This is a genomic window from Lysobacter antibioticus (genome assembly GCF_000731095.1).
Lineage (GTDB): Bacteria > Pseudomonadota > Gammaproteobacteria > Xanthomonadales > Xanthomonadaceae > Lysobacter > Lysobacter antibioticus_B.
The window spans coordinates 1-56355 of the sequence record NZ_JMTZ01000008.1; the positions used below are offsets into that span (position 1 = coordinate 1).

Below are 56355 nucleotides of genomic sequence, written 5' to 3' on the forward strand. Positions count from 1 at the left end.
AAGTAACCAAAGAAAAGGGCTCTCCTTGCAAGGGCACAGGCCACGAGTGCGATGCTAGTGCCGGGATTTTTCGATAGGACATCCTTGTCCTATCGAGTCATCCCTTTTTAAGGGCTGGGCGCACGTCCTGTGCGCCGCCCTCCGGGTCTCCAGGTGTTCTCGCGAGCTCGGTACTGCGCCAAGCTTTCACGGCAACGGCAACGGCAACGGCAACGGCAACGGCAACAGCAACAGCCGGGGTAGGTCGTCGTTGCTCTTGGGTAGGAGCGGCGCAAGCCGCGACACGAAACTACGTTTGCGTCGTCGTTACGGCCGGCTCGTATCATCCGGCCGCTGAAGATCCACTGCCACGTCATTACGTCAAAGCGTGTCCGGCAGCGACATCAATCCGCCAACACAGGCTCCACACGACCGTCGTAATAGATCAACTGCCCCAGCAGCGGGAAATCGGCCTGCGAGAAAAACCGCAGGCGGCCGTCGTCGTCCTGCGCTTCCCAGGACACGATGCGCGGCCCGAGCGCGCGCGGCATCGGCAGGGGGCCGAAAGCCCAGCCGGCGAAGTCCCAGTGCAATCTGCCGGCTTCGGAACGCAAGGCGAAACGAAAGCGGAATGCGCCGAATTGCTCGGCCAGGAAGCGGCCGTCGCGGCTCGGGGCGAACGACGAAGAAAAGTCGCGTTCGCCGAAGCGGCGGTGCCAGTGTTCGCGGCCGTTGCGTTCTTCGATGCGCAAGGACACGCGCACCTGTTCGCCCGGCACCGGGAAGCCGAACCACCAGCGCACCAGGCGTGCGAGGGGATGGCCGGCGCCGCGTACCAGGGCTTCGCCGCGGTAATGGGCCGGGCCGCGTTGATGGAAGTCGCGCACCGCCGGGGCCAGGCCGGCACGGGCGTCGTCGTCGAGCAGACGCGCGAATACCGGGGGCGCCGCGGGGTTCGCGCTTGCGCTGGGGACACTCAAAACAGCGACAGGTTTTCGTAGGCCGTGCGCACCGGCGCGAAGCTGCGGCGGTGATGCGGGCAGGGGCCGTGCGCGCTCAATGCCGCCAGGTGCGCGGCGGTCGAGTAACCCTTGTGTTGGTCGAAACCGTATTGCGGGTAGCGCTCGTGCAGGCGGCGCATCATGCGGTCGCGCGCGACCTTGGCCAGGATCGAGGCGGCCATGATCGCCGGTTCGGTGGCGTCGCCGCCGATCAGCGCTTCGCCGCGACAGGGCAAGCCCTGGGGCAGGTGGTTGCCGTCCACGCGCACCAGGTCGGCGACCGGCGCCAGGCCGATCACCGCCCGGCGCATGCCGGTCATGGTGGCCTGGAAGATGTTGATCCGGTCGATTTCCTCGACCTCGACGAACTCGATCCGCCAGGCCAGGGCGCGCTCCAGGATCAGCGGGTACAGGGCCTCGCGGCGGGCCTCGCTGAGCTTCTTGGAATCGTCCAGGCCGTCGATGCGGCGGCGCGGGTTGAGGATCACCGCGGCCACCGAGACCGGCCCGGCCAGGGGGCCGCGGCCGGCTTCGTCGACGCCGGCGATCAGCCGCGGCTTGGCCCGCGCGCGCAGCGGTTCGCTCGCGACGACGGCGGTGTCGGCGAGGTCGAGCGATTCGGTGGTCACGGCGAGGGACTCATGCAGGAGCATTCTCGCCGATCAGCTCGAGCACGGCATCGGCCGCGCGCGCCGAGGCGTCGCGCTTGAGTTCGAGATGGATGCGCTGGAACCTCGGCAGCAGCGCGGCCGCGGCCTGCGGGTCGCGCAGCCAGCGCAGGCAGGCGCCGGCGAGGTTTTCCGGGGTGCAGTCGTGCTGCATGAGTTCGGGCACCACCGCTTCGCCGGCGAGCACGTTCGGCAAGGCGTAGTGGTCGACCTTGAGCATGCCCAGGCGCTTGACCACGGCATAGGTCAGCGGCGCGACCTTGTAGCCGACCACCATCGGCCGCTTGGCCAGCATGGCTTCGAGGGTGGCGGTGCCGGAGGCGAGCAGCACCGCGTCGCTGGCGACCATCACCGTGCGCGCGCCGCGATCGACGATGCGCAGGGCGCGGCGCAGGCGTTCGCCGTCGGGATGGGCGGCGAGGATGCGCTCGAACGCCGCGCGCGAGGGCGCGTTGGCCATCGGCGCGACGATGCTCAGGCGCGGCTCGGCGGCCAGCACCAGCGCGGCGGCGCCGAGGAAATCGCCGGCCAGGCGTTCGATCTCGCCGACCCGCGAACCCGGCAGCATCGCCAGCACCGGCGCCTCGTCGTCGAGACCGAGGTTCATGCGCGCTTCGTCGCGATCGGGGTGGATCGGCATCTCGTCGGCGAGCGGGTGGCCGACGAAGCGCGCGTCGACCTCGTGTTTGGCGTAGATCGGCGGTTCCATCGGGAACAGGCACAGCACCCGGTCGGCGCTGCGGCCGATCTTCTCGGCGCGCTTCTCGCGCCAGGCCCAGACCGAGGGGCTGACGTAGTGCACGGTGCGCACGCCGCGCTGCTTGAGCCAACGCTCGACGCCGAGGTTGAAGTCGGGCGCGTCGATGCCGATGAAGGCGTCGGGCTTCCAATCGAGGATGCGCTGGCGCACGTCGCGGCGCAGGCGCAGCAGGCGCGGCAGGTGTTTGAGCACTTCCGACAGGCCCATTACCGCCAGTTCGTTGGCGTCGAACCAGGTGTCCATGCCGGCCGCGCGCATCTGCTCGCCGCCGATGCCGACGAACTCGGCGCCCGGATGGCGGCGCTTGAGTTCCTCGATCAGGCCGGCGCCGAGTAGGTCGCCGGAGGCTTCGCCGGCGATCAGGGCGAAACGCAGCGGCGGCGGGGGCGGGGCGGGGAAGATTTCGTCGATCGGAGCGGGGGCGGGCGCGGCGGCATTCATCGGGGGAAAGGGCGCTCTTAGGAGTGACGTTCCTGGAAGTGACGCTCCAGTTCGAGCCGGTACTGGGTTCGATCGAACACGAACCGCAGCGGAGCGGCGGGAGAGAACGAGGGCGGCGCCGCATTCTCTTCCTGAACATTCTCGCCCGAATCCGGCCCGCACATGGGGCCATCATCGTCCTCCCGGGTCACTTGCTGCCAAACGACGTGATCGCCATCAAATTCCAGGACGCAAGAGATCACCCCGCAGTAGTCGCTGCCGCAGTGGCAGCGATAGAGCACCAGCCGGCCCGAGCCGAGCTGGTTGTGCGCCGGTTGCAGGGCGAGGAACGCGGCGCGGCCGCGTTCGGCCAGCGCCGGCGGCAAGGCGGGATCCAGGTCGGTATCGCTGTTGCTGAGATCGCGCGGCAGGCCGAGCCAGTGCGCGAGCGGACGCTCGTCGATGAAGAGTTCGGCGACTTCGGCCTGGCGCAGCGCACCGTCGATGTCGCAGGCGACGACGGTCCGGCCGATGCGCAGGCGCTGGATCGTCGCGGCCATTCCGGCGTCTCAGCGCAGCAGCGGGCGGTCGCCGTTGCCGATGAAGTCGAGCAGGGCGCGCACGTCGGCGCTGCTCTCGGCGATCTCGTCGAGCTTGCCGCGCGCTTCCTCGAGCGAGGCGCCGGACACGTACAGGGCGCGGTAGGCGCGCTTGATCGCGCCGATGCGCTCGGCGTCGAAGCCGCGGCGCTTGAGGCCTTCGCTGTTGATGCCGCGCGGGCGGCCGTAGCCGTCCTGGGCAACCATGACGAACGGCGGCACGTCGCCGTTGACCAGGGCGCCCATGCCGATGAAGGCGTGCGCGCCGATCCGGCAGAACTGATGCACGCCGGCGAAGCCGCTCATGATCACCTGGTCTTCGACGGTGACGTGGCCGGCCAGGGTCGAGTTGTTGGAGAACACGCACTGGTTGCCGATATGGCAGTCGTGGGCGACGTGGGTATAAGCCAGCAGCCAGTTGCCGTCGCCGATGCGGGTGATGCCGCCGCCGTTGCCGGTGCCGCGGTTGACGGTGACGAACTCGCGGAAGACGTTGTCGTCGCCGATGACCAGCTCGGTGCGCTCGCCGGCGAACTTCTTGTCCTGCGGGTCGCCGCCGATCGCGCACTGGGCGTAGAAGCGGTTGCCGCGGCCGATCCGGGTCGGGCCGTGGACCACGCAGTGCGGGCCGAACACGGTGCCGTCGCCGACTTCGACCTCGGCGCCGATATAGCAGAACGGGCCGACCACGACGCCGTCGCCGAGAACGGCGCCGGCCTCGACGAAGGCGGTGGGGTGGATCGTGTGGGTCGTGGCGCTCATCGCGTCACTCCTTGACCTCGGCGCAAAGGATCTCCGCGCACGCGGCCTGCTGGCCGTCGACGCGGGCGATACCGGTGTACATCGCCATGTTGCGGATGGTGCGCTTGAGGGTGACCTCGAGCTCGAGCTTGTCGCCCGGCGAGACCATGCGCGAGAAACGCGCACCGTCGATCTTGACCAGGTAGAACAGTCGGCCTTCGGCTTCGCCGCCATGCGAGAGCTGAGTGAGAATGCCGCCGACCTGGGCCAGGGCTTCGATCACGAGCACGCCCGGCATGACCGGGTTGTTGGGGAAGTGACCGTTGAAGAAGGGCTCGTTGCAACTCACGTTCTTGTAGGCGAGCACGCGTTTGTGCGCCTCGAACTCGACCACGCGGTCGACCAGCAGGAACGGGTATCGGTGCGGCAGCAGCTTCTGGATCGCCGTCACGTCGAGCGGGAGTTGCAGGGTCTGGCTCATCTTCTTGGTTCGTCCGTTATGCGCGTCCTGCGCGTTGAATCCGCCTTTCCTGTGCGGCCCCATCGTTGATTGGCTTGGATCGGCTGGTCGCTGGCGAACCGCGACAGCCGTGCCATTGTCCCGCAGTTTCCGCCCGCGGTGGAGCGGCGCCGTATGGTGCCCCGCGCCTAAGCGAACCGAATCGAAGCGCGCCGGCTCAGCCGTCCTCGCGGCCGCGCGGGGTGCGCCGGGCGATCGCGTCGAGCTGCTTGAAGCGCGCGGCGTTCTTGCGCCAGCTGCGGTTGTCCATCAGCGGCGTCCCGGAGGAGTACTCGCCGGGTTCGCGGATCGAACTGGTGACCAGGCTCATCGCGGTGATCACGACCTTGTCGCAGACCTCCAGGTGGCCGAGCACGCCGGCGCCGCCGCCGATCAGGCAGTAGCGGCCGATCTTGGCGCTGCCGGCCGCGGCCGAGCAGCCGGCCATCGCGCTGTGGGCGCCGATATGCACGTTGTGGCCGATCTGGATCTGGTTGTCGAGGCGTACGTCTTCCTCGAGCACGGTGTCTTCGATGGCGCCGCGGTCGATGGTGGTGTTGGCGCCGATCTCGCAATCGTCGCCGATCGACACGCCGCCGAGCTGGGGCACCTTGAGCCAGCGGCCGGCTTCCATCGCCAGGCCGAAGCCGTCGGCGCCGAGCACCGCGCCGGGATGGATCAGCACGCGTTGGCCGAGGCGCACGCGGGTCACCAGGGTCACCCGCGCGACCAGTTCGCTGCCGGCGCCGACCACGCAGTCGTCGCCGATCACGCAGCCCGGGCCGACGATGGCGCCGGCCTCGACGCGGCTGCGCGCGCCGATGCTGACGAAGGGGCCGATGTGGGCCTCGGCGGAGACCTCGGCGCTGGCATCGATCGCCGCGGAGGCATGGATGCCGGGCTCGCGCAGCGGGCGCGGCTCGAACAGGGCCGAGATCTTGGCGAAGGCGGAATAGGGATCGCGCGCGATCAGCGCAGTGCCGGCGTAGCCGACGGCATCGTCCTCGCGCATGACCACGATGCCGGCCTGGCTGGCCGCCAGTTGCGCGCGGTATTTCGGGTTGGCGAGAAAGGCGAGCTGGTCCGGGCCGGCCTTGGCCAGGGTGCCGACACCGCCGACTTCGGCGGCGCCGTCGCCGTGCAGGCCGAGCGCGTAACGCTCGGCCAGGGCCTGGGCTGTGTAGCGGGTGCTGTCCACGGTGCGGGCGGCCGTCGTCGCAGCTGCGATCAGAACGTACCGCCGAAGGTGAACTGCAGGCGTTCCAGTTCGTCGCCGCGGTCGAGCTGAGTCTTGCCGTCGGCGCTGTAGGTCGGGCCCTGCTTCTTGAACGGGAAGGCGTAGCTGATCGAGATCGGGCCCATCGGCGAGCGCCACATCATCGCCACACCGGCCGATGCGCGCAGTTCGCCGGCGTCGAAGTCGTCGTAGCTCTTGTAGACGCTGCCGAAGTCGACGAAGGCCGAGATGCGCGCCGCCGGCGTATCGAGCAGGGTCGGGAAATACATTTCCAGCGAACCGGTGGTCTTGAACGCGCCGCCGAGCGGCTGGGCGTAGCTGCCGCCCGAGAGCGAGGCCTGACGCGGGCCGAGCGTGTTGTCGGTGAAGCCGCGCACCGAGCGCACGCCGCCGGCGTAGAAGTTCTCGAAGAACGGCAGGCCGGTCGCGGTGATGGTTTCCGGCGGCAGCGGGCCGTCCGGACCGTCGCGGTCGATGACCCGGCTGACGTCCTTGCCGTAGCTGTCGCCGTAACCGAGCTCGGTGCGGGTGTTGAGCACCAGGTGGCGCGACAGCGGCCAGAACTTGGAGAAGTTGTAGTTGATCTTGTAGTACTCGACCGTCGAGCCCGGCAGGGTCGCTTCGATCCACACGCGCTGCTGGGTGCCGGCGGTCGGCGTCAGCGCATGGTTGAGGCTGTTGCGCCCCCAGCCGACCTGGGCGCGCCAGGCGTGGAAGGTACGGCGGCCGAGCGCGTCGAGATAGTCGACGATGCTCGGCGGCGTGACCCTGCGGCCGATCAGGATCTCGTTGCTGTCGATGCCGAGCATGCCGGTGATCGAGTCGGTCTCGGTCAGCGGAATGCCGAGCACGACCTGGCCGATGCCGCTGGTGGTCGAATACTGGGCGGTGTTGAAGTCGGAGTAGTCCAACTCGCGCCAGGACACGTTGTAGCCCAGCGAGACGCCGTCGTCGGTGAAGTAGGGGTTGGTGTAGGAGAAGTCGTAGCGCTCTTGGTAGTAGCTGCGCTGCGCCTGCACCGACACGCGGTTGCCGCTGCCGAGGAAGTTGTTCTGCGACAGCTGCACCTGGGTGGTCAGCTTGCCGAGCTGGGAATAGCCCAGGCCGAACACGAAGCTGCCCGAGGTGGTTTCCTTGAGGTTGTAGACCACGTCGACCTGGTCGTTGGTGCCCGGCACCGGCTTGCTCTCGACGTCGACGTTCTCGAAATAACCCAGGCCCTGCAGACGGATCTTGGAACGGTCGATCGCGGCCTGCGAATACCACGCGCCTTCGAACTGGCGCATTTCGCGGCGCAACACTTCGTCGCCGGTGCGGGTGTTGCCCTGGAAGATCACCCGGCGCACGTTGACGCGCGGGCCCGGCACCACCTGCATGTTGATGCCGACGGTCTTGTTTTCGCGGTTGACGTCCGGGATCGGATTGACCTGGGCGAAGGCGTAGCCGACGTTGCCGAGCGAGGCGGTGATCGCTTCCGAGCTCACCTCGAGCAGGCGGCGCGAGAAGATCTGCTCGGGCTTGACGATGATCAGCTTCTCGACCTGCTCCTTCGGCAGGATCGTATCGCCGGTGACCTGCACGCTGGAGACCTTGTACTGGTCGCCCTCGGTGAGGCCGGCGGTCAGGAACATGTCCTGGCGGTCCGGGCTGATCGCGACCTGGGTCGAGTCGATGCTGAAATCGACGTAGCCGCGGTCGAGGTAATAGGAGTTGAGCTTTTCCAGATCGCCCGACAGCTTCTCGCGCGAGTACTGGTCGTCGCGGCGGTACCAGCTGAGCCAGTTGTGTTCGCGCGATTCCCAGCCGTCGAGGATGTCCTTCTGCTCGAACTTGTCGTTGCCGACCAGGTTGATGTGCCGGATCTTCGCGGCCTTGCCTTCCTTGACGGTGATCGTCAGGTCGACGCGGTTGCGGTCCAGGCGCGCCACCGTCGGGGTGATCTCGACGTTGTACTTGCCGCGGTTGTTGTACTGGCGGCTGAGATCCTGGGTGACCTTGTCGAGGGCGAGGCGGTCGAAGGTCTCGCCTTCGGCCAGGCCGATTTCCTTCAGACCCTTGAGCAGGTCTTCGCTCTTGATGTCCTTGTTGCCGGTCAGGGTCAGCTTGTTGATCGCCGGACGCTCGGTCACGGTGACCACGAGGATGTTGCCCTGGCGGTCCAGGTGCACGTCCTCGAAGAAGCCGGTCTTGTACAGGGCGCGGATGGCGTCGCCGGCCTTGGCCGAGTCCATCGTGTCGCCGCGCTCGACCGGCAGGTAGGTGAAGACGGTACCGGCGGAGATGCGCTGCAGGCCGTCGATGCGGATGTCGCTGACGGTGAACGAACCCGGGGCCGGGGTGTTCGGCGTGCTGCCGCCGAGGGCGAACGGATCGGCCGACTGCGCCAACGCGGGAATCACCGGGGCCGAGGTCATTGCCGTGGCAAGGGCGAGGGCGAGCAGGCGGCGATTAGGAGTTCGCGTCATCATTACGTCCGTTTGGGGCATTGGATGCCGGCGATCGCGGGCATCGGTCGAAAGTGCGGCAGGGTGAGGGCAAAGCGTTCGTTCGAGCGTCAGGCCGGCATCAGCGCACCAGGTTGTTCAAGATGTCGTTGTAGAACGCCAGGCCCATCAGGCTCGCGATCAACGCCAGGCCCACGAAATGCCCGGCCGCCATGACGCGTTCGCTGACCGGACTGCCTTTGACCAGCTCGATAAGGTAATACAGCAGGTGTCCGCCGTCCAAGATCGGGATCGGCAGCAGGTTCAGGATTCCCAGGCTCAGCGACAGCATCGCCAGCAACTGCAGGTACCAGGCCGGACCGTTGCTGGCGTAGGCGTTGGCGGCGCGGCCGATGGTCACCGGGCCGGCGACGGTGTTCTGGATCGACACCCGGCCGGTGAACGCGCGCCCAATCATCGCGAACAATTGCTCGGCCTGGTGCACGCCTTCGCGCAGCGCCGCGGGCACCGCGTCGATCGGGCCGTAGCGCAGCACGGCGTCGCGCTTGGGCGGCGCGGTCGCGGCCGAGGTCAGGCCCAGGCCCCAGTATTCCTCGCCGTCGGGCTTCTTCAGGCGGGCCGGGGTGATCTCCAGGGCGAGGCGGTCGCCGTTGCGGGCCACTTCGATCATGGCGCTGCCGCCGCGCTTGCCCAGGCGGGTGACCGCCGCGGCCATGTCTTCCCAATCGCCGACCGGGTCGCCGTCGAGCGCGGTGACGCGGTCGCCCTCGGCGAGCACGCCCCAGGCCGGGGAGTCGGGCGCGATGCGGCCGATCAGGGCCGGACGCAGCTCGTGGCGTCCGCTCAGGCCGATGACTTCGATCGAGCGGCGTTCGTCGAACTTGGCCGGCAGGCGCGACAGGCGCAGTTCGCGGGTCGCCGGGGCGCCGTTCTCCGCACGCACCCGCACCGCCACGTCCTGGTGGTCGAGTGCGTAGGGGATCAGTGCCATGTGCACTTCGCTCCAGGTCGGCGTCTGCCGGTCGCCGATCTGCAGCACGGTATCGCCGCGGCGCAGGCCGGCTTCGGCGGCGATGCCGGTGGCGTTGCCGACCACCGGGGCGAAGTCGGGGCGCCCGATCACGAACATGCCCCACAGCAGCATCACGCACAGGATCAGGTTTGCGGCCGGGCCGGCCACGACGATGGCGATGCGCTGCCAGACCGGCTTGCGGTTGAAGGCCTGCGGGGCGAGCGCTTCGCTGACCTCGTATTCGCGCTCGTCGAGCATCTTGACGTAGCCGCCGAGCGGGATGCGCGCAATGACGTACTCGGTGCCGTCGCGGCCCTTGCGCAGCCACAGCGGTTTGCCGAAACCGATCGAGAAGCGCAGCACCTTGACGCCGCAGCGCCGCGCGACCCAGAAATGGCCGAATTCATGGATCGTGACCAGCACGCCGAGGCTGATGATCAGCCACCACAACGAACCCAGGACTTCACTCATGGCCGCCTCCGCATCGCTGTCCTGCCGTGGTCGCCATGATTCAGGCCCTGTGGCCGATCGCTTGTTCGGCATGGCGACGGGCCAGAGCATCGGCCTCGCGCAGCACCGCCAAGGAACTGGCCGGGATGGTCGGGAGCGCGGCGAGTGTGTCTTCGACCAGCGCGGGTATCGCTAGGAAACCGATTCGCCGCTGAAGAAAGGCTGAAACGGCCACTTCGTTGGCGGCGTTCAGCACCGCCGGGGCGGTACCGCCCGCGGCCAGGGCTTCGAAGGCCAGGCGCAGGCAGGGGAAGGCGTCCAGGTCGGGGCGTTCGAAATCGAGGCGGCCGTGGGCCAGCAGGTCGAGCCCGGCCACGCCCGAGTCGATCCGCTCCGGCCAGCCGAAACCGACCGCGAGGGCGGTGCGCATGTCCGGCAAACCCAGTTGGGCCAGGGTCGAGCCGTCGACGAATTCGACCAGCGAATGGACCAGGCTCTGCGGGTGCACCAGCACCTCGATGCGTTCGCCCTCGATCCCGAACAGGTGGTGGGCCTCGATGACTTCCAGGCCCTTGTTCATCAGCGTGGCCGAGTCGACCGAGATCTTCGGCCCCATCGACCATTTCGGGTGCGCCACGGCCTGTTCCGGGGTGACCTGGGTCAGTTCGGAACGTGTACGGCCACGGAACGGCCCGCCCGAGGCGGTCAGCAGGATGCGCTTGAGACCGGCATGGGCGCGGGCGTAGGGCAGACCGCCGGACTGCGCCGGCGCGGCCGGCGGCAGACACTGGAAGATGGCGTTGTGCTCGCTGTCGATCGGCACGATGCAGGCGCCGGCCTCGTGCGCGGCGTGCATCAGCAGCTCGCCGGCGAGGACCAGCGATTCCTTGTTGGCCAGCAGCAGGCGCTTGCCGGCGCGGGCCGCGGCCAGGGTCGAGGACAAGCCGGCGGCGCCGACGATCGCCGCGACCACGGTGTCGCAGACGTCCGACGAGACCAGCTCGACCAGGGCCTCGTCGCCGCAATGGGCCTGTGCCGACAGACCGCGCTCGCGCAGGCCGTCGCGCAGGGCGGCATAGCCGGCCGGGTCGGCGATCACCGCGTGCTCGGGGCGATGCTGTTCGCACAGGGCCAGCAGGGCGTCGACCTTGCCGCCGGCGGCGAGCACGCTGGCGCGCAACGCCTCGGGATGGCGCGCGATCACGTCCAATGCCGAAGTGCCGATCGAACCGGTGGCGCCGAGCACGGCGACCTTGCGGGAGAGGGACGTCATGCGCGGGCGCTCGCGTGGAAGGGGCTGCGTGGTGCGGTCGCATGGTGCGCCGGGGGACAAGCAAATCCCCCTCGGTCCCCCTTTTGCAAAGGGAGAAGGCGGGCGGGTCGTTTCGAAAAGGAACGGCCGGCGGGCTCTGCGGTGGATGCTGCAGGCGCTTCAAGCACGCAGGCGCCCGATTTCAGTGTGAGCCCCGTGCAAACCCGTGCTGTCCCCCCCTTTGCAAAAGGGAGGGAGGGGGGATTCGCTTCTACCCGGCAGACCCGCGCACTCATCATCAGAACCCGAAGATCGCCTTGCCGAGGGCGAACACCGGCAGCGCGGCGAGCACGCCGTCGATGCGGTCGAGGATGCCGCCGTGGCCTGGAATCAGGTGACCCGAATCTTTCACTCCGGCGTGGCGCTTGAGCAGGCTCTCGAACAGGTCGCCGACCACCGAGAACAGCACCGCCGCGAGCGAGACGACCGCGACCCACGGCAATTGCGCCGTGGTCGCGCCGGCCAGCAGCGAGAAACCGACGCCGGCGGCGACGCCGGCGAAGGCGCCGCCGATCAGGCCTTCGACGGTCTTGTTGGGGCTGACCCGCGGGGCGAGCTTGAGCATGCCGAACTTGCGCCCGGCGAAGTAGGCGCCGGTGTCGGCGGCCCAGACCACGGCCAGCGCGGTCAGCAGCCACCAGTGGCCGTTGCTGCCTTCGGCATGGATCCAGGCCAGCGCGCACCAGGCCGGAATCACGCTCAGCGCCGCGGCGGCGAGCTTGAACATCCGCGCATAGGTGCGGTGGTCGCTGGCGAAGTCGAAGCGCTGCAGCCACAGCAGGGCCAGCAGCCACCAGATCACGCCGATCAGCGAGGCCAGTTTGAACAGCACCATCGACGGCGCCTGGGCGCCGCCGAAACCGCCCGAGCGCGACGCCCAGACGATGGTGACCATCAGCGCCAGGTGCGCGACCAGCAGCACGGTGCGCGACAAGGTGTCTTCGATCTCGGCCAGATCGAACCATTCCCACAGCCCGGCGAGGAACAGGACGGCGGCCACCGCGATCATCCACGGCGTCGGCAGCAGCAGGATCGCCGCAATCGCGACAGGCGCCATCACCAGCGCGGCGAGCAAGCGGGTTCGGGTCATTCAACGGTCTCGTTGGACAGGGCGGCGGCGACTTGCGACCCGGTCAGGCCGAAACGGCGTTCGCGGTTGCCGTAATCGTCGAGGGCGCGTTGCAGGGTCGTCGCGTCCAGTTCCGGCCACAACAACTCGGTGAACCACAATTCGGTATAGGCCAGCTGCCACAGCAGGAAATTGCTGATGCGGGTATCGCCGCCGGTGCGGATGAACAAATCCGGCGCCGGCAGGTCGGCCAGCGACAGGCGCGAGGCGATCAGCACCTCGTCGATCTCGTCCGGCGCCAGGCGTCCGGCGGCGACGTCGGCGGCCAGCGACCGTGCGGCCTGGGCGATGTCCCAGCGCCCGCCGTAGCTCGCGGCCACGGTCAGGTGCAGGGTGCCGTTGTTGCGGGTTTGATGCTCGGCCGCAGCCATGCGTTCGCGGATTTTTTCCGAGAAGCGCTCGCGCTCGCCGATGAAGCGCACGCGCACGCCGCGACGGTGAAGTTCCTCGACCTCGCGCTCGAGCGCGTTGAGGAACAGCTTCATGAGCGCGCCGACTTCGTCTTCGGGGCGGCCCCAGTTTTCGCTCGAGAACGCGAACAGGGTCAGCGCCTCGATGCCGCGGGCGATGCAGAAGTCGATGCAGATGTTGACCGTGCGCGCGCCGGCGCGGTGGCCGATGATGCGCGGCCGGCGGCGGCGCTCGGCCCAGCGCCCGTTGCCGTCCATGATGACGGCCAGGTGGCGCGGGATGCGTGCGGGCGCGGTGGGTGCGGGCTCGTTGGGCATGGCGCCGATGATGTTGACCTTGGAAGCGGGAGGGGCATCCGGAAGCGGGGTTCCGGCGACGATGGATCCCGTCCGGGACCCAGTGCTGACCCGTGCGATCGGCAGAAAGTTCAGTGCGCGATCGTCCAGGAACTGCGGCGATCGATTCGGACCGCCGCCCAGGGACTGCGGCGACCGGTCAGACCGCCATCAATTCCTGTTCCTTCGCCTTGACCACGCCGTCGACGTCCTTGATCGCGCTGTCGGTGACCTTCTGGATGTCGTCCTCGTAACGGCGCAGCTCGTCCTCGGTGATCTTCTTGTCCTTCAGCAGTTCCTTGGCCTGGGTGTTGGCGTCGCGGCGGATGTTGCGGATCGCGACCTTCGCGTTCTCGCTCTCGCTGTGCACGACCTTGGTCAGTTCCTTGCGGCGTTCTTCGGTCAGCGCCGGCAGGTTGATGCGGATGACGGTGCCGGCGGTGTTCGGGGTCAGGCCCAGGTCGGAGGCGAGGATGGCCTTCTCGACCGCGCCGACGATCTGCTTTTCCCACGGGGTGATGGTCAGGGTGCGCGCATCGGAGACCGCGACGCTGGCGACCTGGTTCAGCGGCATCTCGGAACCGTGGTAGTTCACCTTCAGGTGATCGACCAGCGCAGCCGAAGCGCGCCCGGTGCGGACCTTGGTCAGGTCGTGGCGAAAGGCTTCGACGCTCTTGGCCATGCGGTTCTGTGCGTCTTTCTTGATTTCATTGAGCATTCGCCGGCTCCGGTCCTGTGGCGGTAATCGCGGGATTATATGGGCTCGGGCGGGTTTTGCGGACCGAACGCCGCCGTGGCGGCCACGCGGATGGGCTGAGGTCAGCGCGGTTTAGGCTGTTTTGCACGGGTATGGCGCGCGTCGATGTGCGGCCGTGTACCGGATTGCGTCACGGTTTCAGGCCGGGGCAAACGCGAAGTTTTCGTTATCCTGCGCCGCCGGCCGCGCCGGCCGCGGTTTTCGCTGCAATGCAGCATGAACCCTCAATGGCTGTGCGAGTGGCCGTGCGTATGCCGATGGTCCTCGTCGCCTTGTTCGCGGCCGTGCCTGTGTTCGTGCTCGTGGCCGTGATGATCGTCATGGTCGTGGTCATGATCATGGCCGCCGGCGCCGTGCGGCGCGCGGTCGTGGCGGTCGTGCTCGCAGGCCCGGCCGTGCTCGACCTGCAGGGTCGGGTGGTTGATGCCGAAGCGTTGGTCGAGCTCGCGGTTGAGGCGGTCGATGAAGACGTCGTGGTCGCGGTCGTCGGGGCGCACGATATGCGCGGTCATGGCGATTTCGCCGGCGCCGAGCGACCAGATGTGCAGATGGTGGATCGCTTCCACCCCGGGTTGCGCGCGCAGCAGGCTCTCGACTTCGGCGCGGTCGACGCCGCGCGGCACCGCGTCCATCGCCGCGTTGAAGCTCTCGCGCAGCAGACCGAAGGCGCCGATCGCGACCACCGCGCCGATCAGCAGGGCGATGGCCGGGTCGAGCCAGGCCCAACCGGTGAACCACATGCCGGCGCCGGCCAGGACTGCGGCCAGCGACACGGCCGCGTCGGCCATCAGATGCAGGAAGGCGCCGCGGCGGTTGAGGTCGTGGTCGTGGCCGTCGCGTACCAGCCAGGCCGCGCCGAGATTGACCGCGATGCCGAGTGCCGCCACCAGCATCACCGGCAGGGCCGGGATCTCCGGCGGCGCGTTGAAGCGGCGGATCGCCTCCCAGCCCAGGGCGCCGGAAAAACCGACCAGCAGCAGGGCATTGGCCAACGGCGAGAGCAGGGTCGCGCGTCGCCAGCCGTAGGTGTGGCGCGCGGTCGGCGCGCGCCGCGCCAGCACTGCCGCGCCCCAGGCCAGGCCCAGCCCGAGCACGTCGCCCAGGTTGTGCAGGGCGTCCGACAGCAGGGCCAGCGAATTGGTCATGAAGCCATAGCCGGCTTCGAGAATCGTGTAGGCCAGGTTGATCAGGGTCACCGCGGCGAAGGCGCGGGTGCCGCTGGGGCCGTGGTGATGGCTGTGCGAGTGCATGGACGAATGCTGTCACGGCCCGCGCCGTGAACACTATTACAGCCCCGGCCGGGTGCGGGCGGAAGCTCGATGGCCGTCGCAGAAGCCCTATCCGCTCTGGTCTTGCGCGTGCCGTGCGCCGGCCCGTCATGACTTTCGACACCCTTGACTACGTCTGTAGTCACGACAACTATGCCTACACATGTAGTCATGGCCGGCCACGACCCGGGCAGGCGATCAGCAGGAGCGTCATGAACCGCAAATCCATAGGCGACCAGGAACTGGCGCTACTGCAATACATCGACGAGAACGGCGACGCCTCGGTCGGCGAAGTCGCCTCCGCCTACGGCGAGCCGCGCGGCCTCGCGCGTTCGACCGTGCTGACGATGATGGAACGCCTGCGCGCGAAGTCGTATCTGCGCCGGCGCAAGCTCGGCGGCGTGTACCGCTATGCCAGTGCGACCGCGCCCGACGACGTGATGCGCTCGGCGGTCGGCAAGTTCGTCGCCAACACCCTGCAGGGATCGCTGTCGCCGTTCGTGGCCTGGATGTCGCAGCGCACCGAAGTCAGCGACGAGGAACTGGCCGAACTCGAAGGGCTCGTCGCCGATCTGCAGTCGCGCCGCAAGGAGAGCTGAGATGAGTCTGCCCTCGATGGATCTGTCCTTCGTCGCCGACACGCTGCTGCCGCGCCTGGCCGCGGCCAGCCTGCAATCCTTGCTGCTGGTCGCCGCGGTGTGGGCGCTGTGCCGCTACTTGCCGCGCCTGAGCGCTTCGGCGCGCTGCTGGCTGTGGTGGCTGGCGGCGTTGCAGTTGTTGGTTGGCCTGTTGTGGCCGACGCCGCTGATGCTGCCGCTGTTGCCGGAATCCTTCGGCATCCTGATCGCCGACGCGCCGTCGGCCACGGCGATGCCGTTGTCGGCACGCCTACCGTTCGTGATGGCCGGCGGCGACGCCCCCACGGCATCGCTGGCCGATGCTGCGATCGGCAGCGTCTGGCCGTCGTGGACTTCGTTACTGGCCGGGATCTGGCTGTTGGCTTTCAGTGCCGTGCTGACCGCGAACCTGCGCGCTTTCCTCGACACGCGCCGCCGCATCGCGCGTTCCTCGGCGGAGGTGCCGCTGCCGGTGGCGCAGGCCTATCGCCGGCTCGGCGACAGCCTCGGCCTGCGGCGTTTGCCGGAGCTGCGCCTGTCGGCGGAGATCGAATCGCCGCAACTGCTCGGCCCGTGGCCTGCGGTGGTGCTGTTGCCGCAACACCGCATCGCCTCGATGAGTGCCGGCGAACTCGACATGGCCCTGCACCACGAGTTGGTCCATCTGCGCCGTCGCGATCTGTGGTGGGGCTGGGTGCCGGCCCTGGCCCAGCAGCTGTTCTTCTTCCATCCGCTCGCTCATCTGGTCGCACGCGAGTACTCGCTTGCGCGGGAGGCCGCCTGCGATGCGGCGGTGCTCGACAGCCGCCGCTACACGCCCCAGGACTACGGGCGATTGCTCCTGCGCCTCGGCGTCGCGCCGCGGCCCGGCGCCGGCGTCGCCAGCGCTTCACCCACCTATACCGCTCTCAAGAGGAGATTGACCATGTTGCAGAACGCAGCTTCGACCTCGCACGCCGGTACCTTGGCGTTGACCTTCGCCGTGGTCCTGCTCGGCCTGGTGCCGTACCGGATCACCGCTGCTGCGGACGCATCGGCAAAGGCCTCGTCGCGGACGATCTCGGTCCAATCCGACCGCAGCGGCGGCAAGGCCGGCGAAACCCGCATCTTCGAGCGGCACCAGGGGCAGGCGCCTTCGGTCTGGGCGGCCAAGGGCGGCAAGTTCTATCGCGTCGACGCCGACGAGCGCTACGAAGAAGTGCGCGATGCCGCGACTCTCGCGCGTTTGCAGAAGCACATGCGCGACATGAAGGCGGCCGAGATCGATGCCCGCCAGGCCGAGCGCGACGCCAAGATCGCCGAGCGCGAAGCCCTGCGTTCGGCCCAGGACGCCGAGCGTGCCGGTCGCGAGGCCGAACGCGTGGCCCAGCAGGCGCGGCGCGACGGCGAGCAGGCTCGTCTCGATGCGGCGCAAGGCGCAAACGATGCGCGGCAGGCTGCGTTGGATCGGGATCAGGTGGCGCGCGATGCCGAACAGGCCCGGCGCGATGCCGAACAACATATGCGCGATGTCGAGCAGGCACGCCGGGATGTGCAGCAGGCGATCCGCGATGCCGAACAGGCTGCGCGCGATGCGGCCGAGTATGTGCGCTGGATCAGCGACGGTGGGCAGTCGGCGACCGACGCCTGATCGGGCATGCTCGATCGCGCTCCGGGCATCGGAGCGGGAGGCGTTTCTTCACGAGGAACGATCGATGCGGCAGGGCTCGGCGGCCTTGCCGGGAATCACGCTCCAGCGCCTGGCCGGCCGGAGCGAATGGCCCAAAACGACATCCGCTGTCGAGCGGGTCGCCTGAGTCGCAGGCTCAGTTGCGGCCCTTGACCAGGGTGCCGATGTTCTCGCCGCGCAGGATCTTCAGCAGCACGCCGGGCTGGCCCATGTCGAAGATGCGCAGCGGCAGCTCGCTGTCGCGGCACAGCGCGAACGCCGCGGTGTCCATGACCTGCAGGTCGCGGGTGATGACGTCGTCGTAGGTGAGCTTGTCGAAGCGCACCGCGTCGCTGTGCTTCTTCGGGTCCTTGTCGTACACGCCGTCGACCTTGGTCGCCTTCAGCAACAGGTCGGCGCCGATCTCGATCGCGCGCAGGGCGGCGCCCGAGTCGGTGGTGAAGAACGGGCTGCCGACGCCGGCGGCGAAGATCGCCAGGCGGCCTTTTTCCAAATGACGAATCGCGCGACGGCGGATGTAGTCCTCGCAGACGTCGTTGATCTTGATCGCGCTCATCACCCGCACCTTGGCGCCGAGCTTCTCGAGCGAATCCTGCATCGCCAGGGCGTTGATGACGGTGGCGAGCATGCCCATCTGGTCGCCGGTGACCCGGTCCATGCCGCTGGCGGCGAGGCCGGCGCCGCGGAAGATGTTGCCGCCGCCGATCACCAGCGCGATTTCCGCGCCGGCCTGCTGGACTTCGATGACTTCGCGGGCGAGGCGGCCGATCACCTTGGGATCGATGCCGTAGTCCTCGTCCCCCATCAACGCCTCGCCGGAAAGTTTCAACAGGACACGGCGATAGGCGAGCTGGGACATGGGGCATTCTCGGGGAGGCGGGCAGCGGCCGAATTGTAGCTCAAGCGCCCACCCCTGGTCGTGCGCAAACGGGCCTCCGGCGGCCGCGAAGGCCATGTCGGCCGTGTCCGCGGCTGCGATTGTCGGTGCCGCCGCCCTCGTTCCGGCACGGCGATCCCTTATGATCCCGCCGCCGGTCCAGATTGGAACCGCCGTATCGCGCCCGTGCCGTCCCGGCACGCGCCGCGCACCACCCAAGGAGATGGAAGTGTCGATCAAGAACCTCAACGAATTCGTCGAAGCCTCGAAGCAGAAGGACCTCAGTCAGGAAGTGTTCGAGCTGGAAAGCTCGCACCTGCTCGAAGTCAAGCTCGACGGCCGGGTCTGGGCCAAGGCCGGCTCGATGGTGGCGTACCGCGGCGGCGTCAAGTTCGTGCGCCAGGGCGTGCTCGAGCAGGGCCTGAGCAACCTGCTGAAGAAGGCGATCAGCGGCGAAGGCACGCAGCTGATGAAGATGGAAGGCAAGGGCCGGGTCTACATCGCCGATGCCGGCAAGAAGATCACCCTGCTGCGCCTGGGCGGCGAGTCCATCTTCGTCAACGGCAACGACGTGCTGGCCTACGAGGACGGCATTTCGGCCGACATCAAGATGATGCGCAAGGTCTCGGGCATGATGTCCGGCGGCCTGTTCAACATCAAACTCAGCGGCAGCGGCGTGGTCGCGATCACCTCGCATTACGAACCGCTGACCCTGGCGGTGACCCCGGACCAGCCGGTGTTCACCGACCCGAACGCGACCGTCGCCTGGTCCGGCGGCCTCAGCCCCGACATCGTCACCGACATCTCCCTGGGCACCCTGTTCGGGCGCGGCTCGGGCGAGAGCGTGCAGCTCAAGTTCGCCGGCACCGGCTGGGTCGTCGTGCAGCCGTACGAAGAGGTGTATTTCCAGCAGGCCGGCTGAGCCGCCGCGGCAGCGTTCCCGCTGCCGCGACCGCCATGATCTGGTCCGCAAGCGCACGGCCGCGAGAGATCGCGGCCGTGTTGCGTCGGGGTGGGGGAATCTGACAGGTGTCGCAGGGACGCGGACGCGGCCGGACTATGATCGGTTCGGCGAATCGGTTCGCCTAACCCAGGAGGGGTTGCCATGACGTTTCGGAATACCGTGTGCGCGTTGGGCCTGTCGGGCCTGTTGCTGTTCCTGCCGGTGGCCCAGGCCGATCCGGCCGAAGGCTCGTTCCGCACCGAGACCACCTGCGAATACCAGGGCTGGGCCTACGAGATCGTGCTGACCAAGTACCGCTACACCGGCGGTCAGTGGGTGGTGATCTCGCAGAGTTCGCACTACGCCGAGTCTTGCCCGCCGATCGAATGAGGCGGGGAGTCGGGAATCGAACAGCGTAACCATCCCCGTCGTTGCCGCGAAGGTGGGGCACGCTTCACTTCGGCGAAGCCGAACACCCAGCGACTTCAAGCGTTCTCGCCCGAAAGCCCTGGGTTCCCGCCTTCGCGGGAACGACGGGTGATGATTACGCTGTTCCCGATTCCCGATTCCCGATTCCCGAATCCCGAATCCCGAATCCCGAATCCCGAACAAAGAAAAAGGCCGCGGAATCCGCGGCCTTTCTCGTACTGCCTCGAAGCGACGGTGGCTTACGCCAGGCCGGCCTGCTTCATGACTTCGGCAGCGAAGTCGTCGACCTGCTTCTCGATGCCTTCGCCGACGGCGATGCGCTGCATGCTGACCACGTCGGCGCCGGCGGCCTTGACCACCTGCTCGACGGTCTGATCGGTGTTCAGCACGTAGGGCTGGCCGTACAGGGTGACTTCGTTGACGATCTTGGCGATCTTGCCGCCGATGATCTTCTCCAGGATGTCGGCCGGCTTGGACTTGTCCTTGTCGGACATCTTGGCCAGTTCGATTTCCTTTTCCTTCGCCACGAACTCGGCCGGGACGTCGCTGGCCTTGATGTGCGGCGGGTTCATCGCGGCAACGTGCATGGCCAGGCCGCGGGCCAGGTCGGCATCGCCGCCCTTGAGCTCGATCAGCACGCCGATGCGGCCGCCGTGGACGTAGGCCGCGACGTTGTTGGCGCTGTCGATCTGGATCAGGCGACGCACCTGCAGGTTCTCGCCGACCTTGGCGATGACCGCGGCGCGGGTTTCCTCGACGGTTTCGCCGGAAGCCAGCTTGACGGCCTTCAGCGCCTCGGCGTCGACGGCGCCCGAGCTCAGCGCGGCCTGGGCCACGGTCTCGGTGAAGGACAGGAAGTTGGCGTCCTTGGCGACGAAGTCGGTCTCGGAGTTGATCTCGACCAGCACGGCCTTGCCGCCGTCCTGGGCGACCGCGATGCGGCCTTCGGCAGCGACGCGGCCGGCCTTCTTGTCGGCCTTGGCCAGGCCCGACTTGCGCAGCCATTCGGCAGCGGCGTCGATGTCGCCGTTGTTTTCGACGAGCGCCTTCTTGCACTCCATCATGCCGGCGCCGGTGCGCTCGCGGAGTTCCTTGACCAGGGAAGCGGAAATTTCAGCCATGGGGTTACCTCGGGTGTTCGATAAAGTCCGGGCAGGAGCGGCGTAAGCCGCGTTTCATCGCTCGGTACGGCGATGCATCGCGGCTTACGCCGCTGCTACCCGGAGCGGATACGGGCAAGTGCAGCCGCGCAGTGTCGCGCGGCTGCATTACATGACGCTTACTCGGCAGCCGGAGCTTCGCCGTCGGCCTTCTTGGCGGCCGGGGCGGCAGCCGGAGCCGGGCCCTTCTTGGCCGGTGCGCGGCCGCGCGGAGCGGACTTGCGGTCGTCCTTGGCGGCGCCGTCTTCGGCGGCTTCGGCGAACTCTTCCTCGCGGACGCTGCCGACCTGCGGAGCGGCGGCCTTGCCTTCGAGCACGGCGTCGGCGGCGGCGCGGGCATACAGCTGCACGGCGCGGATGGCGTCGTCGTTGCCCGGGATCGCGTAGTCGACCAGGGCCGGGTCGTAGTTGGTGTCGACAACGGCGATGACCGGGATGCCGAGCTTCTTGGCTTCCTTGATCGCGATGTCTTCATGGCCGATGTCGATCACGAACAGAGCGTCGGGCAGACGGTTCATGTCCTTGATGCCGCCCAGCGAGGCTTCCAGCTTGTCGCGCTCGCGGCGCAGGCCCAGCACTTCGTGCTTGACCATCTTCTGGAAGGTGCCGTCGGTTTCGCCGGCTTCCAGTTCCTTCAGGCGCGAGACCGACTGCTTGACGGTGCGGAAGTTGGTCAGCGTGCCGCCCAGCCAGCGCTGGGTCATGTACGGCATGTTGCAGCGCTGCGCTTCTTCCTTGATCGAATCGCGCGCCGAACGCTTGGTGCCGATGAACAGGATGGTGCCGCGCTTCTGCGCGATGCCCGAGATGAAGTTCATCGCGTCGTTGAACAGCGGAACGGTCTTCTCGAGGTTGATGATGTGGATCTTGCCGCGGGCGCCGAAGATGTACGGGCCCATCTTGGGATTCCAGTAGCGCGTCTGGTGGCCGAAATGGACGCCGGCTTCCAGCATCTGACGCATGGTGATCTGAGGCATTGCGATAACTCCGAAGGCAAGGGAACCGACCGCCGGTTGAGTGATGGCGGCTCGCCGCGGACGCAGGTCCGTGGCGAAGGGTTCCGGGGTTGGGCCTCCCTGTCGCTTCCGTGTCCGAACCTGCGGAGCCGAGCTTGCGATCGGTCCCTCAGGCACCCCGGCACGGGCTGTGGCGGCAGGTGTGTATTCGTCGGTGACGCCCGACGTGGGCGGTGCGATTCGGTCCGGTGAAGCAGGTCGGTCCGGTCGCAGAGCCGCGGAAGTGTAACGGGGACGGGGGCTTGGGGCAAGTTGAGGGGGCTGGAAGCCGGGTCGGACGAGGGGCGGGGCGGCCAGGAGGCACCCAGGGGCGCCCTGGAGCCGCCCGAATTGCGTGGCTGCCGGCCTTGAGGCTCACCATCTCAGCTCGAACTGAGAAATCCACTCGCCAGGGGCCGGCCGGGCCGATTGAGCGGCTGCCCGGGCGGCGATTCGGCTTGCGCGGGCGCCTGGCCTTCGCGCCCTGCACGCGGGGGCAGCTCCAGCGTTCGCCGGCTGCCCTGTGCCGCGCGGTCCACCTTCGGGACGTACGCGCCGACCGCGCCGGCGATGGCACGCAGCGTCGCGTCGACAAGGCCCGCGACGCGTGAAGGGCGGCCCCGATTAAGCGATAATGCCGGCATGGCTATTTCCATCAAGACACCCGAAGACATCGAGAAGATGCGCGTCGCCGGCCGCCTGGCCGCCGAGGTGCTGCAGATCGTCGCTCCGTACGTGAAGCCGGGCGTCAGCACCGGCGAGCTGGACCGCATCTGCAACGAGCACATCGTCAACGTGCAGAAAGCGATTCCGGCCAACGTCGGCTACAAGGGCTTTCCGAAGACCGTGTGCACCTCGGTCAACAACGTGATCTGCCACGGCATCCCGAGCGACAGCAAGATCCTCAAGGACGGCGACATCGTCAACATCGACGTCACCGTGATCAAGGACGGCTGGCACGGCGACACCAGCCGCATGTATTACGTCGGCACGCCCTCGGTCATGGCCAAGCGCCTGGTCGACGTGACCCGCGAAGCGATGTTCCGCGGCATCCGCCTGGTCAAGCCCGGCATCACCCTCGGCGACATCGGCCACGCCATCCAGACCTATGCCGAAGCCGAGCGCTTCAGCGTGGTGCGCGACTACTGCGGCCACGGCATCGGCCGCGTGTATCACGAAGACCCGCAGGTGCTGCACCACGGCCGTCCGGGCGAAGGCGTGAAGCTCGTGCCCGGCATGACCTTCACCATCGAACCGATGATCAACGAAGGTACCTACCGCCATAAGACCCTGCCGGACGGCTGGACCGTGGTGACCAAGGACCGCAAGTTGTCGGCACAGTGGGAGCACACCGTCGCGGTGACCGAGGACGGCGTCGAAATCCTGACCCGCGTGCCGGGCGACGACAACGACCTATGACCGGCCCCGTCGCCGGCGATCGGCCTGACGAACGATTGGCCGATCGGTCGGCGGCGCCCGATGCGGCGACGCCCGCGGCCGGCAGCCCGGCGGCGATCCGCGCAGCCTTGAGCGCGGTCGACGCCGCCCTGGCGCAGCGTTTCGACAGCGACCCCAATGCCGACATCGACCGCCTGCTGCGCGCGCGCACCGACGCGGTCGATGCGCAGGTGCGTGCGGCCTGGCAGGCCTGCATCGACGAGGCCGCGCCACTGGCCCTGTTCGCGGTCGGCGGTTACGGCCGCGGCGAGTTGTTTCCGCAGTCGGACATCGACCTGCTGGTGCTCGCCGACTCCGAAGCGCAGACCGCCCAGGCCGAACAACTCGGCTGTTTCTTCGCCTCGCTGTGGGACGCCGGCCTGCCGGTCGGTCACGCCGTGCGCTCTGCCGAGCAATGCACCGAAGCCGCGGCCGACCTCAGCGTGCTGACCGCGATGCTGGAAGCGCGCCCGCTCGCCGCTGGCGCGGTCGCGCAGATGGCGCTGCAGGCGGCGATCTCGCCGTCGCAGGTGTGGCCGGCACGCGAATTCTTCATCGCCAAGCGCGAAGAGCTGCGCTTGCGCCATGCCCGCTACGGCGACACCGCCGACAACCTCGAGCCCAACCTCAAGGAAGGCCCGGGCGGCATGCGCGACGTGCAGACCCTGCACTGGATGGCGCTGCGCATCATCGGTACCTCCGATCTGGAATCGCTGGTGTCGATCGGCCAACTGGGGCCGGACGAACTGACCACGCTGGAGCGCGAGCGCCGCACCTTGTCGCGCTTGCGTTTCGGGCTGCATCTGGTCGCGCGCAAACGCGAAGAGCGGCTGCGTTTCGATTACCAGAAACTGCTCGCCGAACGCCTGGGGCATGTCGACAACGCCGACAACCTCGCCGTCGAGCAGATGATGCAGGGCTTCTATCGCAGCGCCGCCCTGGTGCTGCGCATCGGCGAGCGCCTGCTGCAACGTTTCGAGGAACAGATCGAAGGCGAGGCCGTGCCGGTGCCGCTGGACGGCGTGTTCGAAGCCTTCGAGTTGCGCCGCGACTACATCGCTGCTCGGACAGCGGGTGCCGCCCGCGACGCCGAGTGGCCGCGCGACGCCTCCGAGGTGTTCGCCCTGTTCGCGGCTTGGGCCGCGCACGACGAGATCCGCGGCCTGCATTCGCAGACTGCGCGCGCGCTGGCCGAGGCGTTGTCGCAGGTGCCGAGCTTCGTCCAGGCCGAGCCGGCGTTGCGCGAACGCTTCATCAAGATCCTGCGCGGCCCGCATCCGGTGCACGCGCTCGAACGCATGGCGCGCCTGGGCGTGCTGGGGCGCTGGATTCCGGCGTTCTCGAAAGTCTCCGGGCGCATGCAGTTCGACCTGTTCCACGTCTACACGGTCGACCAGCACACCCTGGCGGTGCTGCGCAATCTCGCCCGCTTCGCCTCCGGCGTAGCCGACGAACGCTTCAGCATCGCCCACGAAGTCTGGCCGCGCCTGCGCAAGCCGGAGCTGTTGCTGCTTGCCGGCCTGTTCCACGACATCGCCAAGGGCCGCGGCGGCGACCACTCCGAACTCGGCGGCGACGACGCGCGTGTGTTCTGCTCGACCATGGGCCTGAGCGAGGCCGACACCGCACTGGTCGAATGGCTGGTGCGCCAACATCTGTTGATGTCGGTGACTGCGCAGAAGCAGGACATCGCCGACCCCGACGTGATCCATCGCTTCGCCACCAAGGTGGCCGATCGCGAGCACCTCGATCATCTGTATCTGTTGACCTGCGCCGACATCGCCGGCACCTCGCCGAAGCTGTGGAACGCGTGGAAAGACCGGCTGCTCGCCGACCTTTACACCGCCACCCGCCTGGCCTTGCGGCGTGGGCTCGAACATCCGGTCGCGGGCGCCGAGCGCGCCGCCGAAACCCGCGAAGCCGCGCAGGCCATGCTGGCCGCGTTCGGCGCGCGCGATGACGAGATCGCCGCCTTGTTCGCGCGCATGCCCGAGATCGCCTTCCAACGCGGCCGGCCCGACCAGATCGCCTGGCAGGCGGCCTCGCTGCGCGGCATTGCGCTCGGCGACACCCGCGTGCGTGCGCGGCCGGTCAGCGCCCACGGCGGCGCCCATGCCGGCGCGCTCGAAGTGTTCGTGCATTCGCCCGATCGCGACGGCTTGTTCGCTGCGATCGTCGCCACGCTCGACCGGCTCGGTCTGGCGATCCAGCAGGCGCGTGTGCTCGACGGCCCGCAAGGCGCGATTTTCGACACCTTCGAAGTGGTGCCGACCGATCCGCGCCAGCCGCCGAGCGCCGAAGATGTCGAACGGCGCCTGGAGTCGACCCTGGCCGGCCCGCTCGAACGCATCAAGCCGGCACGCCGGGCGCAACCGCGGCATCTGCGCCATTTCCGCATCGTGCCGCAGATCGTGTTCGCCTCGTTCAACAAGGACGAAGCGGCGAGCGCGCGCACCACCTTGAGCCTGGTCTGCACCGACCGCCCCGGCCTGCTGGCCGACGTCGCCCAGACTTTGCGAAAACAGCGGCTGCGCGTGTACGACGCGCGCATCGCCACCTTCGGCGAACGCGCCGAGGACGTATTCCAGATCACCGACGGGCGCGATCGCGCGCTCGACGAAACGCAACAGCAGGCCCTGCGCGACGCGCTGCTGGCCTGCCTCGAAGGAGACAGTCGATGAGCCCCGCCAAGAAGACCGCCAAGAAGACCGCACGCAAGAAGAGCAACGAAGTGCCGGGCATCGACGAGCTGAAGTTCATGATCGACAGCGCTTTCGAGCGCCGCAGCATGCTCACGCCCGACGAGATCGAAGGCTCGACCCGGCCCACCGTCGAGCGCGTCATCGCCGGTCTGGAGCAGGGCGAGTTCCGCGTCGCCGAACCCGACGGCAAGGGCGGCTGGACCGTCAATGAGTGGCTGAAGAAGGCGGTGCTGCTGTACTTCCGCGTCAACGACATGCAGGTCGTCGAAGCCGACCCGGCGCCGTTCTGGGACAAGGTGCCGGCGCGCTTCGAAGGCTACGGCGAAGCCGATTTCCGCAAGCTCGGCGCGCGCGTCGTGCCCGGCGCGATCGCCCGCCGCGGCGCCTACATCGGCAAGGACGTGGTGTTGATGCCGAGCTTCGTCAACATCGGCGCGCACGTCGGCGAAGGCACCATGGTCGACACCTGGGCCACGGTCGGTTCCTGCGCCCAGATCGGCAAGCACTGCCACCTGTCCGGTGGCGCCGGCATCGGCGGCGTGCTCGAACCGCTGCAGGCCTCGCCGACCATCATCGAAGACCACTGCTTCATCGGCGCGCGTTCGGAAGTGGTCGAGGGCTTCGTCGTCGGCCACCACAGCGTGATCGGCATGGGCGTGTTCCTCGGCCAGAGCACCCGCGTCTACAACCGCGCCACCGGCGAGATCAGCTACGGCCACGTGCCGCCGTACAGCGTGGTCGTGTCGGGACAGTTGCCAGCCAAGGACGGATCGCATTCGCTGTACTGCGCGGTCATCGTCAAGCAGGTCGACGCCAAGACGCGTTCGAAGACCAGCATCAACGATTTGCTGCGCGGCCTGGCCGACTGAGGCAGCGCGGATGGGCCGGATCTCGTCGCGCTGGACGGCATGGCACAAGTGGGGCCCGTTGCTGCCGCTGCTGTGCCTGCCGGTCGCATGCGCGGCGACCTACGGCGTGGGGTTTCCAGTGATGTGGGCGGTCGCGGTATTCGGCACCTACGCGGCCGTATCGGCGGCGTTCCTGCCGCTCAACTGGGGCTTGGCCGATGAGGTCGAGCAGGCCGGAGACGTGTTGCGTGTGCGGCGCGGCAGCGTCGAGGCCCGGGTAGCGCTGGCGGAGGTGCAGGAAGTGCGCCCGGCCGGCTGGCTGCAGCGGGGCCAGCTTATGCTGGAGCTGCGCGAGCCGAGCGCCTTGGGCCGGCATATCGTTTTCCTGCCGCAGGCCAATCCCTGGTTGGACTCGGGCAAGAACGCGATCCTGGCCGATCTGCAGCAGCGCGTGGGTGCAGGCCCCATCGCGCGGCCGTCGAAGCGATGACGATACGGTTCCGCTCGGTTAAGGATCAGCATCCAGGGCCCGCTGCATGGGATCGTGCATCGATAGGGTTTGCCCAATGATAGAAGGGGATCAGCTCGCGTCGCCGACTACTGTGGTGCGCAAACTATGGTCGCGGCTATTGTTGGGCGTCGTCTTGCTTGCTCCTGCGACGTACTTGTTCGGCGGTCGGACCGGCGTCTCTGCCGAGCACGTCGCGATCTGGTTGGCATTGGTCGCGGCACTCGCCGCTTATTGCGTGGTGACGAGCTCCTTCGCCGATTGTGTCGCCGATTACGGCGACTACCTGCTGGTACGGCGTCGAAAATTGGAGCTGCAACTCAAGTTCGCCGACATCGCCTACGTCGAAGACAGTCACAACCTCAAGCCTCGCCGCGTGACCTTGCATCTGAAGTCTTCGGGGCCGTTGGGACAGCGGATTGTATTCATGCCCCGGCCCAATTCTCTTGGACGCAACGAAGTGGCGTTCGACCTCGAGCGTCGAGTCAATCTGTCACGGAACGAGACCTGAGAACGATGGCCATGAGAGAGATTTCGTCGGGACAGACCTTCTTCCTCAAGAAAATTTTTCCGGTCATCTGGTACGGAGCGCTGGGTTACATCATCGCCAGAGCGCTCGCGGCCGAGTCTTGGAAGACCGAGCCCCTGGCGGTGCTGGCGCCCACGCTGATGCTGTTGGGCGGCTATCTCCTGATGAAGCGCTATGTCTCCACCTTGGCCGACAAAGTGCTCGACGGCGGAAGCTTCTTGCTGGTCAGGAGAGGCCTGGTGAAACAACGCATCGCCCTGGAAGACATCGATGATGTCCATATCACCCGCAACGACAATCCTCCGCGCCTCACCCTGAAACTGCGCGTGCCCGGGAAGCTGGGCAAGGAGATCGTCTTCATTCCGAAAGGCCTGGTGCTGGTGCCTTTCTTCAAGCACCCGCTGGGCGCCGAACTGGCCGAGCGCGTCAAGCGTCTTCGTACGAATTGATCCGACATCGAATCGAGGTTCACTGCATGACCACGCTTTACGGACTCAACAACTGCGACACCTGCAAGAAGGCCCGCAAGTGGCTGGACCGCTTCGGCGTCGCCCACACCTTCGTCGACTATCGCGATAACCGGCAGGCGCCGGAGACGTTGGTCGAGTGGAAGAACCAGGTCGGCGGCTGGGAGTCGCTGATCAACAAGTCGTCGACCACCTGGCGCACCTTGGCGCCGAACCGCAAGGAGCCGGCCTCGGATGCGGAGTGGAAGTTGCTGCTGAAGGAATACCCGCAACTGATCCGCCGTCCGCTGGTGGTGACCGACGACGGCAAGGTCAGCCAGGGCTTCAGCGACAACGGCTTCAAGCAGCGCTTCGGGGTCGGTTCGTGAGCGCTGCCTCGTCGAGCGGGGCCTCGTCGAGTGCCGTGCTCGATCTGACTCTGGCGCTGATCGCACGGCCCTCGGTCACGCCCGACGACCTCGGTTGCCAGGCGCTGATCGCCGAACGCCTGCGCCGCGCCGGTTTCGTCTGCGAGCACCTGCGCTACGGCGAGGTCGACAATCTGTGGGCGGTGCATGGCGACGGCGAAGGCCCGACCCTGGTCCTGCTCGGCCATACCGACGTGGTGCCTTCGGGCCCGGTCGATGCCTGGGCCAGCGATCCCTATCTGCCGGAGATCCGCGACGGCGTGCTGTACGGCCGCGGCGCCGCCGACATGAAAGGCAGCGTGGCCGCGTTCGTGGTCGCGCTGGAGGACTTCGTCGCCGCGCATCCGCGGCATCGCGGGCGTGTCGCCCTGTTGCTGACCTCGGACGAAGAAGGCGATGCGATCGATGGCGTGCGCCGCGTCGCCGAGGCCTTCCGCGAGCGCGGCGAGCGCATCGACTGGTGCGTGACCGGCGAGCCCTCGTCGACCGCCAAGCTCGGCGATCTGTTGCGCGTCGGCCGTCGCGGCACCTTGTCGGCGACTTTGAAGGTGATCGGCGTGCAGGGCCATGTCGCCTATCCGGACAAGGCGCGCAACCCGATCCACCAGGCCATGCCGGCCTTGTCCGAACTCGCTGCGCGGCGCTGGGACGAGGGTTACGAAACCTTCCCGCCGACCTCGCTGCAGATCAGCAATATCCACGCCGGCACCGGCGCCAACAACGTGATCCCGGGCGAACTGCAGGTGTTGTTCAACCTGCGCTACAACCCGAGCTGGAATGCCGAACGCCTGGAGCAGCAGTGCGAAGCAGTGCTGCGCGCGCATGGCTTGGAATACGAATTGCGCTGGTTCCGCGGCGGCGAACCGTTCTACACCCCGGAAGGCCCGCTGCGCGCGGCGGCGCGCGAAGTGCTGGCGCAGTTCTCCGGCGCCGTGCCCGAGGAAAGCACCGGCGGCGGCACCTCGGATGCGCGTTTCATCGCGCCGCTGGGCGCGCAGTGCATCGAGATCGGCCCGGTCAACGCCAGCATCCACAAGGTCGACGAGAACGTCCTGGTCGCCGACCTGGAGGCGCTGCCGGATCTGTATCGGGCGTTGATCGAGCGTTTGTTGGTCTGATCGGGCACGAAGCCGCGGCGCTTGCGTGCGTCGTCGGCTAACGGCTGTTGCCACGCCGTTGCGGTTCGCGGTCGCGGCTTGCGCCGCTCCTACCCTTTGCAACGTCGCTCCTGGGTAGGAGCGGCGCAAGCCGCGACCGCGTGACGTCAGATCGCCGTGCCCCCGGCAATCATCGCAACGGCTTCATCGTCAAGGTATGCCGCGCCGGCCCCGGCAGGAACGGCGTCGGCCGTCCATGCACCCAATCGTCGTGGCCCGCGCCCCAGAATGGCGACAGCGGGTGGCCGCTCTGGCCGCCGGGCATGTGGATGATGCCGTCGGCTTCGTGGCCAGGCGACACCACCATGCGTTCGGAGGCGCCGAAATCCGGGCGCTGCACGCGCGGCATCGCCGAGTCGCCGGGCAGTTCGTCGAAAGGCATGCACAGGGCGCGCTTGGCGAAGCCGGGCAGGGCCGATGCGAGCGGGTGGCAGATCGAGGCGGTGTTGTGTTCGCCCCAGCGCTGCTGGGCCAATCGCGCCGCTGCGTCCGGGCCGGGCGTTACCGCGAATTCCTTGAGCACGTCCTCGGCCGAGTGCTCCAGCAACTCGTCCCAGGAGCGTTCGCTGCGCGGCAGCAGGTGATCCGGCCGTTGCGTCAGCAGCGGCCACACCACGCCTTCGAGTTGTTTCAGCTCGGGCATTTCGAAGCGTTCGCCGAGCGCGGCGCGTACCGGCGCGGTCAGGCCGTTGGCGACGCGCGTGTGCATGGCGCGGCGCCAGTTGCGGACGATGCGGTAACTCGCCGAATCGGGCACGGCGCGGCCTTCCCAACGACGTGCCGCTTCGGCCAGGGTCGCCAGCGCGGGGCTGGCATTGCCGGCTTTGTCGACGCGGGCGGCCTGGTCCTGCAGCAGCTTCCACCAGCGCTGCAGGAACAACGCGCGGTCGTCGAGCTGGATAGCGAGCAAGTCGCGTTCGTTGAAGCGCTGCTTGGCGAACAGGCCGTCGCGGATCTGTCCGGCGCGCGCGCCGAGCACGTAGTTGCCGTCGCCGATGCGCTCGTATTCGAGGCCGTCGAGCGTGCGCGTGTTGGCGGTCCACAAGCGGCCCGACGGCGGCGCGACCAGCTGCGGCGCGTCCTGCGTTTGCAGGCTCCAGGGTGGGCAGTCGGTGACGCTGCGTTGCTTGCCGTCGACGAGGTCGTTCTCGACCAGGGTCGCGGTGGAGCATTCTTCGTCGCGTTCCGGAATCGGCCCGAGCAGACGCCAGGCGATCTTGCCCTGGCGGTCGCCGAGCACCAGGTTCTGCACCGGCATGGCGACGCCGCGGGCGAGTTGCATCGCTTCGTCGACCGATTGCGCACGGCTCAGGTCGGCCAAGCCCATGTTGAGCGAACCCGGCAGGTGTGCGGCCCAGCGCAGGGCGAGGGCACTGCCGTCGGCGTTGTCGTGCAGCAGCGGGCCCCAGGCGGTCTCGCGCACCGTCAGTTTGCTCGACGGCGCGCCTTTGACCGCGATGAGTTCCTCGTGGATGCGCAGGCCCGCGCAGGTCGCGGCCTTGGCGTCGCCGGCGCAGCCGGGTTCGCGCGACCAGTCGGCCCAGTCGCCGTAGCTGTTGGTGAAGGCCCAGGCGACATGGCCGTTGCTGCCGACCACCAGCGCCGGCAGGCCGGGCAGGGTGAAGCCGCTGGCGTCGATGCGGCCGCCGGGCACGCGCGGGTCGGCGTAGCGCAGGCGCGCACGGAACCACAGGTTGGGCGCACGCAGGCCCAGGTGCATGTCGTCGGCGACGATTGCGCGACGGTCGGCGGTCAGGCTGCCGGCGACGGCGAAGTTGTTGCTGCCGATCTCGTCGGGGAACGGCAGTTGCATCACTCCGCCAGACGAGGGCGTCGGCAGCTTGCGCAGATCGACCTGGTCGGCGCCCGGCAGTTCGGCGTCGCCGAACGGCGCACCGAACAGCGGCGCGTCCCAACGGCTGCCGTTGTGAGTGATCAAGGCGTACAAGGCCGGCGGCAGGTGCGGACGCATGCGCCAATAGGCGAGATCGCGGGCGTTGCTCGCGTCCTGCAGGTCGAAGTACATGGCATAACCGACCAGGGCCGAATCCGACAACTTCCACGGTTCGGGTTCGGCGCGGAGCAACAGATAGGGCCAGGGCTTGCGCGACAAGCCGCCGAGGCCGGCGTTGATACCGTCGGCATAGGCCTGCAGCAAGGCGGTCTTGTCGCCGGCGAACGACGCGAGTTGCGCTTCGACCCGGCCGCGCAGGCGGTGCACGCGGTGACGGCGGTCGTAATCGAGGGCGCGAGCGCCGAACAGCGCCGACAGTTCGCCGGCGGCCGTGCGTCGTAGCAGGTCCATCTCGAAATAGCGTTCCTGGCCGTGGACGTAGCCCAGTGCGCGCATCGCATCGGTCTGGTTGGCGGCATCGACGGTGACCACGCCGAGCGCGTCGCGCTGGATCGTCACCGGGGCCGACAGGCCGGGCAGGGCGAGTTCGCCGTCCAGGCGGGGCAGGCTGCCGCGCAACAGCCACCAGGCCGCGACGGCGCCGAGCAACGACAGGCAAAGCAGCGCGAGCAGGCCGCGCTTGATCCATTTGGCCATGATTTCCTCCACCGCCGAGCTTAGCCGAAGTCCGCGACCGCGCCGTGGCCGTGTCGCATCGACTGGCGCCGGCACCGGCCCGGTCTCGCAGGGGTGCTGGACGCCCGAATCGCGACCGCGGTCGCGCCGCCCCCAGCATGTTGCGAACCCGGCGCTTGCATCCGGCGCGATCCTCAAGCAGGATCGGACCATGACCGCCGTCCTCGCCACCGCCTGCCGCCGCAACGCCGCCCTGTGCGGTCGTGCGCGTCCGGCCGCGGCCGACGTGCGGGTCAACAACAATAATCGCAATAACGCCAGCCTCCCGCGGGCCGGCGATTAGCGCGCGCAACACACGCTCAATCGCTCAGGAAGCCCGCACTGCGAAGTGCGGGCTTTCTGCGTTTTGGGCCCCCGGTTGTTCTGCCGTCCCTTCCGCCCCTTCCGTCCCGAACCGCTGCAAACCCTCCAGGAGATGCTCAGATGTGCTCGATCCTCGGTCTGTTCGACCTGCGCCCCGGCGCCGACCTGCGCCCGCTGCGGCCGCTGGCCCTGTCCCTGTCCGCACGCCAGCGTCATCGCGGCCCCGACTGGTCCGGCGTCAGCGTCGAGCCGCGCGCGATCCTGGTGCATGAGCGGCTCGCCATCGTCGACCCGACCGGCGGCTCGCAACCGCTGCGTTCCAGCGACAGCGAACTCGCGCTGGCGGTCAACGGCGAGATCTACAACCACCGCGAACTCGAACAGCAACTCGTCCAGCCCTACGAGTTCCAGACCAAGTCCGACTGCGAAGTCATCAACGCCCTGTACCGCGAAGGCGGCGACCTCGGCGACCTGCTCAACCGCCTCAACGGCATCTTCGCCTTCGCCTTGTGGGATGCGGCGCGCGGCCGCTACGTGATCGCGCGCGATCCTATCGGCGTATGCCCGCTGTACTGGGGCCACGATGCAGACGGCCGCTTGTGGGTGGCTTCGGAGATGAAGGCGCTGGCGCGCTTGTGCGACGACGTCAGCCCGTTCCCGGCCGGGCACTACTACGACAGCGAGGTCGGTGCGCCGGTGAAGTACTACCAGCGGCCGTGGCGCGACTACGACGCCACCCAAGGCGTCGAAGTGTCCAAGCAGGAACTGCGCGAGGCCTTCGAGCGCGCCGTGCACCGGCAGATGATGAGCGACGTGCCCTACGGCGTGCTGCTCTCGGGCGGATTGGACTCGTCGCTGGTTGCGGCCTGCGCGGCGCGTTTCGCCCGCCGCCGTGTCGAGGAGGACGATCAGGCCGAGGCCTGGTGGCCGCGCCTGCATTCGTTCGCGATCGGCCTGGAGGGCTCGCCCGACCTGGCCGCGGCCGAGATCGCCGCGCAGGCGCTCGGCACCGTGCATCACGGCTTCACCTACACCTTCGAGGAAGGGTTGGACGTATTGCCCGACGTGATCCAGCACATCGAGACCTACGACGTGACCACGATCCGCGCGTCGACGCCGATGTTCCTGCTGGCGCGACGGATCAAGGCGATGGGCGTGAAGATGGTGTTGTCGGGCGAAGGCTCGGACGAAATCTTCGGCGGCTATCTGTATTTTCACAAGGCGCCGAACGCGCGCGAATTCCACGAGGAATTGGTGCGCAAACTCGATGCGCTGCACAGCTTCGATTGCCTGCGTGCGAACAAGTCGATGATGGCCTGGGGCGTGGAGCCGCGCGTGCCTTTCCTCGACGTCGAGTTCCTCGACGTGGCGATGCGCATGGACGCGCAGGCGAAGATGGTCGACAAGGCCGCGGGCGGCAAGCGCGGCATCGAGAAGGCGGTGCTGCGCGAGGCCTTCGAGGGTTATCTGCCCGATTCGATCCTGTGGCGGCAGAAGGAGCAGTTCAGCGACGGCGTCGGCTACGGTTGGATCGACGGCCTCAAGGCCCACGCCGAAGCGCAGGTCAGCGACCGCGACATGGCCACGGCGGTGGGGCGTTTCCCGATCAACACCCCGCAGACCAAGGAGGCGTATTTCTATCGCGGCCTGTTCGAGCGTCATTTCCCGGGCGCGGCCTGCGCCGAGACCGTGCCGGGCGGCAAGTCGATCGCCTGTTCGTCGCCGGCGGCGATCGCCTGGGACGCTTCGTTCGCGAACGCGGCCGATCCGTCGGGTCGCGCGGTGGCCGGCGTGCATCAGGCGGCGTTGGTCTGAGCGGCGCCGGCTGAGCGAGGTCGGCCGGGGGGGCGATCGAACCGCCGGCGGTGCCGGGCCTCGCGTGATGAGGCCCGGCAGGAGTTCATCGCTTGCGATCAAGACGATCGCCACTCCTGGCGATCGGCTTCGGCGACTGCGACTGCGTTACTGCCCGCAACCCGGCCAACGGCGTTCGAGGTTTTTGTATTCCCAGGTGCCGTTCGGGCATTGCACGTTGACCGTCGCGGCCGCGACCAGTTCGCAGCCCGGGGCCTTGAACACGGTGGTGCCGCTGGTCACCGGGGTGGTGGAGTAAGCGCCGGTGATCTCGGTGTCCTGCACGTCGCTGACCCAGTTGGGGTTGGCCGAATTGCGGCTCATCACCACGCTCTGGGCGACGAAATAGTTCGGATACGGCACCGAGCCCTGGGCGAAGGGATTGCGCACCAGGCTGGCTTCGGCGTGCGCGCTGGCGGCGCTGCCGCTGTGGTCGAACACCAGCTTGAGCTTGGCCGAGTATTTGCCGGCGCAGGCGGACTGGTTTTCCGAGATGCTCGGCGGGTCGGACGCGAGTGCGGTCAAAGGCAGGGCGAGCGAGAGCAAGCCGGCGGCGAGCGCCGGAATCCGATGAGTCTTGAACATTGTCGAATCTTCCTTGGATGACGTTGAGTAAGAGCCCGCCAGCCGGCTCTGCACGGACCTGTTCTCCGGGACATGTCCCCCCCGATAACATGCGCTGCGCGCAGGCCGCGACTGTGCGGACGGCGCCGCGACGGGCGGCGCCGGGGCGAGAATGTGGCACAGGCGGTTTGCGGCGTTAACCGGCCGTGGACGGATTTGCGACGAAGGCCGCCATGGCCCGACGAAACCCCGTCGGGCGCGGACGAAGCGCACGCGCCGGACTCAGCCGCGGCCCGGATAGTCCTTGCAGTCGAGCCAATGCAGGCCGGCGCCGCGGGTCTGTTGCAGCAGCCCGGGCAGAGCGACGCGCGCCTTGTCGTGGACGTCGTGGAACAGGATCGTGCCGTGGCGCCACAGCAGCATCAGGCTGAGCAAGCGGCCTTGCACCTCCATGGCCGAGACCTTGGCGTTCCAGTCCTGCGAGTCGATGCTCCACAAGGCCACGCGCAGGCCTTGCTGGGCGAAGAACGGTCCGCTGTCGGCGCGGCGTTGGCCGTACGGCGGCCGGAACAGCGGCACGTAGGCCGAACCGGCCGCGGCCCGCACCAAGGCATCGCTGCGGATCACCGAGTCCTGCCACTGCGGCCAACGCGCATGCGACTGGTGTTCCCAGCCGTGCGAGGCGACGCACATGCCGGCGTACAGATCGGTCGGTCGCGCCCGGGCGGCGCCCAGCCGCCGTTGCAGCGATTCGCCGACGACGAAGAAGGTCGCGTCGAGCCCGGCTTGGCGCAAGGTCGCCAACAGACGGTCGGTGTTGCCGCCGGCCGCGGTCGGGCCGTCGTCGAAGCTCAACAGGAACTGGCGGTCGCGCAACTCGTTGCCGTCGAGTTCGGCAGCGGAATAGGTGACGATCTCGCTGCTGACCCGCGGAAACAAGGCCGCCAGGCGCAGGGTCTCGTCGAGGTAGATGCGATGGAAGCGCGCGGCATCGGCGCGCCAGGCGGCGTAGCTGCGGTCGGGTGCGGCGTCGAAGGCCTCGGCGAGGCGGCGCAAGGCCGCGGCGTCGTCGGCTGCGGTGCAGAAGGCTTCGCGCGGCGCGCACGAGCGCGAGGCCAGCCGATAGTTCGCGCTCAGCCGCTGCCAGAAGCGCGCACGGATCTTGTCGAGCGAGGCGCGATCGATCTGCTTGAGCTTGAGGCGGGCGAGCAGGGCGGCCTCGTCGAGAGTTTCGCTGGCCGCCAGCTCATGGGCGAAGGCGAGGATCTCGGCGCGCGAGGCGCGGTCGAACGCGGCTGGTGTGTTCAAGGCCTGCGGCCAGGTGGCGCGATCGGCGCTGGCGACCGCGGACGGTCCGGCCGCCTGGGCCATCGGTGCGATACACAGCGCGCTCCAAGCCAATAAGATCCAGACCAATAGTGATCGAAGCGGCGATTTAAGCGGGGACTTCATCGGCTGGCTCGTGGCGGCGAGGGAGCGCATCAAAGCCCGCGCACCCGTTCGATCGCCTTGTCGTAGGTCGGGTGGGTTTGCTCGCGCTTGGCCGAGAGATAGTTCGACATGGCTTCGTCGTAGCGGCCGGCTTCCTCGAACAGTTTGCCGATGTTGTAGTAGGCGCCGGCACGGATCGTGGTGGCGTTGGCGCCGCGGGCCAGGGCGATGGCCTTGCGCGAGGCCCAGATCGCCTCGGCGCTGCGGCCGAGTTTGACGTAGGCCAGGCCCAGATTGCTGTAGGCCACGGCGTAATCGGGGTCGAGCTCGATCGACTGCTGGTACAGCGCGACTGCGCCTTCGAGATTGCCCGCGCGGTACGCCGCTTCGCCGCGTTGGTTGGCATGGGCGGCCGGGCCGGCCAGACCGGCCTCGATCTCGTCGCCGCCGGCATCGTCGCCGGCGCCGTCGAGCCGGTCGAGTTCGGTGTCTATGCGTTCGGCCTGCGCGGTGCTGGCATCGATCCGGTCGATGTCCTGAAAGCGGCCTTCGCCGTCGATGCGGAACACCCGCCACAGGTTGCCGGGACGGTTCTGCGGCACCGGGTAGCTGCGCAGCAATTGCTCGCCCAGATACAGCGAGACCCGGGCGCCGCTGCGCGAGAGCGCATTGGCCTCGGGGCGGCTGCGGTTGCCGAAATCGTGCACCGCATAGGTGTAGCCGTAACCGGCCTGCTTGCGCAGCAGGGTCATGGTTTCCGGGCTCTTGCGGGCGCCGTCGTCTACGTCCAGGCGCGCATCGTCGCTGGTCTTGCGCTCGAAATAGACGTGATGGTCCGGATAGCTGAGGTGCGAGTCGAGGTCGGCTTCGGTCGCGTTCCAGCTCAGCACGATACGCAGACCGTCGAGGCTGGTCGTACCCGTACCCGTATCAGTGCCGGTACTCGGGCTCAATGCCTGGGCCGTACCGCCGCAGAGCATGCTGCAGCAAAGAACTAGGGCGAGCGCAGCCGCACGGCGAAGCATGGTCCGGTCCTTAGAGGGGAGTTGCGAGGCGCGATCATAGCAACGCCGCGGGCGCCTGCCCGCAAGCCACGCGCGGCGCGCCTGCTAGGCTGTGCCCAAGCCGGCCCGAAGCGGCGGCCGTGCATCCGAATACGAAGTGAGTCGAGAAGGGGAGACGCGCGATGGCAGCCGAAGCGCAGGGCAGCGAATTGGTCAAGGTGGTGGTGCTGCTGGCAGCGGGCGTGATCGCGGTGCCGATCTTCAAGCGCATCGGCCTGGGCTCGGTGCTCGGCTATCTGGCCGCGGGCCTCGCGATCGGTCCGTTCGGGCTCGGCTTCTTCGCCGACTCGCAGGCGATCCTGCACGTCGCCGAACTCGGCGTGGTCATGTTCCTGTTCCTGATCGGCCTGGAGATGCGGCCTTCGCATCTGTGGAGCCTGCGCCGCGAGATCTTCGGCCTGGGCACCGCGCAGATCCTGCTGTGTTCGGCGGCGATGACCGGGGTCGGCCTGTTGTTCGGCTTCCCGCCGGTGGTCGCCTTCATCGGCGCGATGGGCTTCGTGCTGACATCGACCGCGATCGTGATGCAGATCCTCGGCGAACGCGGCGACCTGGCCTTGCCGCGCGGGCAGCGCATCGTCTCGATCCTGTTGTTCGAAGACCTGCTGATCGTGCCCTTGCTGGCCCTGGTAGCCTTGATGGCGCCGGCCGATCTGGCCGCCGACGGCGCCGCGCGTTCGCGCTGGCTCGACATCGGCATCGCCCTGGCCTCGCTGGCGGCCCTGCTGGCGGCCGGCATCTGGTTGTTGAACCCGCTGTTCCGCGTGCTCGCCGCGGCCAAGGCGCGCGAGGTCATGACCGCGGCGGCCTTGTTGGTCGTGCTGGGCGCGGCGCTGCTGATGCAGGTCGGCGGCCTGTCGATGGCGATGGGCGCGTTCCTGGCCGGCGTACTGTTGTCGGAATCGACCTTCCGCCACCAGCTCGAAGCCGATGTCGAGCCTTTCCGCGGCATCCTGCTGGGCCTGTTCTTCCTCAGCGTCGGCATGTCGCTGGACCTGATCGTGGTCGCGGCGAACTGGCCGCTGATCGTCGGCGGCGTGGTCGCGCTGATGATCGTCAAGGCGGCGTGCATCTACATCGTCGCGCGGCTGCTCAAGGCCTGCCACACCGAAGCCCTGGACCGCGCGGTGCTGATGGCGCAGGGCGGCGAATTCGCCTTCGTGCTGTTCTCCGCCGCCGCCAGCGCCGGCCTGATCGACGCCACCGTCGGCGCCAACCTGACCGCGATCGTGGTGCTGTCGATGGCGCTGACGCCGATCGCCATCATCGCCTTGCGCCGGCTGGCGCCGAAGACCGCGCTGTCGCTGGAAGGCATCGACGAGCCCAACGGTCTGGGCGGCAGCGTGTTGTTGATCGGCTTCGGCCGCTTCGGCCAGGTGGTCTGCCAATCCTTGCTCGCGCGCGGCGTCGAGGTGTCGATCATCGATACCGACGTGGAGATGATCCAAAGTGCGCAGACTTTCGGTTTCAAAGTGTATTACGGCGACGGCACCCGCCTCGACGTGCTGCACGCCTCGGGCGCGGACACCGCCCAGTTGATCGCGATCTGCATCGACGACCGCGCCGCGGCTACGGTCACTGCCCAATTGATCCGTCACGAATTCCCGCAGGCGCGGCTGCTGGCGCGCAGCTTCGACCGCGAACACGCATTGGAGCTGGTGCATGCCGGCGTCGATCTGCAGGTGCGCGAGACCTTCGAGTCGGCGATGCGCTTCGGCGAAGCGGCCCTGGTCGAACTCGGCGTGCCGCAGGACGAAGCGGCCGAAGTCGTGGCCGAGATCCGCCATCGCGACGCCGAGCGCTTCGAGCTGGAACTGGTCGGCGGCGTCGGCGCTGGAGTATCGCTGCTGTACGGCAACATGCAGCAGACCCCGTTGGTCACGCCGAAGCCGCGTACTGGCGCGAAAACCGTCGAGCCGGCGGTCGAAGACAGTGCCAGCAGCGCGTAAGCGTCCTGCTGACCTCACTTCTCGCCTCTTACTGATTCCCAGTTCCCAGTAACTTAAGAGCTAGCTCCAACCGCTCACGGACACCGCGGCGGCCAACTCAGGTCGGGCTTGGCGACGAGATCGATCAGGAACAACTCGCCCGAGCGCTCGCCATCGGCCTGCGCGAACAACAGCCGGTCGCCGCGCGGCGATAACAAGGGGCCGACCTGGAATGCGTCGGTGCGGGCTGGAATGCGGCCGTTTTCGTGCCAGCCGTCTTCGCCTCGCTCGAACCGGTACAGATGCGAGCGGTCGCCGCGATCGATCACCGCGACCAGGCTGCGGCCGTCGCGGGCGACGTCGGCTTCGTACTCGTCGGCGGCCGTGCTCAGCGGCGCGCCGAGGTTGTGCACGCGCCAACTGCCGTCGGCCTGCGGCGTGGCCAGGTAGAGGTCGTTCTTGCCGTGCCCGCCGTCGCGGCTGGAGCCGAAGTACAGCCGGCCGTCGGCAGTCGCACGCGGCAGCAGTTCCGAGGCCTTGGAGTTGACCGGCTCGGGCAGGCGCTGCGGCGCGCCCCAGGCGCTGTCGGCGCCACGCTCGACGTAATAGATGTCGAGGTCCTCGCCGGTGGGATCGTGGCGGGTCGAGACGAAGTACAGGCGCCGGCCGTCGGCGCTCAGGAAGGGATCGGCATCGGCGCCGGACGCGGCGGCGAACGACGGCGCCTGCGGCGTCGACCAACCGTCGCGGCCGCAACGCGAATGCAGGATCCGCCAGTTGCCGAACTGGCGATCGCTGCGCATGAAATACAGCTCGCCGCCGTCGGGCGAGAAGGTCGGCGAGGATTCGTATTGATCGCTGGCGATGGCCGGCGGCGTCCAGCGCAATGCCGCGCCGGTCGGGTTCGGCGCGCCCGCATCGGCGCAGCCGGCGATCGATAGCAAGCAGGGCGCGAGCGAACGCAACAGGGGCGGAACGGACGACGCTCGGTGCATGGCCTTGGCTGTGCTCGCGCGGTGGGCGGTCGGGTTCGGTTTGCGCTCAATCGCCGTCGCGGACGCGCTGCTGAAAGCGCCGTGCCTTGGCGACGTTGCCGCAGGTGGCCATGTCGCACCAGCGGCGGCGGCCGTTCTTGGAGGTATCGACGAACACCCAGCCGCAATCGTGGCCGTCGCAGACGCGCAGGCGGTCGAGGCGGGCGTCCTTGAGCAGTTCGATGGCATAGGCGGTGATCACGTGCGCGATCAGGTCGAGCCCGGAGCGCTCCGGCGACCATTCGGTTTGCAGGCGCGAGCGCCGCGACACCAGGCGCGCGGCTTTCGATGCGGCCAGGCGGGCTTGGTCGATGACGTCGAGGTCGGCGCTGCCGGGCGCCTTGCCGTCGGCCAGGGCGTACAGCGCGTTGCACAAGGCTTCGCGCAAGGCCTTGCAGCGCGCCAACGCGGTCGCGGCCTTGGTCGGCGCTTCGCGTTCCAGTGCTTCGAGCGCATTGAGATCGGCGCGCGAGAAGCACGAGGTCTGCCGCGCCCAACGTAGCAACGCAGCGTAATCGTCGAGCCAATCGCGCGGCTCGCTGTCGCGCGCGGTGACGGTATTGACCAGGTCGAGTGCGGGGTCGCCGCCGACCAGATCGGCGGGCTGGAAGGCGTGGTGTTCGAGGCGCATGCGGGGTCCTTGCGGTTCGCCACGAGACTAGGCCGATTCCGTCTAACCTTCAATATTGATTTGAAAGGTTCTGACGAGCGGCTCAGGCGCGATCCCAATAGGGCTCGTCGCCGAAGCGTTCGACCAGGAAGTCCAGGAAGCTGCGCACCAGCGCCGGCATCTGCCGACGCGAGGCATAGACGCCGTGGATGCCCATCGGCGGCAGCTCGTAGTCCGGCAGGACGATCTCGAGCTCGCCCGTACGTACCCATTCCAGGGCCTGATAGGTCGGCAGCGGCGCGATGCCGGCGCCGGCGCGGGCCGCGGCGACCAGCACCGTGGCTTCGTTGGCGCTGATGGTGCCGCCGACTGCGACGCTGCACGGCTCGCCGCGATGACGGAACTCCCACAGGCTGCGGCCGACGTGGTGATGGGTCAGGCAGTTGTGCGCGCTCAAATCTTCGATGCGTTGCGGCCGCCCGCGTTGCGCCAGATAGGCCGGCGCGGCGCACAGCACCGAGCGGCAGACGCTGAGCCGGCGTGCGATCAGGTTGGGGTCGAGTTCGCGCGCGATGCGGATCGCCAGGTCGATGCGCTCCTCGACCAGATTGACCGCGCGCTCGCCCAGCACCATGTCGATGCGCGTCTGCGGATGGCGCGCGACGTAGTCGGCGACCGCGGCAGCGAGATGACTCGCGCCGAACGACATCGAGGCGGTGATGCGGATCTGCCCGTGCGGTTCGGTGTCGGCGGCGGCCAGGGCGAGGCGTAAGTCGTCGCCGATCTCGAGCATCTGCCGGAAGCGGGCGAGGGCGGTCTCGCCGGCGCCGGTCAGGCCGATCCGCCGCGTGGTCCGGTGCAACACGCGCACGCCCAGCCAGCGCTCCAGCTCGGCCAGATAGCGCGTGACCATGGCCCTCGACATGTCCAGGGCCTCGGCCGCGGCGGTCAGGCTGCCGCGTTCGGCGATCTCGACAAAGACAGCGATGGCGGTCATCCGGTCCATTCGATTAGCTCGGAATATGCAAAAGACAGTCGACTTATACGCGGTTTTTCGCGCTGTTTCAGGCAACTATTCTGTCGCTATCGCGCTGGTGCGGCCTGGGCCGCCTGGCCGAGCCATCACGCGCTCTGCGCCCGGTGCGCCGCACCCTGGCCGCCGGGCCGGAATCCGTCGCCGTCGTCGTTCAGATCTCCCCTTGAGGAAGCCTCCATGTCCAAGCACCCCGTCTACAACCACCGCCTGTTCCTGGCCATCTCGGCGGCTTGCCTGAGCCTGGCGCTGGCCGCCTGCGGCCGCCACGAATCCGCGCCGGCCGAATCGTCGGCAGCGCCCACGGCGGCCGTTCCGTCGACGCCGGCCGCGGCACCGCTCAAGACCGAGGTCTACAACCCGGGCAAGCAGGGCATCTTCGAAGTCAGCTCGGTGTTGGTTAGCGGCGAGCGCGATGCGGTGTTGATCGACGCCCAGTTCGCCGCGGCCGACGCGCGCAAGCTGGTCGATCTGGTCAAGGCCTCGGGCAAGCGCCTGACCACGATCTACATCAGCCACGGCGATCCGGATTTCTATTTCGGCCTGGACACGCTGCAGGACGCGTTCCCCGAGGCCAAGATCCTCGCCACGCCGCAGACGGTCGAACACATCCGCAGCACCCAGGAAGGCAAGTTCGCCTACTGGGGCCCGAAGCTCGGCGCGAACGCGCCCAAGCGCATCGTGGTGCCGCAGCCGCTCGAAGGCGATCGCATCGAACTGGAGGGCCAGTCGCTGCAGATCGTCGGTCTCGACGGCGCTACGCCGGACCGCAGCTACGTCTGGATTCCGTCGATCCGCACCGTCGCCGGCGGCGTGCCGGTGGTGGCAGGCGAACACCTGTTCATGGCCGACACCCAGACCCCGCAATCGCACCAGGCCTGGCTGGCCACGCTCAAGAGCATCGAGGACCTCAAGCCCGATGTGGTGATTCCCGGGCATTTTGCCGAAGCTGCGGCGCAGAACCTCGAAGCGGTGCGTTTCAGCGCCGGCTACATCCGCGCCTTCGACGAAGAAGCCGCGAAGGCGGCCGACTCGAAGGCCTTGATCGCGGCGATGAAAAAGCGCTATCCCGACCTGGGCGGCGACCTGTCGTTGGAGATCAGCGCGAAGGTCGCCAAGGGCGAGATGCCTTGGCATTGATTGATGGCGTTGCCTTGCTGAGCGATGCACCGGCTTCGGCTTTGAGGGTAGGAGCGGCGTCCCACAGGGATTTCCTGCGGTCATAAGCCGCGACCGCGTCCTCGCCCGAAGCTGAGCGGTCGCGACTCGCGTCGCTCCTACCCAGAAGCACAGGCGCCGTTCTCGGATCGTCCGCTCAGCTTTAAGGGTAGGAGCGGCGTAAGCCGCGACCACGTCCTCGCCCGAAGCTGCGCGGTCGCGACTCGTGACCGTAGGAAATCCCTGTGGGACGTCGCTCCTACCCAGAAGCCCAGGCGCCGTTCTCGGATCGTCCGCTCAGCTTTAAGGGTAGGAGCGGCTTAAGCCGCGACCACGTCCTCGCCCGAAGTCGCGCGGTCGCGACTCGTGACCGTAGAAAATCCCTGTGGGACGTCGCTCCTACCCAGAAGCCAAGGCGCCGTTCTCGAATCGTCCGCTTAGCTTTAAGGGTAGGAGCGGCGCAAGCCGCGACCACGTCCTCGCCCGAAGCTGCGCGGTCGCGACTCGTGACCGAAGGAAATCCTTGTGGGACGTCGCTCCTGCCCAGGAGCCAGAGCGCCTCGCGAACACAAAAACGGCCGCTGCCCACGCAGCGGCCGTTTGTTTGCGATGCGATCAGGAATTCCGGATCGCGATCGTTACCGCACTCAGGGATTGAAATAGCTCGACACGCTCGAATAGATGTCCGAGAAACGCGAGTAATAATCCGGGTCGCGCGGTGCGCTGCAGTAGGAATAACCGCCGTACAGGCCGCCACGCAGTTGGTAGCCGCCGGTGCCGGTCACGGTGAACAGGCCCGAGCCCGACGAACCGCCTTCGGTGACGCCGGTGTTCCAGACCACGCGATACAGCGGCGACTTGCCGTCGATCGAGGTCGACAGGCCGGTCACCGAACCCAGCGAGTACTTCTTGACGTCGCCGGCCGGGTGGTGGATGCCTTCGATCGCGGTGCCGGTGGCGCCGATCGCCGCACTCGACCAGCCCGCGTACACCGCGCCCGACGGCGGCGCGGTCTTGAGTTCGAGCAGGGCGGTGTCGCGGGTGTTGTTGGCATGGCGCAGGTAAGCGCCGCCGCTGAGCGTGGTGTAGGCCGGGTTGACGGTCGAACCGTTGCAGGTAGTGACGTTGTAGAACCAATAGGTCTGCAGCGAATTGGCGACGGTCTGGCTGCCGATGCAATGCGCCGCGGTCCAGAACAGGCGCTTTTTCGGCGAGTGGTTGTTGTTGAGCAGGGTGCCGGTGCACAGATACGTGCCGCCGCCGCTGGTGAAGGTCATGCGCGCGACCGACTTGGTGGCGGAGAGGAAGCCCGACGGCGGGCTGGTGCGGCAGACGATGTCCTTCTCGCAGTAGTCGCTTTCGCCGATCTTGGCCTGGAACTCGCGCTCGCTCGCGACCGGGCTGACGTCCAGGTGCGAGAGCTGCGGGATCTTCAGGCTCAGCGCCTTCGTGCGCACGCCCTTGGGCAGGACCAGTTCGACCACGAGGGTGTCGCCGGCGACCACCGGCGACCAACCCAGTGCGTTGCCGGCGAAATCGGCGCCGCGCTGCTCGAATACGCGGCCGTCGTTGCCGGCGAAATGCAGGGTCGCCGAGGCCGCACCGGCGCCGCGCAGCGACAGTCCGGCACGCAATGCGACCGCGCCGTTGGAGGACACCTCGAAGCGCGCGGCGCGCGAGCCGTCGGCGAGCGGCTGCCAGGCGAGGGTGTTCAGATCGACCGTGCTGCGGGCGATGTTGCGGGCAAAACCTATTTCGAGCGGTTCGCCGTTCTTGTCCTGACGGACGCGGCGGTCTTTCAGCGCCGAAACATCCAGGCTGGTCGGGCGGCCCAGGCTGAACAAGCGCGGCGTCGAAGCCTTGGCGGCGACGGCGAACTCGGCCGCGCCCATCGCGCCGGCCGACGGCGCTTCGGTGACCGGCGCCGAATCCATCTCGGCGGTATTGGAACCGGTAGCGGCATGCATCGAGAAACTGGACAGCCCGGCGACGAGCGCCAGGCAAAGCGCGTTCTTGCGGATCATCGTGCGATTCCTTGAGTGCCATAGGGAGGGGACGGCGGTGCCGCCGGTCCGCCGCCGCAGCGGGGACGCCCGGACCCTACGGCTGCCCGGAATGCGGTTTTGTGCGGTCTTTCCGGCTTCGCCGAAGCGCTTGAAGTACAAGGCGCGGGCTTTGCGAACGCGCGGATTATTTGTGCGCTGCGTTGCAACTCGACGCTAGCCGGAACGTGACGCGGGCCCGTGTCGGTGTGCGAAGCAGCATGAAAACAGCGGTTTTCTCGTTCAGCTGCGGCGCGTGCGGCGCGCGCCGCAGCCGAGCTTCGCCGCCCCGACGCTCGTGCATGCGGCGCGTAGCGCAGGCCTGCCTGCGTCGCGCGGCGGCCTGCGAGCGGGCGGGAAGCGAGCGACCGCACGTCGGGAGCCCGCTGCCTCCCGGGCGCGGCAGACGCCCCGTTCATGGCGATGTGAGACCATACCGGCATGACAAAAAAGACGAAAAGCAACAAGACCGGTCCGACCGGTGGCAAAACCCCCTCCCGCAAGACCCCTGGCGGCGCCGCCCAGAGCGCCGGCCCCCGCAGCCGCAAGAGCGCCGCGCCACGCCCGGCCTGGCTGCCCGAGAATCTCCAGCACGGCCCGCCCAAAGGCCCGCACGCCAAGCCCGCTTCCGGTCCGGCCCGTGTTCCCGCCTATCACGATCCCTACGCCGACCGCGAAGCATCGCGTTACGCGCAGCCGATCGCGAGCCGCGAATTGATCCTGCAGACCCTGGTCGCCGCCGATGGGCCGATGCGCGCCGAAGCGCTGGCCGAGCGCCTGCAACTGACCGAGCCCGACCGCGTGGATGCGCTCGGCAAGCGCCTGGGCGCGATGCTGCGCGACGGCCAGTTGATACAGAACCGCAAGGGCGAGTTCGCCCCGGCGGCGCAGATGGACCTGATTCCCGGCGTGGTGATCGCCAATCCCGACGGCTTCGGCTTCCTGCGCCCGGAGGCCGGCGGCGACGACCTGTTCCTGCCGCCGTTCGAGATGCGCAAGGCCATGCACGGCGACCGCGTGCTGGTCAGCGTCACCGGCGTCGACCGCCGCGGCCGCCGCGAAGGCGCTATCGTCGAAGTGCTCGAACGCCGCATCAACCGCCTGATCGGACGCTTCACCGTCGAGTCGGGCATCAGCTACGTCGTGCCCGACGACCGCCGCATCCAGCGCAACGTGCAGATTCCGCCGGACGCGCGCATGGAGGCGCAGAACGGCCAACTCGTGGTCTGCGAACTGCTGCAGGCGCCGGACCCGAAGCGCCCGCCGATCGGCCGCGTGCTCGCGGTGCTCGGCGACAAGCTCACCGCCTCGCTGGCGGTGCAGGCGGCGATCCACGGCCACGAGATTCCCGATGTGTTCCCGCAGGAAACCCTCGACGAAGCCGCGGCGGTACCGCTGACCGTCGAGGCCTCCGTCGCCGCGCAGCGCGTCGACCTGCGCGCGATGCCGCTGGTCACCATCGACGGCGAGGACGCCAAGGACTTCGACGACGCGGTGTATTGCGAAAGCAATCGCGACGGCTTCCGCCTTGTGGTCGCCATCGCCGACGTCTCGCATTACGTGCGTCCCGGTACGCCGCTCGACGACGAAGCGCAGAAGCGCGCGACCTCGGTGTATTTCCCCGGCTTCGTCGTGCCGATGCTGCCGGAGACCTTGTCGAACGGCATCTGCTCGCTCAACCCGAAGGTCGATCGTCTGTGTTTCGTCTGCGACATGCAGATCGGCCGCGACGGCGAAGTGACCCAGTCGAAGTTCTACGAAGCGGTGATGAACTCGCATGCGCGCCTGACCTATACCCAGGTCTGGAATGCGGTCGGCGACGTCCCCGAGGAAGCGCAGAACGAAGCGCGCGAGCAGATCGGCTCGCTGCTGCCGCATATCGAGCGCCTGCACCAATTGTTCCAGGTGCTGCTGAAAGCGCGGCAGAAGCGCGGCGCGATCGAGTTCGAATCCAGCGAAGTGCGTTTCGTCCTCGGCAAGAGCGGCGAAGTGGTGCAGGCCGGCATGCTTCAGCGCAACGACGCGCACAAGCTGATCGAGGAATGCATGATCGCCGCCAACGTCGAGGCAGCGAAATTCCTGATCGCGCAGCAGGTGCCGGCGCCGTTCCGCATCCACGACCGCCCGCCGGAACAGAAGTACGCCGACCTGCAGGAGTTCCTCAAGGAATTCGCGCTGCGCATGCCGGCCTGGAAGCAGGTCGAGCCGCGCGATTTCACCCAGTTGCTGAAGAAGATCCGCGAACGCCCCGATGCGGCCCTGATCGAATCGGTGTTGCTGCGCAGCCAGAGCCTGGCGGTGTACGCGCCGGAGAACGTCGGTCACTTCGGCCTGGCCTTGACGGCCTATGCCCACTTCACCTCGCCGATCCGCCGTTATCCGGACCTGCTGGTGCATCGCGCGATCAAGCACGCGCTCGGCGGCGCGCAGCCGGCGACCTTCGTGTATTCGCCGCGGCAGATGACCGCGCTGGCGCTGCAATGCTCCGAACGCGAGCGCCGTGCCGACGAGGCCGAGCGCGAGGTCGACGAGCGTTATCGCGCCGCGTGGATGGAGCAGCACGTCGGCGGCGAGTTCGAGGGCACGATCAGCGGCGTGACCAGCTTCGGCTTGTTCATCGAACTCGACGAATCCAAGGTCAACGGCCTGGTCCACGTGACCCAGCTGCCGCACGACTACTACCACTTCGACCCGATCCGCAAAACGCTGAAGGGCGAACGCACCGCGCGCGAGTTCCGCCTCGGCGACCGGGTCAGCATCGTCGTGCTCAAGGCCAGCGTCGAAGACCGCAAGATCGACTTCCGCCTGGTCGAGGAGCGCGGCGCCAAACCGTTGCCGCCGCGCGGACAGCCGGCGAAGCGGACCAAGCAGAAGTATTGAGGCACGGGCACCGGGGGCCGTCCCTGCTTGCTTAGCAGGCCCATAGCCCCCTTTGGCAAAGGGGGCGAGCGCTTGGCGTTGATTCGTTTCGGATCGTGCTCCAGCGCGGGGAGATTCGCTTTCGGCCGGGCGAGGCCGTCGAGGCCGAAGCCAAAGCGAAATGCCCCCTGGCCCCCTACGCAAAGGGGGAATGCCCTGGAGGGAGCAAAAGGTGAGGCCCCCATGCATCGAACAGGCTCCGGCAAGCAGGCGGCGAGCCACTGGATCGGCCCGGCGCCGGCCACCCCGGGCCCGGTAGCTTAGAATTGCCGTCCGCCCCCGACCGCGCCGCCGCCAAGGCCGCCGCGCGGCGCCCCAGCCCCACGGAATCCCCATGAGCCAGAAACAATGGATCGCCGGCATCAACGCCGTCTCCGCCTCGATCGAACACGACGCGCAGAACGTGCGTGAAGTCCTCATCGAGGCCGGCGCCAAGAACCCGCGCCTGACCGAGATCGAGACCGCCGCCCGCCGCGCCGACATCGACGTGCGCCGGGTCGCGACCCAGGCGCTGGACGGCGTGGTCGGCAATCTGCGTCACCAGGGCGTGGTCGCGCGTTATGCAGCGGCCAAAACCTGGAACGAAAACGAACTCGAAGGCCTGATCCAGGCCGCCGAGGGCCGTGCGCTGGTGTTGGTGCTCGACGGCGTGCAAGACCCGCACAACCTCGGCGCCTGCCTGCGCAGCGCCGCGGCGGCCGGTGTGACCGCGGTGATCATCCCGAAGGACAAGTCGGTGCAGGTCAACGCGACCGTGCGCAAGACCTCGGCCGGTGCCGCCGACAGCGTGGCGGTGATCCCGGTGACCAACCTGGCGCGCGCGCTGCGCGATCTGCAGCAGCTCGGCGTGTGGATCTATGGCCTGGCCGGCGAGGCCGACGCCTCGCTGTACTCGATCGATCTGCGAGGCAACGTCGCCTTGGTGCTGGGCGGCGAAGCCGATGGCCTGCGTCGTCTCACCCGCGATACCTGCGATCAGCTGGTCAAGATTCCGATGCCGGGCGGCGACGCCGCGGGCGGCGTCGAAAGCCTCAACGTTTCGGTCGCCGCCGGCGTGACCTTGTTCGAGGCGGTGCGTCAGCGCGGTTGATGCGCGCAGGACGCGCTCGTCCCCGAGGGAGCAGAGCGCGTCCACCGTCCTGCGCGCGGCATCGCCGCAGCGTCGTCGTTAGCCGGCTCGCGGGTACTGCAGGCATAGCGAAAGCCCCATGAGCGGCAGCGCGCGAGCGCTTTGTAACCCCCCGCTGACCCCGCATACGCAGCGGCCGGCCCCGACGAATCGGGCCCGTTATAATGGCTCGCGAACGGGGACGACCCCGTTCGCATTACTTCATCCGGGGACGGCCCCATCATCATGGGAGCATCGTCATGCCTTGGATTCTGCTGTTCTTCGCCGGCCTGTTCGAAGTCGGCTGGGCCATCGGCCTCAAATACACCGAAGGTTTCACCCGTTTGTGGCCGTCGGTCGGCACCATCGCCGCGATGGCGATCAGTCTCGGCCTGCTGGGCGTGGCGATGAAGTCGCTGCCGGTCGGCACCGCTTATGCGGTCTGGGTCGGCGTCGGTGCGGTCGGCACGGTCATTCTTGGCATCGTGTTGTTCAACGAGCCGCTCAACACGATGCGCGTCGCCAGCGTGCTGTTGATCGTCGCCGGCCTGGTCGGCTTGAAGCTGGCCTGAGTTCCGCACCGCAGCGTCCGCACCGCAGTATTGCCCGTGCACCGGCGCGACGTCCTGTCGCGCCGGTGTACGTCGCTGCGCGCACCCACGCCGCACAGCGATCAGTGCAGCGAATTGACCAGCAATTCGTCGAACCGGCGTGCGATGTCGGCGATCGTCTGCGCCTTGTCCTGGCCGTTGATGATCCGTCGCGCGTCCTCGTAGTTCGGCAGCTGTCCGGGCTTGAAGTAGTTGTCGAGCTTCTTGCCGGTGAACCAGCCCTTCTTCATGCCTTCCATCGCGATCGCATAGGCGACTTCGGGCTTCTTGGCCTCGTCGGGATGCTTGATCAGATCGATGCCGAGGATCTTGCCGGCGCGCTCGTAGTTGGCGCGGCCGGTGAGTTGCACGTAACCGCGGCCGTGGTAGCGCGCGCCGTCGCCGGCGCGGGTATTGCCGAGCATCTTGCCGATACGCGTACCCGGCCCGTACAGGCGTTCGAAACGCGCGTCGTCGCCGAACTCATCGATGGGGCGCAACGTATGCGCGGTTTCCCACTTGAACGTCGCCAGGCAATAGGCGATCTGGTGGCGATGCACTGGGTTCTGGTTGAAGCTGGCGTCCTGTTCGATGCGTCCGATCAGGAAACGCACGGCCTGCGCGAGTTCGTCGCGCAGCGGCCCGAAGCGCCGGCGGTAACCGTCTAGAAACTGCTCGTCGTCGAAAGCGAACATCCTGTCCTCCCTGCATGCGCAACGGCATGTGCGCGCGAAAGCGGCCGCGCGTCCTGCCGGTCGTGGCGGCGCCATGCCGCTCGCAGTCCATTCAACGCGGCGTTCGGCGCCGGGCGGCCAGATTCGACGTGTTGCTTGGTTGCAACATCGCCGACGCAAGCAGGTTCAGTCCAACTGGTAGCGGTCTAGGACGAGTCTGGCCGCGTTGCGGTATTGCACGAGAAAGTATTCGAAGTCCGGGGGTTGCGCGCCGGCCTCGCTCAGGCGCGTGCCCCATCGCTGCAGCCGTTCGCGGTTTAACTGCCTTCGCAATGCCGCTGTCAGGGCATGACGGGATTCTGAGCCGAGGAATGAGGCCGCGGGAGCGCCGGTCACGACCAATGCCGACGGCGCTTGCAGCAGATGGCTGTTTGACCAGGCAGTCGGATGTTCGCTATGGAAAGGCAGCGCATCCGGATAGGCGCCGTCGAGCAGCATCGGCGCTGCGCCAGCGAGCCAGGCCACCCAGCCCGCGCGCCAGTACGGATCCTCGATGGCCAGTGCGGACGCCAGCCAGCCCTCGATGCACTCGGGTTCCAGGTACTTGGCAATCAGCGTGCACGAGGCCGAGAACGCATCGGCGGGATAAAGCGACTCGCCGGGGTGGAGGCCGGGCAGGCGTTGCATCGGCGAGCAGAACGCGTTCACAGCCAATCCGGAGGCGCTCCAGTGCGAAGGCGCGAACATCGCGCGGCCCAGCGTGTCGAGCAGGTCGCGGCGTACGCCCGCCGGCAACTGTTCCGGGTCGGGAAAGTGGACGAACGTCGCGGTAACGAGCGCCGCGCAGAGTTGTCGATCGATAAAGGCATCGGCTCGGAATCGCCCGACCAGTTCGAGTGCACGCGGCAACAGGAACGCGAACCACAGACTCCATTCGTGCATCGGCCCGAACGAAGCGGGGCCCGAGCTCAGTTCGTACAGCGCCGAATCCAGCTCACTGCGCGGCCACTGTTGCGGATCTTCGTGCATCAGCGCCGTGTACATGCGCCGCTCCTGGCCCATGAACCAGGCTTCGCCCATCGCTTGCTTGGGCAAAAAGGCGCGTTCACGCAGGCGCTGTAAGGCGCCTGCATTGGGGCCCTGGCCGGGCAGCCAGACGTAGGGGGATGAGTTGTTCGGTGATGTGCGCACGGGCCGACTCCTTGTCGAAGCGCAGCGGTTCGGGCTCGAACCGCTAGGGCGTGGCAATGCCGCGCTGCGGCCAGGCGTTGACGATCTTGCAGAACAATTGCGCGGTGCGTTCGGTGTCGTAGACGGCCGAATGCGCGTCCTGGGCGTTCCATTCCAGCTCGGCGGCCTGCAGCGCGCGCGCGAGCACGGTCTGGCCGTAGGCGACGCCGGCGAGGGTGACGGTGTCGAACACGCTGAAGGGGTGGAAGGGATTGCGTTTGTGGCCGCTGCGGGCGACCGCGGCGTTGAGGAAGTTCAGATCGAAGTGGGCGTTGTGGCCGACCAGGATCGCGCGCTGGCAGCCTTGGCGTTTGAGCGCTTCGCGCACCGGCGCGAACACGCTCTCCAGGGCCTGGCGCTCGGGTTTGGCGTCGCGGAACGGGTGGTCGATGTCGATGCCGGTCACTTCGAGCGACTTGGGGTCGATCAAGGTGCCGGGCGCGGGCACGACATGGGCGCTGCTCATCGGGCCCGGGACCAGGCGGCCGTCGGCATCGAGTTCGAGCGGCTGTACCGCGATCTCGAGCAGGGCGTGCTTGTTCCAATCGAAGCCGCCGGTTTCGACATCGACGACGACCGGCAAGTAGCCACGGAAACGGTTGGCGAGGGTGGGGGCCGCGGGGGCGGTGGACGGAGTGGGGCCGGTTTCGATCATCGCGAAAGCCTAGCAGGTTGTCGCGAATCGGTCGTTCCGGGGACGCAGAACCTGCCTTGGGCAGGAGCGTCGTCGTTGCGATGTCGCGGTCGCGGCTTGTGACCGAAGGAAATCCCTGTGCGACGCCGCACCTACCCTTCGATGCGGCGCGAACGGGCCGCCGCAAACAGCAGCAGAGCCGCACCGAGCCCGGCCAGAGCCAGGCCCGGCGCCGGCAGCAGCATCGCCACGACCAGGCCGACCGGCAGCAGGACCAGGCCCCAGCCGGTCGGGTCGTCGCGCGGCGTCGGTGGGCACAGGGCGGCCACGCGCGCGAGCAGGGCGTCGATGCTGAGGCGGCCGGCGCCGTCGAGGATCAGCGGCCACAGCATCACCAGGAACAGCAACGGCAGTTTGTAGTTGCCGGCGCCGTTATCGGTGATGGCATAGCCCTGGACGAGCTGGGACAGGCCCATCCAGTCCTGCGGCCAATGCACGGCGGCGATGGCGACCACGGTCAGCACGAACAGCGAGGCGGCGACCAGGCGCGTGCCCAGGCCGAGCAACAGGGCCACACCGCCGAGCAGCTCGAACCAGGTCGCCATGCCCCAACTCAGGTCCGCGGGCACACGGTCGAACGGAAACGGGAAATTCGCCATGACCGCGCCGAACCAGTTTTCGCCGTGCAGCTTTTCGCGCCCGGATTCGTAGAACTCCCAGGCCAGCACCAGGCGCAGGCCGAGCGGCGAGAGCCAGGCGCTCACGCCGGTGAGACGATCGCGCAGGGCGAGGCAGGTTGCGATACGGGGACGGGCCATGAGCTGCTCCAGTGGGGACCTGCGCCGATCGGCCGGCGCTTTCCACTAAAGAGGCGGCGCTCAGGCGGAAGGATTCGCCGCCGCGGTAAAAAAGATCACGCCGCTGGCGCGCATCTGCCGCAACAGTCCCTGGCCCGATTCGAGAAAGGCGGTGAGGTCGTCGCTGCCGGCTTCCTGCGCCAGCGCCTGCAATTGTTCGCGCGCGCTGAGTTCCGGCGCTTCGCCGATGCGTTCGATCAGGCGGAAGGCGAGCGGGCTCAACTCGGAGAAACGCACCTCGCCGTCGGCCTCGCGGCGCAGCAGCAACAAGGTCGGGGCCGGCGGCGGCTGTTCGGGCTGATGGTCCGGGCCGAGGCGGTGCACCGGCCAGGCGTAGGCCAGCGGCCAGGCCAGCGGCGACAACTGCGGCGCGTGTTCGAGCAGGTCGGCGTCGCCGATGCCGGCGTCGTCCTGCGGTGCCTGCGCTTCGCTGAGCTGCAGCGCGAGTTCGACCCATTCGTAATGCGCCAGCTCCGCCAGGAAGGGCGGATCGCCGTCGTCGCGTTCGGGCAGGTAGCGCAGGAATTCGCGGGCGATCTCGGCGAACAGCGGGGTGTGGCAGCGATGGTCGCGGTAGAAATCGCGCACCAGCGCGGTCCAGCGTCGCTCGCCGAGCAGCTTGCGGATGACCGGGAAATTGCTCGCCAACAGGCCTTCGATATTGTTGAACAGCAGGTCGCGATAGATCCCGAGGCGGCGGTCTTCGATGCCGGCGGGCGCCGGGCTGGTTGCCGGGTCGCGCAGGTGGCGGGTCAGCTCGAACTGCTGCGCGCGCAGTCGCGAAGGGGCGTCGCTCATGCTTGCGTCGTCGCTCATCGTGCGGCTTGGGCGCGAGCACGGGGCGCGGCGGTTTGCGGCGCGGCTTCGCGCAGCACCTGGCGGACGATGTCGAGCTCGCCGACGAGTTCTTCGTACGGCGGGAAATTGAAATCGCGTTCGAGCAGGGTCGGGCGCGCGCCGAACAAACGGTAGGCGTCGCCGAGCAGCGACCAGACTTCGTGCTTGACCGGGGCGCCATGGGTGTCGACCTTGAGGTCTTCGGCCTCGTCGTAATGGCCGGCGACGTGCAGGTAGGCGATGCGTTCGCCCGGCATCGCGGCGAGGAATTCGCGCGCGTCGTAGCGATGGTTGATCGAATTGACGTAGATGTTGTTGACGTCGAGCAGCAGCTCGCAATCGGCTTCGGCGAGCACCGCGCGGGTGAACTCGATCTCGCTCATTTCCTGGTGCGGCGCGCCGTAGTAGGAGGCGTTCTCGACCGCGATGCGGCGGCCGACGATGTCCTGGGTGCGGCGGATGCGTGCGGCGACGTGGTGCACGGCTTCCTCGGTGAACGGGATCGGCAGCAGGTCGTAGAGATGGCCGTCGTCGCTGCAATAGCTCAGGTGCTCGCTGTAGCAGGCGACGCGGTGTTCGTCGAGAAAACGGCGGACGCGGATCAGGAATGTTTCGTCGAGCGGCTCGGTGCCGCCCAGCGACAGCGACAAGCCGTGGCAGACCAGCGCGTGGCGCGAACTCAACTCGCGCAGCGCTTCGCCGTAGCGGCCGCCGATGCCGATCCAGTTCTCCGGTGCGCATTCGAGGAAATCGAAATCACCGGCCGCGGCGGACTGCAGCGGGCCCAGCAGGGCCCGCCGCAGGCCGAGGCCGACGGCATCCGGTTTCAGGGGACGCGAGCCGTCCATCGTCATCGATGCGCAGCGATCAGATCGAACCGCCGCACTTGCCTTCGCCGCACTTGCCCTCACCGGCCTTCTTCTTGTCGGCGCCGCACTTGCCTTCACCGCACTTGCCTTCGCCGGCCTTCTTCTTGTCGGCGCCGCACTTGCCTTCGCCACACTTGCCTTCGGCGTGCTTCTTGTCGCCGCCGCAGCTGCCTTCCTTCGCCTTCTTGTCGGCGCCGCAGGTACCTTCGGCGTGCTTGGTCATATCGGCGGCGGCCTTGGCGTCGGCGGCCTTCTCGGCGGCCGGCGGAGCCTGCTGGGCGCCGAGCAGATAGCCCTGGGAGAGATCGCTCATGGCGAACGCGGAAGCCGACAGGCTCAGGCCGCCGAGCAGGGTGGCGCCGATAGCGAGGGCGATGGGCTTCTTGATTTGCTTGGACATGGATGACTCCTACGTGGCGATGACGGCGGGAGGCCCGCCGGCGGGATGAACGGCCCAGTGTGCCGGGTTCCGTCTGGATGCGATGTGCAACGGTATCGAAGTGAGCGGTTACGAATCCGGGGGCGGCTTGGCGATACGGGTGGAAGCGAGGCAGGGATGCGTCACGGAGCGAGATACTCACGGGCCAGGACGCGAGCCCGATGCAGGCGCGATTTCACCGCTTCGCGGCTGAGCCCGAGCTGATCGCCGATCTCGGCGATGGTCAGGCCCTCCAGGTCGCGCAACAGGACGATTTCGCGGTAGTGCGCAGGCAGGGATTCGAGTGCGGCGGCGACATCGTGGCGCCATTCGCAGGGCTCGGGAGTGGCCACCGGCAGGATTTCATCGGTGATGACGTCGCCGCTGAGCATACGCCGACCGCGCTTGAGACGGTTGCACTCGCGCTTGACGATGCGGAAGGTCCAAGAAACGAAGCATTCGAGCACGCGCAGGTCGCGCAACTTGCGCGAGACGGTGATCAGGCTTTCCTGGACCGCATCCTCGATGTCGTTGATGACGCAGTGGTACTCGGCGTAGCGGCGCAGATCCTGGCGCGAGTGCGTCAGCACGCGCTCCAGCGCGGCGCGATCGCCCGATCGGGCGGCCGCCAAATCCCCGTTCGCTATCAGCAAGGTCATGCCCGGGTCTCCTCCGAGGTACGCAAAATACACCGCGGCAGGGCGCTGCGGGCATGTACCAAGAGTTTGGAGAGGGGCCGATCGGTTCGCGATTGCGACGCCGTTGGCGGATTCGTTTAGATCGGATTCAGTCTGGAACGGCTGTAACCGTTTGCAGAAGCCGAGCGGATGCGGGCATTCCG

52 protein-coding genes are annotated in these 56355 nt (G+C 67.9%); 19 read left to right on the forward strand and 33 right to left on the reverse strand.

From position 1 onward, the window contains the following. Nucleotides 1–383: 383 nt before the first annotated feature. The 14 genes from EX88_RS24250 to EX88_RS0102465 form a co-directional block, all read right to left on the reverse strand. Nucleotides 384–959 carry a DUF4166 domain-containing protein gene (locus EX88_RS24250; RefSeq protein ID WP_051884333.1) on the reverse strand — a complete coding sequence of 192 codons (576 nt, stop codon included), beginning with the start codon at nt 957–959 and terminating at the stop codon, nt 384–386. Further along, nucleotides 956–1555, reverse strand: coding sequence for a ribonuclease HII (gene rnhB, locus EX88_RS0102405; RefSeq protein ID WP_051884340.1), 600 nt, complete (start codon nt 1553–1555; stop codon nt 956–958). The genes EX88_RS24250 and rnhB overlap by 4 nt, the downstream gene beginning before the upstream one ends. A gap of 64 nt (nt 1556–1619) precedes the next feature. Beyond that, nucleotides 1620–2849, reverse strand: coding sequence for a lipid-A-disaccharide synthase (gene lpxB / locus EX88_RS0102410; RefSeq protein WP_081930567.1), 1230 nt, complete (start codon nt 2847–2849; stop codon nt 1620–1622). Nucleotides 2850–2866: 17 nt separating this feature from the next. Next, nucleotides 2867–3388: a hypothetical protein gene (locus EX88_RS23400; protein WP_036147880.1), complete on the reverse strand. Its 522-nt coding sequence runs from the start codon at nt 3386–3388 to the stop codon at nt 2867–2869. A gap of 9 nt (nt 3389–3397) precedes the next feature. Further along, complete coding sequence (lpxA, locus tag EX88_RS0102420; protein WP_031370422.1) at nt 3398–4189, reverse strand: acyl-ACP--UDP-N-acetylglucosamine O-acyltransferase; 792 nt, start codon at nt 4187–4189, stop codon at nt 3398–3400. Nucleotides 4190–4193: 4 nt separating this feature from the next. Further along, a complete protein-coding gene (gene fabZ, locus EX88_RS0102425) occupies nt 4194–4649 on the reverse strand; it encodes a 3-hydroxyacyl-ACP dehydratase FabZ (RefSeq protein ID WP_031370423.1) in 456 nt (151 codons plus the stop codon). A gap of 196 nt (nt 4650–4845) precedes the next feature. Continuing rightward, entirely contained in the window at nt 4846–5865 is a 1020-nt protein-coding gene (gene lpxD, locus EX88_RS0102430) for a UDP-3-O-(3-hydroxymyristoyl)glucosamine N-acyltransferase (RefSeq protein WP_031370424.1), read from the reverse strand. A 29-nt stretch (nt 5866–5894) separates the two neighbouring features. Next, the gene (gene bamA, locus EX88_RS0102435; RefSeq protein ID WP_031370425.1) at nt 5895–8369 is read right to left on the reverse strand and encodes an outer membrane protein assembly factor BamA; all 2475 of its coding nucleotides are present in this window, start codon (nt 8367–8369) and stop codon (nt 5895–5897) included. A gap of 100 nt (nt 8370–8469) precedes the next feature. Beyond that, the gene (rseP, locus tag EX88_RS0102440) at nt 8470–9831 is read right to left on the reverse strand and encodes an RIP metalloprotease RseP (protein ID WP_031370426.1); all 1362 of its coding nucleotides are present in this window, start codon (nt 9829–9831) and stop codon (nt 8470–8472) included. 40 nt (nt 9832–9871) lie between these two features. Continuing rightward, nucleotides 9872–11083 carry a 1-deoxy-D-xylulose-5-phosphate reductoisomerase gene (locus EX88_RS0102445; RefSeq protein ID WP_031370427.1) on the reverse strand — a complete coding sequence of 404 codons (1212 nt, stop codon included), beginning with the start codon at nt 11081–11083 and terminating at the stop codon, nt 9872–9874. A 277-nt stretch (nt 11084–11360) separates the two neighbouring features. Further along, entirely contained in the window at nt 11361–12212 is an 852-nt protein-coding gene (locus tag EX88_RS0102450) for a phosphatidate cytidylyltransferase (protein ID WP_031370428.1), read from the reverse strand. After that, nucleotides 12209–12979 (reverse strand): polyprenyl diphosphate synthase, encoded by a 771-nt coding sequence (gene uppS / locus EX88_RS0102455; protein WP_031370429.1) that lies wholly within the window; start codon nt 12977–12979, stop codon nt 12209–12211. Before uppS ends, EX88_RS0102450 begins: the two co-directional genes overlap by 4 nt. Nucleotides 12980–13157: 178 nt before the next feature. Beyond that, nucleotides 13158–13715 (reverse strand): ribosome recycling factor, encoded by a 558-nt coding sequence (gene frr, locus EX88_RS0102460; RefSeq protein WP_031370430.1) that lies wholly within the window; start codon nt 13713–13715, stop codon nt 13158–13160. Nucleotides 13716–13978: 263 nt separating this feature from the next. After that, the gene (locus EX88_RS0102465; RefSeq protein WP_081930568.1) at nt 13979–15004 is read right to left on the reverse strand and encodes a cation diffusion facilitator family transporter; all 1026 of its coding nucleotides are present in this window, start codon (nt 15002–15004) and stop codon (nt 13979–13981) included. Nucleotides 15005–15234: 230 nt separating this feature from the next. Between EX88_RS0102465 and EX88_RS0102470 the strand changes: the two genes are divergently transcribed. Both EX88_RS0102470 and EX88_RS0102475 read left to right on the forward strand, forming a co-directional pair. Beyond that, nucleotides 15235–15621 carry a BlaI/MecI/CopY family transcriptional regulator gene (locus tag EX88_RS0102470; protein ID WP_031370432.1) on the forward strand — a complete coding sequence of 129 codons (387 nt, stop codon included), beginning with the start codon at nt 15235–15237 and terminating at the stop codon, nt 15619–15621. 1 nt (nt 15622) lies between these two features. Further along, entirely contained in the window at nt 15623–17269 is a 1647-nt protein-coding gene (locus tag EX88_RS0102475) for a M56 family metallopeptidase (RefSeq protein WP_031370433.1), read from the forward strand. Nucleotides 17270–17444: 175 nt separating this feature from the next. On the opposite strand, the gene pyrH is transcribed toward EX88_RS0102475, so the two are convergent. Beyond that, on the reverse strand, nt 17445–18167 hold the full coding sequence (gene pyrH / locus EX88_RS0102480; RefSeq protein ID WP_031370434.1) for a UMP kinase: 723 nt from the start codon (nt 18165–18167) through the stop codon (nt 17445–17447). A 241-nt stretch (nt 18168–18408) separates the two neighbouring features. On the opposite strand from pyrH, the gene EX88_RS0102485 reads away from it, so the two are divergent. Continuing rightward, nucleotides 18409–19107, forward strand: a complete 699-nt coding sequence (locus EX88_RS0102485) for an AIM24 family protein (RefSeq protein ID WP_430536890.1) — start codon at nt 18409–18411, stop codon at nt 19105–19107. A gap of 183 nt (nt 19108–19290) precedes the next feature. Continuing rightward, nucleotides 19291–19518, forward strand: a complete 228-nt coding sequence (locus EX88_RS0102490) for a hypothetical protein (protein ID WP_031370436.1) — start codon at nt 19291–19293, stop codon at nt 19516–19518. 278 nt (nt 19519–19796) lie between these two features. On the opposite strand, the gene tsf is transcribed toward EX88_RS0102490, so the two are convergent. Both tsf and rpsB read right to left on the reverse strand, forming a co-directional pair. Next, a complete protein-coding gene (gene tsf / locus EX88_RS0102495; protein WP_031370437.1) occupies nt 19797–20678 on the reverse strand; it encodes a translation elongation factor Ts in 882 nt (293 codons plus the stop codon). Between the two features lie 158 nt (nt 20679–20836). Continuing rightward, nucleotides 20837–21694: a 30S ribosomal protein S2 gene (gene rpsB, locus EX88_RS0102500; protein WP_031370438.1), complete on the reverse strand. Its 858-nt coding sequence runs from the start codon at nt 21692–21694 to the stop codon at nt 20837–20839. A gap of 660 nt (nt 21695–22354) precedes the next feature. Here rpsB and map point away from each other — a divergent pair. The 8 genes from map (at nt 22355) to dapE (ending at nt 29728) form a co-directional block, all read left to right on the forward strand. After that, the gene (map, locus tag EX88_RS0102510; RefSeq protein WP_031370439.1) at nt 22355–23131 is read left to right on the forward strand and encodes a type I methionyl aminopeptidase; all 777 of its coding nucleotides are present in this window, start codon (nt 22355–22357) and stop codon (nt 23129–23131) included. After that, nucleotides 23128–25830: a [protein-PII] uridylyltransferase gene (gene glnD / locus EX88_RS0102515; protein WP_051884334.1), complete on the forward strand. Its 2703-nt coding sequence runs from the start codon at nt 23128–23130 to the stop codon at nt 25828–25830. Before map ends, glnD begins: the two co-directional genes overlap by 4 nt. Further along, nucleotides 25806–26720 carry a 2,3,4,5-tetrahydropyridine-2,6-dicarboxylate N-succinyltransferase gene (gene dapD, locus EX88_RS0102520; RefSeq protein ID WP_036147884.1) on the forward strand — a complete coding sequence of 305 codons (915 nt, stop codon included), beginning with the start codon at nt 25806–25808 and terminating at the stop codon, nt 26718–26720. Before glnD ends, dapD begins: the two co-directional genes overlap by 25 nt. Before the next feature lie 10 nt (nt 26721–26730). Further along, entirely contained in the window at nt 26731–27189 is a 459-nt protein-coding gene (locus EX88_RS0102525) for a hypothetical protein (RefSeq protein WP_031370442.1), read from the forward strand. A gap of 76 nt (nt 27190–27265) precedes the next feature. Next, nucleotides 27266–27718 (forward strand): hypothetical protein, encoded by a 453-nt coding sequence (locus tag EX88_RS0102530; protein ID WP_031370443.1) that lies wholly within the window; start codon nt 27266–27268, stop codon nt 27716–27718. An 11-nt stretch (nt 27719–27729) separates the two neighbouring features. Next, nucleotides 27730–28185 (forward strand): hypothetical protein, encoded by a 456-nt coding sequence (locus EX88_RS0102535; protein ID WP_031370444.1) that lies wholly within the window; start codon nt 27730–27732, stop codon nt 28183–28185. 26 nt (nt 28186–28211) lie between these two features. After that, entirely contained in the window at nt 28212–28571 is a 360-nt protein-coding gene (locus tag EX88_RS0102540) for a Spx/MgsR family RNA polymerase-binding regulatory protein (protein ID WP_031370445.1), read from the forward strand. Beyond that, nucleotides 28568–29728: a succinyl-diaminopimelate desuccinylase gene (gene dapE, locus EX88_RS0102545; protein ID WP_031370446.1), complete on the forward strand. Its 1161-nt coding sequence runs from the start codon at nt 28568–28570 to the stop codon at nt 29726–29728. Before EX88_RS0102540 ends, dapE begins: the two co-directional genes overlap by 4 nt. 169 nt (nt 29729–29897) lie before the next feature. On the opposite strand, the gene EX88_RS0102550 is transcribed toward dapE, so the two are convergent. Further along, the gene (locus EX88_RS0102550) at nt 29898–32318 is read right to left on the reverse strand and encodes a penicillin acylase family protein (protein WP_031370447.1); all 2421 of its coding nucleotides are present in this window, start codon (nt 32316–32318) and stop codon (nt 29898–29900) included. Between the two features lie 190 nt (nt 32319–32508). Between EX88_RS0102550 and EX88_RS27295 the strand changes: the two genes are divergently transcribed. Both EX88_RS27295 and asnB read left to right on the forward strand, forming a co-directional pair. Then, the gene (locus EX88_RS27295; RefSeq protein ID WP_268745579.1) at nt 32509–32640 is read left to right on the forward strand and encodes a hypothetical protein; all 132 of its coding nucleotides are present in this window, start codon (nt 32509–32511) and stop codon (nt 32638–32640) included. 140 nt (nt 32641–32780) lie between these two features. Further along, nucleotides 32781–34475, forward strand: coding sequence for an asparagine synthase B (gene asnB / locus EX88_RS0102560; RefSeq protein ID WP_031370448.1), 1695 nt, complete (start codon nt 32781–32783; stop codon nt 34473–34475). 147 nt (nt 34476–34622) lie between these two features. Here the strand turns inward: asnB and EX88_RS0102565 are convergent, their stop codons facing one another. The 3 genes from EX88_RS0102565 to EX88_RS0102575 form a co-directional block, all read right to left on the reverse strand. Beyond that, complete coding sequence (locus tag EX88_RS0102565; protein ID WP_031370449.1) at nt 34623–35099, reverse strand: hypothetical protein; 477 nt, start codon at nt 35097–35099, stop codon at nt 34623–34625. A gap of 261 nt (nt 35100–35360) precedes the next feature. Beyond that, nucleotides 35361–36530, reverse strand: coding sequence for a polysaccharide deacetylase family protein (locus EX88_RS0102570; RefSeq protein ID WP_051884341.1), 1170 nt, complete (start codon nt 36528–36530; stop codon nt 35361–35363). A 29-nt stretch (nt 36531–36559) separates the two neighbouring features. Further along, nucleotides 36560–37462: a YfaP family protein gene (locus EX88_RS0102575; protein ID WP_161786066.1), complete on the reverse strand. Its 903-nt coding sequence runs from the start codon at nt 37460–37462 to the stop codon at nt 36560–36562. Between the two features lie 233 nt (nt 37463–37695). Between EX88_RS0102575 and EX88_RS0102580 the strand changes: the two genes are divergently transcribed. Then, nucleotides 37696–39522, forward strand: coding sequence for a monovalent cation:proton antiporter-2 (CPA2) family protein (locus EX88_RS0102580; RefSeq protein WP_031370452.1), 1827 nt, complete (start codon nt 37696–37698; stop codon nt 39520–39522). 74 nt (nt 39523–39596) lie between these two features. Here EX88_RS0102580 and EX88_RS23405 read toward each other — a convergent pair whose 3' ends face one another. From EX88_RS23405 to EX88_RS0102595, 3 genes are all read right to left on the reverse strand, one after another. After that, the gene (locus tag EX88_RS23405) at nt 39597–40445 is read right to left on the reverse strand and encodes a PD40 domain-containing protein (protein WP_161786067.1); all 849 of its coding nucleotides are present in this window, start codon (nt 40443–40445) and stop codon (nt 39597–39599) included. A 97-nt stretch (nt 40446–40542) separates the two neighbouring features. Next, nucleotides 40543–41166 (reverse strand): CGNR zinc finger domain-containing protein, encoded by a 624-nt coding sequence (locus EX88_RS0102590; RefSeq protein ID WP_031370454.1) that lies wholly within the window; start codon nt 41164–41166, stop codon nt 40543–40545. Nucleotides 41167–41248: 82 nt separating this feature from the next. Next, a complete protein-coding gene (locus EX88_RS0102595) occupies nt 41249–42142 on the reverse strand; it encodes a LysR family transcriptional regulator (RefSeq protein ID WP_430536891.1) in 894 nt (297 codons plus the stop codon). Between the two features lie 258 nt (nt 42143–42400). On the opposite strand from EX88_RS0102595, the gene EX88_RS0102600 reads away from it, so the two are divergent. Next, entirely contained in the window at nt 42401–43318 is a 918-nt protein-coding gene (locus EX88_RS0102600; RefSeq protein ID WP_051884342.1) for an MBL fold metallo-hydrolase, read from the forward strand. 665 nt (nt 43319–43983) lie between these two features. On the opposite strand, the gene EX88_RS0102605 is transcribed toward EX88_RS0102600, so the two are convergent. Next, complete coding sequence (locus EX88_RS0102605) at nt 43984–45360, reverse strand: trypsin-like serine peptidase (protein ID WP_031370457.1); 1377 nt, start codon at nt 45358–45360, stop codon at nt 43984–43986. A 459-nt stretch (nt 45361–45819) separates the two neighbouring features. On the opposite strand from EX88_RS0102605, the gene rnr reads away from it, so the two are divergent. The 3 genes from rnr to sugE all read left to right on the forward strand — a co-directional run bounded on the left by rnr (nt 45820) and on the right by sugE (nt 49977). Beyond that, the gene (gene rnr, locus EX88_RS0102610; protein WP_031370458.1) at nt 45820–48258 is read left to right on the forward strand and encodes a ribonuclease R; all 2439 of its coding nucleotides are present in this window, start codon (nt 45820–45822) and stop codon (nt 48256–48258) included. A 373-nt stretch (nt 48259–48631) separates the two neighbouring features. Then, nucleotides 48632–49387 (forward strand): 23S rRNA (guanosine(2251)-2'-O)-methyltransferase RlmB, encoded by a 756-nt coding sequence (gene rlmB / locus EX88_RS0102615; protein ID WP_031370459.1) that lies wholly within the window; start codon nt 48632–48634, stop codon nt 49385–49387. A gap of 278 nt (nt 49388–49665) precedes the next feature. Next, nucleotides 49666–49977 carry a quaternary ammonium compound efflux SMR transporter SugE gene (gene sugE / locus EX88_RS0102620; RefSeq protein WP_031370460.1) on the forward strand — a complete coding sequence of 104 codons (312 nt, stop codon included), beginning with the start codon at nt 49666–49668 and terminating at the stop codon, nt 49975–49977. A 101-nt stretch (nt 49978–50078) separates the two neighbouring features. Here the strand turns inward: sugE and EX88_RS0102625 are convergent, their stop codons facing one another. The 8 genes from EX88_RS0102625 to EX88_RS0102660 form a co-directional block, all read right to left on the reverse strand. Further along, nucleotides 50079–50690, reverse strand: a complete 612-nt coding sequence (locus tag EX88_RS0102625; RefSeq protein WP_051884337.1) for a glycoside hydrolase family 19 protein — start codon at nt 50688–50690, stop codon at nt 50079–50081. Between the two features lie 165 nt (nt 50691–50855). Then, a complete protein-coding gene (locus EX88_RS0102630) occupies nt 50856–51860 on the reverse strand; it encodes a hypothetical protein (protein WP_152566064.1) in 1005 nt (334 codons plus the stop codon). A gap of 43 nt (nt 51861–51903) precedes the next feature. Then, a complete protein-coding gene (rnt, locus tag EX88_RS0102635) occupies nt 51904–52554 on the reverse strand; it encodes a ribonuclease T (protein WP_031370463.1) in 651 nt (216 codons plus the stop codon). Nucleotides 52555–52685: 131 nt separating this feature from the next. Further along, complete coding sequence (locus EX88_RS0102640) at nt 52686–53351, reverse strand: HvfX family Cu-binding RiPP maturation protein (protein WP_031370464.1); 666 nt, start codon at nt 53349–53351, stop codon at nt 52686–52688. Nucleotides 53352–53411: 60 nt separating this feature from the next. After that, nucleotides 53412–54188, reverse strand: coding sequence for an HvfC family RiPP maturation protein (locus EX88_RS0102645; RefSeq protein WP_031370465.1), 777 nt, complete (start codon nt 54186–54188; stop codon nt 53412–53414). A 14-nt stretch (nt 54189–54202) separates the two neighbouring features. After that, nucleotides 54203–55075, reverse strand: a complete 873-nt coding sequence (locus EX88_RS0102650) for an HvfB family MNIO-type RiPP peptide maturase (protein ID WP_036147888.1) — start codon at nt 55073–55075, stop codon at nt 54203–54205. A gap of 19 nt (nt 55076–55094) precedes the next feature. Beyond that, a complete protein-coding gene (locus tag EX88_RS0102655; RefSeq protein WP_031370467.1) occupies nt 55095–55496 on the reverse strand; it encodes an HvfA family oxazolone/thioamide-modified RiPP metallophore in 402 nt (133 codons plus the stop codon). A 161-nt stretch (nt 55497–55657) separates the two neighbouring features. Then, nucleotides 55658–56173, reverse strand: coding sequence for an RNA polymerase sigma factor (locus EX88_RS0102660; protein ID WP_031370468.1), 516 nt, complete (start codon nt 56171–56173; stop codon nt 55658–55660). Between the last annotated feature and the right edge of the window lie 182 nt (nt 56174–56355).

Bases quoted from the DNA above. Each gene is read 5' to 3' on its own strand.
- EX88_RS0102445 (WP_031370427.1), bottom strand. From the start codon at position 11,083: ATGACGTCCCTCTCCCGCAAGGTCGCCGTGCTCGGCGCCACCGGTTCG.
- EX88_RS0102465 (WP_081930568.1), bottom strand. From the start codon at position 15,004: ATGCACTCGCACAGCCATCACCACGGCCCCAGCGGCACCCGCGCCTTC.
- lpxB (WP_081930567.1), bottom strand. From the start codon at position 2,849: ATGAATGCCGCCGCGCCCGCCCCCGCTCCGATCGACGAAATCTTCCCC.
- uppS (WP_031370429.1), bottom strand. From the start codon at position 12,979: ATGCCCAACGAGCCCGCACCCACCGCGCCCGCACGCATCCCGCGCCAC.
- rpsB (WP_031370438.1), bottom strand. From the start codon at position 21,694: ATGCCTCAGATCACCATGCGTCAGATGCTGGAAGCCGGCGTCCATTTC.
- rnr (WP_031370458.1), top strand. From the start codon at position 45,820: ATGACAAAAAAGACGAAAAGCAACAAGACCGGTCCGACCGGTGGCAAA.
- tsf (WP_031370437.1), bottom strand. From the start codon at position 20,678: ATGGCTGAAATTTCCGCTTCCCTGGTCAAGGAACTCCGCGAGCGCACC.
- EX88_RS0102565 (WP_031370449.1), bottom strand. From the start codon at position 35,099: ATGTTCAAGACTCATCGGATTCCGGCGCTCGCCGCCGGCTTGCTCTCG.
- pyrH (WP_031370434.1), bottom strand. From the start codon at position 18,167: ATGTCCCAGCTCGCCTATCGCCGTGTCCTGTTGAAACTTTCCGGCGAG.
- EX88_RS0102490 (WP_031370436.1), top strand. From the start codon at position 19,291: ATGACGTTTCGGAATACCGTGTGCGCGTTGGGCCTGTCGGGCCTGTTG.
- EX88_RS0102485 (WP_430536890.1), top strand. From the start codon at position 18,409: ATGGAAGTGTCGATCAAGAACCTCAACGAATTCGTCGAAGCCTCGAAG.
- EX88_RS0102540 (WP_031370445.1), top strand. From the start codon at position 28,212: ATGACCACGCTTTACGGACTCAACAACTGCGACACCTGCAAGAAGGCC.
- bamA (WP_031370425.1), bottom strand. From the start codon at position 8,369: ATGACGCGAACTCCTAATCGCCGCCTGCTCGCCCTCGCCCTTGCCACG.
- EX88_RS0102655 (WP_031370467.1), bottom strand. From the start codon at position 55,496: ATGTCCAAGCAAATCAAGAAGCCCATCGCCCTCGCTATCGGCGCCACC.
- glnD (WP_051884334.1), top strand. From the start codon at position 23,128: ATGACCGGCCCCGTCGCCGGCGATCGGCCTGACGAACGATTGGCCGAT.
- asnB (WP_031370448.1), top strand. From the start codon at position 32,781: ATGTGCTCGATCCTCGGTCTGTTCGACCTGCGCCCCGGCGCCGACCTG.
- EX88_RS0102475 (WP_031370433.1), top strand. From the start codon at position 15,623: ATGAGTCTGCCCTCGATGGATCTGTCCTTCGTCGCCGACACGCTGCTG.
- EX88_RS0102550 (WP_031370447.1), bottom strand. From the start codon at position 32,318: ATGGCCAAATGGATCAAGCGCGGCCTGCTCGCGCTGCTTTGCCTGTCG.
- EX88_RS0102470 (WP_031370432.1), top strand. From the start codon at position 15,235: ATGAACCGCAAATCCATAGGCGACCAGGAACTGGCGCTACTGCAATAC.
- EX88_RS0102660 (WP_031370468.1), bottom strand. From the start codon at position 56,173: ATGACCTTGCTGATAGCGAACGGGGATTTGGCGGCCGCCCGATCGGGC.
- EX88_RS0102625 (WP_051884337.1), bottom strand. From the start codon at position 50,690: ATGTTCGCTTTCGACGACGAGCAGTTTCTAGACGGTTACCGCCGGCGC.
- EX88_RS0102590 (WP_031370454.1), bottom strand. From the start codon at position 41,166: ATGCGCCTCGAACACCACGCCTTCCAGCCCGCCGATCTGGTCGGCGGC.
- EX88_RS0102535 (WP_031370444.1), top strand. From the start codon at position 27,730: ATGAGAGAGATTTCGTCGGGACAGACCTTCTTCCTCAAGAAAATTTTT.
- fabZ (WP_031370423.1), bottom strand. From the start codon at position 4,649: ATGAGCCAGACCCTGCAACTCCCGCTCGACGTGACGGCGATCCAGAAG.
- EX88_RS0102530 (WP_031370443.1), top strand. From the start codon at position 27,266: ATGATAGAAGGGGATCAGCTCGCGTCGCCGACTACTGTGGTGCGCAAA.
- lpxA (WP_031370422.1), bottom strand. From the start codon at position 4,189: ATGAGCGCCACGACCCACACGATCCACCCCACCGCCTTCGTCGAGGCC.
- EX88_RS0102640 (WP_031370464.1), bottom strand. From the start codon at position 53,351: ATGGCCCGTCCCCGTATCGCAACCTGCCTCGCCCTGCGCGATCGTCTC.
- EX88_RS23400 (WP_036147880.1), bottom strand. From the start codon at position 3,388: ATGGCCGCGACGATCCAGCGCCTGCGCATCGGCCGGACCGTCGTCGCC.
- EX88_RS0102450 (WP_031370428.1), bottom strand. From the start codon at position 12,212: ATGACCCGAACCCGCTTGCTCGCCGCGCTGGTGATGGCGCCTGTCGCG.
- EX88_RS0102570 (WP_051884341.1), bottom strand. From the start codon at position 36,530: ATGAAGTCCCCGCTTAAATCGCCGCTTCGATCACTATTGGTCTGGATC.
- EX88_RS0102645 (WP_031370465.1), bottom strand. From the start codon at position 54,188: ATGAGCGACGCCCCTTCGCGACTGCGCGCGCAGCAGTTCGAGCTGACC.
- EX88_RS0102525 (WP_031370442.1), top strand. From the start codon at position 26,731: ATGGGCCGGATCTCGTCGCGCTGGACGGCATGGCACAAGTGGGGCCCG.
- EX88_RS0102595 (WP_430536891.1), bottom strand. From the start codon at position 42,142: ATGACCGCCATCGCTGTCTTTGTCGAGATCGCCGAACGCGGCAGCCTG.
- EX88_RS0102650 (WP_036147888.1), bottom strand. From the start codon at position 55,075: ATGGACGGCTCGCGTCCCCTGAAACCGGATGCCGTCGGCCTCGGCCTG.
- EX88_RS0102605 (WP_031370457.1), bottom strand. From the start codon at position 45,360: ATGATCCGCAAGAACGCGCTTTGCCTGGCGCTCGTCGCCGGGCTGTCC.
- EX88_RS0102580 (WP_031370452.1), top strand. From the start codon at position 37,696: ATGGCAGCCGAAGCGCAGGGCAGCGAATTGGTCAAGGTGGTGGTGCTG.
- rseP (WP_031370426.1), bottom strand. From the start codon at position 9,831: ATGAGTGAAGTCCTGGGTTCGTTGTGGTGGCTGATCATCAGCCTCGGC.
- rnt (WP_031370463.1), bottom strand. From the start codon at position 52,554: ATGATCGAAACCGGCCCCACTCCGTCCACCGCCCCCGCGGCCCCCACC.
- EX88_RS27295 (WP_268745579.1), top strand. From the start codon at position 32,509: ATGACCGCCGTCCTCGCCACCGCCTGCCGCCGCAACGCCGCCCTGTGC.
- map (WP_031370439.1), top strand. From the start codon at position 22,355: ATGGCTATTTCCATCAAGACACCCGAAGACATCGAGAAGATGCGCGTC.
- rlmB (WP_031370459.1), top strand. From the start codon at position 48,632: ATGAGCCAGAAACAATGGATCGCCGGCATCAACGCCGTCTCCGCCTCG.
- sugE (WP_031370460.1), top strand. From the start codon at position 49,666: ATGCCTTGGATTCTGCTGTTCTTCGCCGGCCTGTTCGAAGTCGGCTGG.
- frr (WP_031370430.1), bottom strand. From the start codon at position 13,715: ATGCTCAATGAAATCAAGAAAGACGCACAGAACCGCATGGCCAAGAGC.